Origin of the sequence: Bacillus sp. FSL R12-0074, from assembly GCF_038005725.1 — a bacterium.
Taxonomy (GTDB): Bacteria; Bacillota; Bacilli; order Bacillales; family Bacillaceae_G; genus Bacillus_A; species Bacillus_A mycoides.
On sequence record NZ_JBBOTR010000001.1, the window covers coordinates 4,039,267 to 4,096,407 of the forward strand.

A 57,141-nucleotide genomic window follows, 5' to 3' on the forward strand; every position below is an offset into this window, starting at 1 on the left:
CTCGTTCTCCCTTTCATTGTTACATTTTTATAAACCACCACTTTATTTCAACAAGATTCATCCAAAAAGTCAAAACATACGTACAGTTTACATAATACTTTTATACACATTTAAAAAAATAACGTGAACTCAGTCATTCACGTTATTTCCTTTCCATTCTTTCGCTTTTTCATCAACATTACGTACAAACTCATTTTTTCCTTCCGTATACATCGTGCCATCATATGTATATTTTTCCGCTAGTTCTTTCTTTAAATTTGCATATGCCTCTGCTTCTTCGCAATGAGCCATCATGTAATCACGAAACGATAAATGCCTTACTATCTCAGGATTCCCTTTTTCAAATACGTGCAAATGATACGAGCGTTTTTCCTCAGTCCCATGAATAAAATAACGACGTCTTGAAATACCATTTTCCCCTTTTACGATGTAACCAAGCTCTTTAAAACGTTCATTCCAATGATCTACTCTGTCGATACTCTCTACTTCCATAATCATATCTATAATAGGTTTAGCTGCCAGTCCTGGCACTGACGTACTTCCAATATGATGGACTTTCACCATTTCTGGCATCGCCGATTTTAATCTTTCGGCCTCCATTTGGAATTTCTCACTCCAATGATTTTCATACGGAACGACTACAATTTCCCTCATTCTAACTCCCCTTTTCTTACAAACTCGTCAAAAAAATGATCAGCGGCATTTCACTGATCATCTTTTTATTATTTAAAGTCTTTCCAAGTAAGGCTACTTTCACTTAATAGTTCTTCAAATGATTTATTCTTTTCACGTTCTTTTTGTTCCTTACGCTTTCTTTCTTGTTCTGCTGCCTCTTTTTTCTCTTCTCTCACTTGCAACTCTTTTTTCTTATTCTTTAATTGTTGCATTAACGAATCGTTCAATTGATCACCTAGTGTAAGTGATTCTTTCTCTGGTTGATTCATTTGAGAGTGTCTTTGTGTTTGTCTTTGCTTCTTTTTCTTCATACTATTCACCTTTTACTTTTTTCTCCATTATAGAGGATACACGGCGAAATCGACAATAAAAAAGGTTCCCTACTCTATTATTTATCTTTTGTAAATATGTTAATTTTTCGAAAAAACTAAATTTTTATATAGATATAATCCTAGTAATCTATTAAAATTATGTCGTATGATGTCAGATTATAAAAAAAGGAGAAATTAATTATGTGGAAAAAAATTATTCCTGCTGTTGCTGTTTTAAGTACTATTACTTTTTCAAGCGTATTCGCCGCTCCTCCATCTCAGACTCCTGCCGAACAAAACCGATACATAGACGTACAAATGCTTGGTATTAATGATTTCCATGGACAACTAGATACTGTAAAAAAAATTAACAATAAAGAAGCTGGTGGTGCTGATTACTTAGCTACTTATTTAAAAGAACGCAAAAAACAAAACCCTAATACACTTCTCGTACATGCTGGAGATATTGTCGGAGCCAGCCCACCAGTTTCCGCATTATTACAAGACGAACCAACAATTGAATTTTTAAATGACTTAAAGTTTGATGTTGGTACAATCGGAAACCATGAATTTGATGAAGGTATCGATGAAATGAAACGCCTCATTTACGGTGGATATCACGAAAAAACAGGGAATTTCAAAGGAGCAAACTTCCCTTATGTCGCTGCAAACTTCTATAATAAATCAACTGGCCGCTTATTTTTACCACCATTTACTGTAAAAATGGTAGACGGAATTCCTGTAGGATTCATCGGAGTTGTTACAACGGATACACCAAATGTCGTTATGCCTACTATGCTTAAAAATGTAGAAATCACTGATGAAGTAGAGGCTATTAATAAATCCACACAACAATTAAAGCATCTCGGCGTTAAATCTATCGTAGTCCTTGCACACGTTGGAGGTACAACTGATGACACTGGTGTAACAAACGGTGACCTTACTCGCATTGCAAATGAAACAGATCCCGAAGTTGATGTTGTTTTCGGCGGACATAGTCATACGTACGTAAATGGTACTGTAAATAATAAACTTATCGTGCAAGCGAACTCTTACGGGATGGCTTTCTCTGATGTAGATGTAACGATTGATAGAAAAACAAAAGATATTGTGAAGAAAAAAGCTGAAGTTATTACAACGTACCATGAAGGTGTAGAGCCTGATAAACAAGTAAAACAAAAGTTAGATCAATATAAAGAAAAAATCGCACCTCTTGTAAATGAAGTAGTCGGAAAATCTACAGCACCTATCGACCGTAAACAAAACGATGCTGGTGAATCTACACTTGGAAATTTAGTTGCGGATGCCCAGCGCCAAACTATGCAAACACAAATCGCTCTTATGAATCCTGGTGGAATTCGTAATGATCTAGACGCTGGAGATATTACATGGGGCGAATTATACGGCATTCAGCCTTTCGGAAACCAATTAATTAAAGTAGATCTAACAGGTCAAGATATTCGTGATATATTAAATCAACAATGGCAAAAAGGAGCAACGAGAATGCTTCAAATTTCAGGTATTCAATACACTTGGGATGCAAACAAACCAAATAACGAAAAGGTTACGAATATCCGTTTAACAAATGGTGAAGAATTAGTTCCCTCTAAAACGTATAGCGTAGTTGCAAATGCTTTCCTAGCTTCTGGCGGTGATGGATTCGTATCCTTTAAAAATGGAAAAAATGCTGAAACTGGTCCAAACGATTTTGAAGCATTAGTCGATTATGTAAAACAAGTGAAAGAACCAATTCAGCCGATTATTGATGGACGTATTCAAAAAAACAATTAAATACTATTCAAACTAGTGCGTGACACTCGAAAGAAGAGGCTCCTTTTATATGCAAGGAGCTTCTTCTTTTAGAGTCATACGTATTGTCATTCTTCTAGTGCAGTAAAGGATACGCACATAGCCCCTTGTTTCTTCGTAGTATATAGAAAACTATAATGGGAAGATTTGTATGTATTTCTATCAAACAATGACGATACATTGTATCGACAAACACATTCGTAGTATTGAGAAATCAATTAATGGAGAATATAGCGCCATTCATTTTTATGCTAGATTAGCTACTTTAGCTCCAGACATAAATGAACGAACTCAAATCCTTGAAATTCGGCAAGATGAGCAACGAACAGTTGATTTTCACTTAGAAATTGCTGACGAAACGACAAATCAACAAGTGAAAGAAACATTTCGGCGCGCAGCAGCTGATGAACAAAATCATGCCGTTTGGTTCCTATATTACTTTTCGAAACAAAACAAAAAATGAAATAAAAGAAAGGATACACGCTCTTATATGGAACATAGTATCCTTTCTTTTATTTCTCTGGATACGTTTCATGATTAACATCATACCGTTGCAAAAATTCCTGTAGTGCTTCTTCTACAATTTTAGACTTTTGAATCCCTTTTGATTCCGATATAACATCTAGTCTTGCTAATACTTCTATATTAATCGAAAAGGTTCGTTTCTTTTTCTCTGTGCTCTTACTTATAATTTGAACACTTACTTCTTCTCTTTTTCTTAGCAATTCATAAATGCTTTGTAATTGTTCATAAATTAGTAATTGATAGTCTGTTTTTGCATATTGAAGGGCAGTAGCTTCTTGGATTTGCAAATGACGTGGCTCTTCGCCATCACCTATAAAGATACGTTTTTTCTGCTCTCCATCATATTCATATCCAATCACCCTTAATTTCTTTGATAATGTATATGGGCTCATTTCAAGCCGTTTCGCTATAATAGCGATTGATTCGCGTCTATTTAAAGAATCAATAATTTCTCCAATCGTCACATTCTCCCTCCTCTCTTAATCGCCTAAACTTGAAATCAAACCAGTATGTTATGATACAATGATTTTCTAGTAGTATATGCAAAAGAAAGAGCCTGTGCGATTCATACCATTTAAGAAAAGGAGGTTTACATATGCTTTTTCGTAGCCACACCCCTCAGTTTTACAACGAAAAGAAGCAACTAATCCCTAACAGTATCGCTACGATAGAAAGCGTTATGATTAATGACCGGAAACAATCTCTCCTTATACGCGGCCAAAACGTGGAACAGCCTATTTTATTATGCTGTCACGGCGGCCCTGGTATGGCACAAATCGGCTTTATTCGCCATTTTCAAAAAGAGTTAGAAAAACACTTTATCGTTATTAATTGGGATCAGCGAGGGGCAGGTAAATCCTTTTTATGGCGGGACATCCAAACAAATCTTACGATTGATCAATTTTTTTCAGATGCAAAAAAGGTTATTCAATATCTTCTCAAACGCTTTAATAAGCAAAAACTATTTCTCGCAGGTCATTCTTGGGGAAGTATTATCGGACTACAAATCGCTAATCAATGTCCCGAATATATAGAAGCATACATCGGCATCGGTCAAATCGTACATATGAAGCAAAATGAAGAATTACTATATCAACATTTAATTAGCTCTGCCAAAAAACATGACCATAAAAAGGCATTAGCTTCTCTTTTAAAATTAGGGAAACCACCCTTTTTAGATACGAGACGCCTCATTATTCAAAGAAAGTGGCTTGGTACATTCGGAGGAGCAATCCAAAATGGATCTTCCTTTTCTTTCATACGAAAAGGCTTCTTTTCTCCTGAATATACGCTATTAGATTGGTTCAAATTTCTCGCAGGAAATTTAAAATCCGGAGTTTTATGGGAAGAGATGCTGACAATCGATTTCTTTTCATCTATTTCAAGTTTATCTATTCCTGTTTATTTTTGTTCTGGTCGCTATGATTATCAAACTCCTTATGCACTCGTTCAACAATATTGCGATATCATTCAAGCTCCTATTAAAAAGATGATTTGGTTTCCAAACTCGGCACATTCTCCAGATTTAGAAGAGCCTGAGTTATTCGCTAAATCTTTACAATCAATTAAACAAGAACTATCTTTTCAGCATTAATAACAAAAGGCGCTTTTACATTTCATAGAAAACATTTTATAATGATATGTCGCAAGTATATGTCACTACAAACACTTGCTTGCCTTAACAGAATAAAAATTAGGGAGATTACATTTATTATGAACGCTGTACTCATCGCAGTAGCAGTCATGCTACTGCTTAGTTTGTTACGTGTCCAAGTCATTGTCGCCATTATCGTTGGAGCTTTAACAGGCGGACTTATCGGCGGACTCGGTATTTCAGAAACAATTAGTACTTTTACAGCCGGTCTTGGGAACAGTGCTCCTATCGCATTAAGCTACGCAATGCTCGGTGGATTTGCTATTTCCCTTTCAAAAACAGGACTTCCTGATGCAATGATCCAATCAGCTTTAAAATGGATCGGCAACGAACAAGACACGAAAAAACAAGTCTATTCTAAAATACTTATATTATTTATCATTTTAACAATGGCTTGTTTCTCACAAAATATTATCCCTGTTCATATCGCCTTCATCCCAATCTTAATTCCAGCACTTTTAAAAGTATTAAATGAGCTGAGGGTGGATCGTAGGCTTGTAACATGTCTTATTACATTTGGGTTAATTACCCCTTACATGTGGGTTCCAGCAGGGTTCGGAAAAATTTATCATGACGTATTGCAAACAAATGCTGCGCAAAGCGGTCTTACATTTGATGTCGCACTTATTCCAAAAGCGATGACTATTCCAGCAATCGGTATGATTATCGGATTATGTGTAGCGGTTTTCATTACATACCGAAAACCACGTACATATGAAACAGAACAAATTCATTCTGCACAGAATGAAATCGTTCCCTATACGAAAAGAAGCATTACTTTGGGTTTATTATCAATACTCGCTACATTAACTGTGCAATTAGCAACAGAATCAATGATTTTTGGTGCTTTAGCAGGTATTATCGTCTTATCAGTTAGCGGTAGCCTCCCTCTTAAAGAAGCCGATGCTATTTTAACGAGTGGAATGCGTATGATGTCCTTTATCGGATTTGTTATGATTTCTGCCGCTGGATTTGGCGCTGTTCTTCGAAAAACTGGACATGTTGAATCTCTTGTGCAAACGAGTGCACATATAATCGGAAATAATAAACCGCTTGCTGCATTTCTTATGCTCATTATTGGACTTCTCGTTACGATGGGAATTGGCTCTTCCTTTTCAACCATCCCAATCTTAACAACAATTTTCGTACCATTATGCGTCCAGCTCGGATTTAGTCCCATGGCTACAATCGCAATTATCGGTACAGCTGGTGCACTTGGTGATGCAGGTTCTCCAGCATCTGATAGTACACTTGGACCAACGTCCGGTTTAAATGCTGATGGTCAGCACCATCATATATGGGATACATGTGTCCCAACATTTCTACACTATAATATACCGTTACTTATATTCGGCTTTATTGCCGCAATTACACTATAAAAGGTGCGTTTTAAAAACGCACCTTTTACTTTGTTGTTTCTCTCTCAATGCACCTAAATTCTGTTTCCACTTCTTCTTGTCGCACTTGTTTCTTCTTTATTTTTCCTATTAACTGTTGAAAAGCTATTTCCCCATTTTCTTCGATATAACTTCCAATCGTCGTTAATGATGGACTTATCCATTCACCCTCTACACTCCCGTTAAATCCAATGATTTGTAACTTACCTGGTATATGAATATTAAGAGTTTTCGCCGCCCTGATTAGCTCAATAGCGACCTTATCACTTGAAGCTACAACCCCATCTATGTATGGATGCTTTTGTAACAATTCAAGAAACTGTTGATTCGTATACCCTTGTACAATTTCCTCTCGATAAGAAATTCCTTCTTTCCAAGCAGTATCTAGAAATCCTGCCACATGCTCTTCCATTTCTTCACTCTCTACTCCCTCACCGATATAAGCAAGAAACTGGCAGCCTTTCTCTTTTAATAAAGAAACAGCTTTCTGTCCACTTTCATAATAGCTCATAAGAGATTGTCGTTCTTCAAGCACAGCGAAAGGAAGTGAGATTTCTCCTATACTTCGAAAAACAGATTTCGTCATTATAACGCCTGCAATGTTATTTTGTTCCAACATATCTATGTATCTATTCTTATTTTCTATATTACAAACTATTACTTGATACCCTTCTTTGTATGCTATTTCCTCAACGAAACGGAGCAAAGTGATGTATGATGGATTATGCAAATTATCTACAAGTAATGCAATCACCGTTGAAGGCTGTTTAAATAAAGGCTTTGCTGTAGCATTCGGTCTATAATGTAATTCTTCAATTGCTTTTTTTACTTGTTTGACCGTATCTTCATGGACATATCCTTTTTCGTTAATGACTCTTGAAACGGTTGCGACTGAAACACCGGCCAATTTTGCAACATCACGTATAGTTGCCACATCGTCACCCCTTAATATGGTAATAGATTACAATTTTAAATTAAACCAAAATATAACATTCGTCAAGGTTATTGTTTTATATTTCTGAAAATTGTTACACAATTTCCACTCTACTCAGAAAATATACTCCAGCTGAATTTCATGTGAAATCGCGATATTATCATAACCAATAAACGGAATTTCTTTCTTTATTTTTCGTGCTTCCTTTACCGCATCAATATACAAGTTCGTCATCATGAAGTTACGTTTTTGATAAAAACGAAGTGCGTTCATATTATCATTCGTCGTAATAAGCCACACCTTTTTACATTCGTTCTCTTTTGCCACTCGCAATACACCATCCACTAGTTTTGTACCAATCCCCTTCCCTTCCTCAAAACTATTTAACGATACAATTTCACACATGTTTTCTATCACTTTATATGTTATAATTCCCACTATTCTGTTATTTCTAAGTGCAATAAAACCAGGTAATTCTTCTAATTGATGTACTCTGCCTCGCGAGACCATCATTGAGCTTCCCCAGTTTTCACACATAAAATCCTGAATTGCTTCTTTCATTTCTGGTGTGATTTTTTGTATATGAACCATACACGATTTCTCCCCTTTTCACATCATTGTGATACAATGTTAGTGTATCACATGTAGAGGTATTTGGAGGATGAGGTAAAGTATGAAACGTTTTTTTACAGCATTGTTTACTATACTAGGTGCACTAACTGCGATTGGGATTTTCTTTACAAATAAAGTTATGTACTTGAAGAAAAAAACAGAGGAAGAAGTTTTAGAACGCGAAACGAAAAAGCATTTTCATTTGGACGATTTTAAGGCTATTCAAAAAGAAGAGGTTCACATCCCTTCTCAATTCGGATACGAACTTCACGGATATTACATGCCAGCTGGTCATTCCAATAAATTTATGATTTTTTGCCACGGTGTGACTGTAAATAAAATGAATTCCGTTAAATATGCAAACTTATTTTTAAATAGAGGATATAACGTATTTATTTATGATCATCGCCGTCATGGTAAAACCGGTGGTAAAACAACAAGTTATGGCTATTATGAAAAACATGATTTAAAGTCAGTAGTTGACTGGCTAAAAGATCGTTTCGGAACGAATATTACACTCGGAATTCATGGTGAATCTATGGGTGCTGCAACTCTTCTTCAATATGCAGGACTTGTAGAAGATGGTGCTGATTTTTATATTGCTGATTGTCCTTTCTCTGATTTTTATGGACAGTTACAACATCGTTTGAAAGTTGAGTTTCATTTGCCAAAATGGCCTTTATTACCTTTAGCAAATGCCTTTTTAAAAGTTCGTGATGGCTATACAATTCGTGAAGTTTCACCAATTGATTGTATAAAAAATATTAACAATCCGGTTCTCTTTATTCATAGTAAAGATGATGACTATATTTTATCTGATATGACGAAATCACTTTATGAAGCGAAAGAAAATAATAAACAGCTTTATATTGCAGAACATGGTGCACACGCTTGCTCTTATAATGAAAATAAAGAAGAGTACGAAGATGCCATCGATCAATTTTTAAACACCTATGTAAAAGAAACAAAAAACAGGCTTGCATAAGCCTGTTTTTTTACTGCGCTAAAACGTCTGTAACTTGTTCCATATTTTCAGAAATCCACTTTACTGCCTCGTCTAGCGTTGGGAATTCCGTCGTTTGAAAAGTTACCTCATCTTGAAGTAACCAAACATCTTTCGGTTCTTGTCCTACACCTGCGATTGACCAATGAAGTAAACTATATGGATGATTATCATTCAAAAATGATGCCCATGTGCGCTCATTTGCAATATTTTGTAGTGTGTGTAATTTTTTATCCATCTTTCGTCACCTTACTCTAGTCAGTTATAAAAACTATTATAACACTCTCTTCTCTCTCAAACAAAGTGCTCTTTTTATATTGTCAAGTACTCTCCCTAATTATATGATGAGAGTAAGCGTTTGGAAAGGAGGGATAACGTTGGCAAAAGTACAAATTAAAGTGAATGATAATGGCTCTTTTCGCGTTACAGGGGACGTGGAATTAGTTGACTCACAAGGGAATGTATTCCCAGCAAAACCAGCATTTTCTTTATGTCGTTGTGGTTTATCAAAAAACATGCCTTATTGCGATGCTTCGCATAAAGGCAAATTCGAGTCTGTTGTTAGAGCACCAGAGGCAGAATAAATATTTAAAGAGCATGCACATTTATTTGTGTATGTTTTTTCTTTTGATCAAAGCCTATACAGCCCTTCCCCTTTCAACATTTCTATTACTTTCGTCCCCATTCAAATCGGCATATATTTTCAAACAATTCTTCACATTCGAACATTTTTTACTATGCTTTTTTCTTTTTTGTGCTATAATGTGAGCAAACAACATCCTTCGGGGTCGGGTGAAATTCCCAACCGGCGGTGATGAAGCGATAGCTTCTAAGTCCGTGACCCGTTTTCAACGCGAAAACGGTGGATCTAGTGAAACTCTAGGGCCGACAGTATAGTCTGGATGGGAGAAGGATATGTTTTCTAGTAATTTTATATAGCGAATACACTTGTATTTCAGTATGCATATTTTTAAAGTTTCATTTTGAATCTTTATATATGTTTTATTTTGTATACTTATGTTTCTATACTGAAATAAAAAGATACGACTAGCGTTGAAAGAATTTGATATTTTGCTAGGTTTTTTCCTTATGCCAAAATATCAGTCATCGTTAGGTTTCTTTCCTATACTTTCGTATTCGAACTATATTTCTAGAAATCACGTCTCCCAAACCCCAAGGATATAAAATCCTTGGGGTTTTTTGATTTTTTCAGGAGAGGTGAAAAGAATGACAGATCAAGAATATATGAGGATTGCCTTGCAGTTAGCACAAGGAACATCGGGACAAACAAGCCCAAATCCTATGGTTGGTGCCGTTGTTGTTAAAGATGGGAAAATCGTTGGAATGGGTGCCCACATGCGTGCTGGTGAAGAACATGCTGAAGTTCATGCTCTTCACATGGCTGGTGAAAGAGCAAAAGACGCTACCGTTTATGTAACACTTGAACCGTGTAGCCACTTTGGAAAAACACCCCCTTGCTGTGAATTACTCATTGAAAAAGGAGTTCAGCGTGTTGTAATTGCTACTCTTGATTGCAATCCACTCGTTTCCGGCAATGGAAAAAGAATATTGGAAGAAGCTGGAATCAAGGTGACTACTGGTGTTCTTGAGGCGGAAGCCACTTTATTAAATCGATACTTTTTTCACTATATGAAAACGAAACGTCCCTTTGTAACAATAAAAACAGCAATGAGCTTAGATGGAAAAACAGCAACTGTAACCGGTGAAAGTAAGTGGATTACAGGCGAAGAAGCACGCGCTGACGTTCACCAATATCGTCATATACATGATGCTATTCTAGTCGGTGTGAATACAGTTCTAACTGATAATCCACACTTAACAACACGAATTCCAAACGGAGGTAAACATCCTATACGCGTTATTTTAGATACCCACTTACGAACGCCGCCATCTTCTCATGTCATAACAGATGGCTTAACTCCGACATGGATTATTGTCGGTAAGGATGTAAACAAAGAGAAAATAGCGTCTTATGAATCTAACAATATAGCTGTATTCCAAATGAAAACACAGCAAATTGAAATACAAGATGTCCTATCCCTACTCGGTGAGAAACAAATTCTTTCTCTGTTCGTTGAAGGTGGTCAAACGGTGCATGCAAACTTCTTAAAAACAAATAGTTTTAATGAAATCGTGACCTATATAAGCTCGAAATTAATTGGTGGAAAAGATGCACCCACCTTATTTGGCGGAGCTGGTTTTTCGAAGTTACAAGATGCACTTTCCTTAACAATTCAAGAGATGAAACAAATCGGTAATGATATAAAAATTGTTGCAACCTTAAAAAGCGAGGTGACGGAATGTTTACAGGAATCGTAGAAGAGTTAGGAACGATATCAAGCATGACTCAAAGTGGTGAAGCAATGAAGCTAACTATTAGCGCAAAGCAAATTTTATCGGATGTCAAATTAGGTGATAGTATCGCAGTTAACGGCATTTGCTTAACAGTAACTACTTTTACGACTACTTCATTCACTGTCGACGCAATGCCTGAAACAATGAAAGCAACATCACTTCGTATGCTAAAGCCAAGTGCCAAAGTGAATTTAGAACGGGCGATGGCTGCAAACGGACGATTCGGTGGACATTTCGTCACCGGACATATCGATGGCATCGGCACGATTTTAACTAAAAAACAACATTATAATGCCATCTATTACAAAATAGCAATTTCTGATGAATTACTACGCTATTGTTTGCATAAAGGATCCGTTGCTGTTGATGGCACTAGCTTAACAATATTTGATATAGACGAATCTTCAATTACAATTTCACTCATCCCCCACACAGTAAGCGAGTCTATAATCGGAGAAAAAAAAGCCGGGGACATCGTAAACATTGAGTGTGACATGATTGGAAAATATATTGAACGCTTTATCTCAAAGCCCGCAAAAAGAACTGGTTCAATGACCGAAAGCTTTTTACAAGAAAACGGATTTCTATAAGGAGGAAGCACAATGTTTCATCGTATTGAAGAAGCTCTAGAAGATTTAAAACAAGGAAAAGTTGTTATCGTATGTGATGATGAAAACCGAGAAAATGAAGGCGATTTTATTGCTTTAGCAGAGTACATTACACCAGAAACGATTAATTTTATGATTACACACGGTCGTGGTCTCGTTTGTGTACCCATTACGGAGGAGTACGCAGAACGTCTACAGTTAGAACCAATGGTATCTCATAATACAGATTCACATCACACTGCGTTTACAGTGAGCATTGATCATGTTTCTACAACAACAGGGATTAGTGCTCATGAACGTGCAACTACGATACAAGAATTGTTAAACCCTGCATCAAAAGGCTCTGATTTCAATCGCCCTGGACATATCTTTCCATTAATTGCGAAAGAAGGCGGTGTACTGCGCCGTGCTGGTCATACAGAAGCCGCTGTCGATTTAGCCAAACTTTGCGGAGCAGAACCAGCTGGAGTCATTTGCGAAATTATAAATGAGGACGGTACGATGGCACGTGTACCTGATTTACTAGAGTGCGCAAAACAATTTGATATAAAAATGATTACAATAGAAGATTTAATTGCTTATCGCCGCCATCACGAAACACTTGTGACAAGAGAAGTGGAAATTACATTACCTACAGATTTCGGTACTTTCCATGCAATTGGCTATTCTAACTCATTAGATATGAAAGAACATATCGCGCTCGTAAAAGGTGATATTTCAACAGGCGAACCTGTACTTGTACGCGTTCATTCAGAATGCTTAACAGGAGATGTATTTGGTTCGTGCCGCTGTGATTGCGGACCACAGCTACATGCTGCACTTGCTCAAATTGAGCGTGAAGGAAAAGGTGTTCTTCTCTATATGAGACAAGAAGGACGAGGCATTGGCCTTCTGAATAAGCTTCGCGCTTATAAGTTACAAGAAGAAGGGTTAGATACTGTAGAAGCAAATGAAAAACTTGGGTTCCCAGCTGATCTTCGTGATTACGGTATTGGCGCTCAAATTTTAAAAGATTTAGGCTTACAAAGTTTACGATTATTAACGAATAATCCACGAAAAATTGCTGGCTTACAAGGTTACGATTTAGAAGTAACCGAGCGTGTACCGTTACAAATGCCAACAAAAGAAGAAAATAAAACGTATTTACAAACGAAAGCAAGCAAATTAGGACATTTACTAAACTTATAATTAAGGGAGAGATACATTATGGTATTCGAAGGTCATTTAGTTGGTACAGGATTAAAAGTTGGGGTTGTTGTTGGACGTTTTAATGAGTTTATTACAAGTAAGTTACTTGGCGGAGCTTTAGATGGATTAAAGCGTCACGGTGTAGAAGAGAATGATATTGATGTTGCATGGGTTCCTGGTGCATTTGAAATTCCTTTAATCGCTAAAAAGATGGCCAATAGCGGAAAATATGATGCTGTTATTACATTAGGTACAGTAATTCGCGGTGCTACAACACATTACGATTACGTTTGTAATGAAGTAGCAAAAGGTGTTGCGTCTTTATCACTACAAACGGACATTCCAGTTATTTTCGGTGTATTAACGACAGAAACAATTGAACAAGCGATTGAACGTGCAGGTACAAAAGCTGGTAATAAAGGATATGAATCGGCAGTTGCTGCGATTGAAATGGCTCATTTATCAAAACAATGGGCATAAAAAATAAAAAAGAGGCTGCGGCCTCTTTTTTATTTTTTTACTTTTTTCCGTACATCTTTTATTAATTCATCCATTGTTTTTCCTTCTGTTTGTATACGAAGCGTTTGTGCTGTTCTCCATACATTCTCTCTTTTCTTCGCTTCTTCTATAATAGTAATTTCTTTTCGCACTTCCTTTAAATCTTTCCCTTCTGTTTTCAATCCAAAATGTTCAGCTTTCGTTCGAAAATGTTGTTCAATTCGTTGTTGCATTTCTTTTTGTTCAGGATTTTCGGCAGCCTTAACTGGATCAGCACTTATTGCTTTTAGTAAAATTAGACAAGTCATAATCGCTAATATATATTTGTGCATGTAAAATCCTCCAACCCAATATAAATTACATATTTACTATGTACAATTGGGGCTTGGAAAATTCGTCCACAAAATTATTTTTCTCGTCCAAAAGTGACTACTATCAAGCGTTAATGGACTTTTATTACATTTTATTTACAAAAAAAAGCAACCCCTTTAAAGAGTTTGCTTTTCATCTATCTTATAGCGCACATTCTTCAATCTCAAATCCTAAATCTTCAATCATACCCCAGTCCGCAGTCGGCTCTTGTCCAGCTGTTGTTAAATAGTCCCCGACAAAGATAGAGTTTGCTGCAAATAAACCAAGTGGCTGTACAGAACGTAAATTAAGTTCTCGACCACCTGAAATACGAATTTCTTTTGTTGGATTTACAAAACGCATCATCGCCAACACTTTTAAACATTCTACAGGTGTTAATTCTTTTTGTCCTTCAAGCGGAGTACCCTTTACAGCAACAAGGAAATTACATGGAATAGAATCCGCATCTAAACGTTGTAATTCAAATGCAATTTCAGCGCGCTGTTCAATCGTTTCTCCCATTCCGAAAATTGCTCCAGAGCATGGAGAAATACCGGCTTGCTTCGCTTTTTGGACTGTATCAACACGATCGTCATACGTATGCGTTGAACAAATGCTATCATAATTGTTGGCATGCGTATTTAAATTGTGATTATAACGATGCACACCAGCTTCTGCTAACTGACCTGCTTGATCTTCATTTAAAAATCCTAAACAACAGCAAATTTTTAAATCTGTCGTTTCACGAATTTCCTTAACTGCTCCAATAACGTGATTTACTTCTTTATTCGTCGGACGACGACCAGATGCAACAATACAATATGTACCTGCTTTACGACGAATTGCTTCGTGCGCTCCTTCAACAATTTTCTCTTGTGTTAACCATGCATACTTATCAATCGGTGCTTCTGAAATAATAGACTGTGAACAATACCCGCAATCTTCAGGACATAATCCAGATTTCGTATTTATAATCATGTTCAACTTTACTTTCTTACCAAAATGATGATGGCGAATGATGTAAGCTGCATTCATAATTTCTAAAACCTCTGTATCATCAGCTTCTAATATTGCAATTGCATCTTCTTTCGTAATCATTTTCTCTTCTACTACGTCGTATGCAAGTTTTTTCCAATCCCTTTTTGTTTGTACTTGTTTCATTTCATCTCTTCCCCTCTTTTGTTATATACGTAAATAAAGCATGATATGTTGCCATTATCCCTTCTTTTCCCGTGAAGTCTCTTTCGTATATACGAAGCATCGTACGAAAGAGTGAAGGGCTTTGACAGTAAGACTCTTCATTACTATTGGTTGCCCCTACTTTTCGAATAGAATGTAGAAACTCCCTAACTTCTGTAAAGCTTTCTATGTAACACGTTTCAGAAACATGTACATTTCCTAATGGATTTTTGCATATATTCACTAACTGTTCTTTCGGAACGAATCGTTGTCCTATTGAAGTACAATTGTGTATCCCCTTTTCTTTCTTAGCACGCTGAAAAGACGTATGCAATTCTTGAAAAGTCGTATTACCAAACGTGGAAAATAATAATATTCCTTCTTCAGACAAATAGTTAAATAAATTTTTCACTGTCTCTTTTAAATCATTAAGCCATTGAAATGTAGCATTTGAAATGATGACATCATATGGATTTTCTAATTTTAATTGTTCAATATCTTCACATCGAAACATCACATTTCTCAAACTTTTTCTAGTTTTCGCGACTGCAATCATCTCATCAGCAAAATCCACAGCTGTAATATGAGCTTTCGGAAATAAATTTGATAATTGCTCTGTTACATATCCTGTCCCGCATCCAAGTTCTAAAATACGTATCGATGATGTTTCACTATATCGTTCCTTCAATGTAGAAAGTAACGAATGCGCCATCTTTTTTTGTACATTTGCATATTGATCGTAGGATACAGCCGCCCCGTTAAACCGTTTTTGCAGTAACGTTTTGTTGATCATGTCGTATCCCCTCTACAAATTGAATGATTTCATTTGCGCAATATTCAAAATTCGTTACACATAATGCATGCCCAGCACCGCTTACTACTTTTAGATTGACATTCGTATTATTCGCCATACTATGGGCTGCAGACAATGGACATATTACATCCTGCTCTCCATGAAGGAGTAACAGCGGGGCTTTCATATCTATTACTTCATTTCTCATATCTGTTTCTATTAAATAATCTAAGCCTAATTGTAAAGACTGAATCGAGTCTCCTTTAAACTTCTGCGCAATCTCTTCAAAACTCGTATTCTCCCTCAGCTCACTTTTTGTAAACATATTTTCATAGAAACGCTTCAAAGTATCTTCTTTTTTTCTCGTTAAATTCTTTTTCATACGTTCTACATGCAAGGAATTCCATCCACTTGTATAGTCACTTGTATTGGTAAATTTAGCGGTACCACCAATTAGTACCATACCTTGGGTCTTAATCTTTTTATAAGCTTGTATTGCCGCTAACGCTCCTAGTGACCATCCAACTAAAATTACATTTTCATCCTGCGCTACATCTATTATTCGCCCCGCAAATTCACTTTGTTCTTTCACGTTACGCCAATCTATACATTGAACAGAATATCCTTTAAAATACGGCAGAACCAAAGTCCAAACACCTTCTTCCATTCCCCATCCTGGAATAAAAATAAGCTTTAGCTCTTTCATACTAAAAACCCCTCTTCTTTGCCAATGCGTATAATATGCTGAATAGCCCATTTTAAATCGGCTATTGTATGTTGTGACGTAACTGCAAAACGGACTCGAGAACTACCAACTGGAACAGTCGGCGGACGAATTGCAATGGCTGCGATACCTACCTCTTGTAACCTTTCACTAAACCGTAAAGTATTTTCATTTGACCCAACTACAATCGGTACAATATGAGTTGAGCTATTCCCAATATCAAAACCAGCTTCTTGTAAATGCGTCCTGAAATATGCACCATTCTCTATAAGTCGCTCTCTTCTTTCGTTATCTTCTTTCACAATTTCAATTGCTTTTCGGATCGCCCCTAATGTTCCTGGTGGTAAAGCTGTAGTAAAAATCAAGCTTCTCATCATATTTTGTAAATACTCTATATAAATGGAATCACCCGTTAAATACGCACCATAACACCCTAAAGCCTTACTAAACGTCCCCATATGTATATCAATTTTTTGAGCAATATCTTTTTCTACATGAGATAATCCTGCTCCACCGATTCCATATATTCCACTTGCATGTGCTTCATCAACTATAATGATCGCCCCGTATTTCTCTTTCAGCTGAACTAAGCCTCTCAAATATGCAATATCTCCATCCATACTAAAAATCGTATCTGTTACGATTAATTTTCTCTTTTCTGGTGACGCTATTTGCAACATCTTTTCTAAATGATCCAAATCATTATGACGATATCTTTTATGCTCTGCTCCGCTTAATATAATTCCATCAACAATACTTGCGTGATTTAATTTATCACTAAAAACCATATCGTGACGACAGGCTAAAGCAGATATAGCACCTACATTTGCTATATACCCGCTATTTACGATTAATGCTCTTTCAGTACCTTTCCAATCACATATACTTCTCTCAACCTCTTCATACAGTGGATAATTTCCTACAACGAGACGAGATGCTGTCGCTCCAGTTCCATATTTTCTGGTGCATGCAATAGCAGCTTCTTTTAACCTCTCATCTCCAGCTAACCCTAAATAATTATTTGACGCTAAATTTAGCATCCTTTTTTCATCTCGAATAAGCCATGTCTCTTCTGCTTGTTCTGTTACATGCAAATTGCGATACTGCCCTTGCTCCTTTAATTGTTCTACTTTAGATTGAAGATGCGTGCGCCACATTTGATTCATTTTGGATGAGCTCCTCTAATTTTGAAATCATAATATGTTCTTTTACCGATTCCAATAATTCTCCCCTTGTAAACTCACCTTCAAGGAATGGTAATAAACCTAAAACAGGTACTCCACTTAACTCCTCAATCATTTCTTTGTTTTCTTGCACTCTTTCTTTTTCACATTCTTTACAACCAGACAAAATTACACCCGCTACTGTTAAACCGTGTGCCTTTGCATAAGAAATTGTTAAGACAGTATGATTAACTGTCCCTAGTGTCGGACGCGCTACTACAATAAGAGGGAGCTCTAATTCTTTTGCAAAATCAATCACTAAAGCGTCTTCTGTATACGGGACGGCAAGCCCACCAGCTCCTTCTACCAATAGGCTATTAAACTCTTTTAGTAGTTCATTATAGTGAGCAGTAATTTCTTTTAACATTACCGTCCTTCCAGCTCTTTTCATAGCAAGTCTCGGAGCAAGTGGTTCTTCAATGGAATAAGGACAAATTTCATCTTCTTTTGTCGGTACACCCGATAATGCTTTTAATCTTGCTGCATCACCCTCAGGATTTGATGCAACATGTCCACTTTGCAACGGTTTATATACACCAACATTATGTCCACGCTCTCGAAATATACCTGCCAATGCTCCTGTCACTACCGTTTTGCCAACTTCTGTATCCGTTGCTGCTATAAAGAAACCACTCATTACTCTCCCTCCGTAACATCCGAGATTGCTTTATATAAAATGCGTAACATCTCATCAATCTCAGCCACCGTAGATGCAAGAGGAGGCATAAATACAATCGTATTACCGAGTGGTCGCAATATCATGCCCAGCTCTCTTGAACGTTTACATACTTGAACGCCGACTCTTTCTGTCCATTCAAACGATTCTTTCATTTCCTTATTCTTCACAAGTTCAATACCAACCATTAGCCCACACTGACGAATATCTCCTACATGTTTATATGCAAAGAGCGATTCTAATTGCGTCGCCACATATTCTGTCTTACGTGCCACTTCTTCTATTAAATTTGTTTTCTCGTATAGCTCTAGATTCGCAATGGCTACGGCACACCCTAACGGATTCCCTGTATAACTATGACCGTGGAAAAACGTTTTTTGTTCTTCATAGTCTCCTAAAAAGGCATTATAAATTTCATCTGTCGTTACGGTGATTGCAACTGGTAAATATCCACCTGTTAAACCTTTTCCGGCTGTTAAAATGTCTGGCGTTACATTTTCATGTTCACATGCAAACATTTTCCCGGTACGCCCAAATCCAGTCGCTACCTCATCTGTAATAAATAAAACGTTATATTTTGTACATAAATTACGGAGCCCTCTTAAGTATCCTTTTGGCATTGTAATCATACCGCCAGCACCTTGCATTAAAGGCTCTACAATAATCGCCGCAATTTCTTCATGCTTTTCTTTCAGCAGCTCTTCCATTTCTTCTAAATGTTTTTTCACAATTTCCTCCTTATTATTTCCATAAGGAGAACGATATGTATATGGATACGGCATTTTAATTGCCTCAAATAAAAGTGAACTATACACTTGGTGAAACAAGTCTATCGCTCCTACTGAAACAGCTCCAATTGTATCACCGTGATACGCTTCTTTTAATGTAACAAATCTTTGTTTCTTCGGTTTTCCTTTATGCTGCCAATATTGAAAGGCCATCTTAATTGCAATTTCAACGGCGCTAGAACCGGAGTCTGAATAGAATACTTTCTTCAAACCTTCTGGCACAACTTCAATTATTTTTTCCGCTAATAAAATAGATGGAACGTTAGCAAGTCCTAACATAGTAGAATGGGCAATTTTATTTAATTGCTCACGAATTGCCTCATCTAGTTCCGGTACTTGATGCCCATGAACATTTAACCAAATAGACGAAACACCGTCCCAATATTCATTTCCATTTACATCGTATAGCTTTCTTCCCTCTCCACGTTCAATAATGACAGGATCTTCTTCTAAATAATCTTTCATTTGTGTAAATGGGTGCCATACGTAATCTTTATTCTTCTTCGATAATTCTTCATATGTATAAGACGATTTTTCACTCGTGTTACTATTAACAGCCACAATTGTCACCCCTAATGTTAACTTATTTATAAATATAGTTAACATTAAAAACAAATGACTGTCAATTATTTTTAAATCAAACAGTTCTCAAAAAAGAACAACTTATCATACGATAAGTTGTTCTACTTTCCATGTTGTATCTTTCCAATTTCTAAAATAATCTCTTCATCTTTTTTTCCTTCTGTATCAATTCCAAGTTGCTTAGCATGCTCAATTAACAAATCATGGCGCTGCTCAAATCTAGCGTTATCTACTTCTTTTGTAACCTCTTCTTTTGTTTTCCCCTCAGTAGAAACTCCTAGTTTCGTAGCTGCTTTTTCCATCGATTTCTTCTCTTCAGTTTCTTTCACTTTCTTCACTTCTGACTGCTGTATTTGCTTTTGTTTCGACTGCTCTGATTCAGCTGCAAAAGCTGTGTAAATTCCAGCACTTCCGCCAACGACTAGTAAGGTGGTAAAAAGAATTATTTTTTTCTTCACTCTTTCCTCCCCTTTCAAATTCATTATAACGTACATTTTTACAGTATGAAAAACATTTCTCCTTTATTTCCCTAAAAAAATATCGAATGTTTTTATTGACATGTATGATGAATATATGATAAAAATTTAACTAACATCATATGAATCGGCGTTGATAGGATTTAGTAGTATTTCGTTTTCTGATTTCAGAGAGCTGGTGGTCGGTGCGAACCAGTACAGAGCGATTTATGAATTACCCCCTGGAGCTTCTTTTACGAAACGTGAGGAGTAGTGAAAGACGGTTTAGACCGTTATGTCTAAAGAGTGGTGAAATGAAACTGTTTCACAATTTAGGGTGGTACCGCGAATTTTTCGTCCCTGCATATATTGCAGGGGCGTTTTTATTTTATGAGCGCATATCATACGACCCTTTATTTTGTGATACATTCCTTTCACAAGCTAGGGTGGTACCGCGATTTCTTCGTCCCTGCATAATTATATGCAGGGGCGTTTTTTTATCCAATCATTTCCGTATCATATTGAGATGTTGACAATTACCGGTAATTTGTCACAAAATTCTAAATTTTAGAAGGAAATATACAATATTGGCGAATTTTATATAAAAAAGAGCTATTTTAAATTACTTAGGAGGGAAAAACAATGGTTTCAAAAATTGAATCTGTTCTTTTAACATTATTTATCTTTTTCTGTATTGGCTTTAGTGTTATCAAATTAGAAGTTTCACCACACATCCCAATTTTATTTGGTATCGTTCTTTTATTAGCATTTGGATTTATGAAAAAAATCTCTTGGTCTACTATGGAAAAAGGGATGATCAGTAGTATTTCAGCTGGTATTCCATCTATTTTTATTTTCTTACTTGTGGGCGTATTAATTAGTGTTTGGATCGCTGCTGGAACAATTCCAACTTTAATGGTATACGGCTTCCAGCTTGTATCTCCTAAAATTTTCGTCCCAACTGTTTTTGTTGTTTGTGCAATTGTTGGAACAAGTATCGGTAGTGCATTTACAACTGCCGCAACAGTAGGGCTTGCCTTTATGGGAATGGGTAGTGCTCTCGGATACGATCCAGCTCTGATCGCTGGTGCAATTATTTCTGGTGCATTCTTTGGAGATAAAATGTCTCCTTTATCTGATACAACAAACTTAGCTCCTGCTGTAACGGGTGTAGATTTATTTGAGCATATTCGCAACATGCTTTGGACAACAGTTCCTGCTTTCATTATTGCTTTTATCGCATTTTTCATTTTAGGAAGCGGTATTAGTGGAGACGTTGACTTCACTAACTTTATTAGCACGTTAGAAAAAAACACAACGATTTCTATCGTTACACTTATTCCAATTTTATTACTGTTCCTATTCGCATTTAAAAAAGTTCCAGCAGTTCCAACATTGCTTGCAGGAATTGTGGTAGGAATTATTATTCTCTTTATTTTTAAACCTAGCACTTCTTTAGCTGATTTAATGAAAATTATGCAAGACGGCTACGTTTCTAAAACTGGTATTAAAGACATTGATAGCTTACTATCTCGCGGTGGTCTACAAAGTATGATGATGTCGATTGCACTTATTTTCCTAGCTCTTTGTATGGGAGGATTACTACAAGGAATGGGCATTATCACGCAGCTGATGAATATCATCTCTAGCTTCGTAAAAAATAGCACACGCTTAATTATTTCTACTGCTTCAACTGCAATTGGTGTAAACTTCTTACTTGGCGAACAATACTTATCAATCGTTTTAACAGGACAAGCATTCGCTAACAAATACGATGAAGTCGGTTTAGAACGTCGTAATTTATCACGAGTATTAGAAGATGCAGGTACAGTTATTAACCCGCTCGTACCATGGGGAGTAAGTGGCGTATTCTTATCGAACGTCCTTGGCGTTCCGACATTTGATTACGTTCCATTCGCAATCTTCTGTTTAGCTTGCCCGGTCTTAACAATTATTGTTGGTTTCACTGGATTTGGTCTTTCATGGAAGAAAGAAAAGACAGTACCAGTTTCATAATATAATAAAAAGGATTACCTTAATCGGTAATCCTTTTTATATTTCTCCGCTATCTATTCGCTTTCTTTCTTCTAAATAACAGAAGTAATCCCGCTCCAACAAACGCCAAACCTGCTCCAATTGTAGAAACAACACTTGTACCTGTTTTCGGTAAATCACGTTCTTCTTTATTTTCACTTACAGTTGTTGTTTCTTTTGAGTTTTGATTATCCGTTGTAGTTTGTCCAGATCCTGTATTATTTCCATCTTGTTTTGGTTCATTTCCATTATTGCCTTCACCTGTTGGTGGTGTCGTTGGATTTTCTCCGTTATTACCTTCACCTGTTGGCGGTGTTTTTGGATTCTCTCCGTTATTGCCTTCACCTGTTGGTGGTGTCGTTGGATTCTCTCCGTTATTGCCTTCACCTGTTGGCGGTATCGTTGGATTCTCTCCACCAGTTTCCTTATCATCATTCTTCTTCGTTATATCAATTGCATATTTAGCAAATTCATTTTCAGATGGTCCAACATATGATATTTTCCCATCTTTCTTTATATGATTTTGTGCATTTGGTGAAGAATCAAATGTTGTATTTAATTTATCTGCAACAATCGGCTTAAACGTCCAATTTCGATCTGCTGCTGGATCAATAATTGGTGTTTCTTGCATATATTTCACAATGATTTGACGTGTTTCATCTTGTGATTGGTATACAACTTCCCCTTTACTTACACCTGGGAACGTTTGGCTACTTCCACGATAGTTATTTGTAGCGACGATGAACTCTTGATTATCAGCTACTGGCTTCCCTTCATACGTCATATTTATAATACGATTCGTATTTGCATTTACAACTTTTCCATCTTTATCGTATTTCGCCGGTTGTGTTACATCAATTTCGTATTTTAAGCCATCTAAAATATCAAAGTTATATGTAGGATAGCCTATATTTACTAACGGCTGTTCTTCTGTTTTCTTTGAATCAATTTGATTAAACTGACCTGCAGACATTTCAAGCCATTCTTTCACTTGTGCCCCATTTACTTTTACAGCATATAACGTATTTGGATATACATATAAATCTGCCACGTTTTTAATTGCTAACGTTCCAGCTGGAATATCCGTATAATATGTAGCACCGTTTCGGCCACCCGCTTTAAATGGTGCTCCTGCAGATAATACTGGAATTCCTTTATATTTACTATATTGTCCGTTTTCAGCGAATAGCTTTTCTACATACCATTTTTGTGCATTTGTCACAAGTTGTACAGAAGGATCATCTTGTACTAATGAGAAATAACTATTAATTGGCGCTGTCGTTTTTCCTACAGCTGTATTCACATAATCAATTGTCGCTTGATGATCATCTTTAATTTCATTAACTAATCTTTGATCGGATTGTACTAATGGATTCCCTTTACTATCAGCAATCGGACGAAGTTGCGGCTTCGATTGCTCTTTTTGTATTTCCCATTCTCCGTTTACCTTTTTCAATTGCATATCAATAATACCTAGGTTACTTCCAAAGACACCAGGCATTACAACTGGAACACCATTAAATACATCCTTCATTTCAGTATGTGAATGTCCCATTAATACTGCATCTACACCAGGAACTTCTGTTAAATAATACGACGCGTTTTCCATGCCAACGTTGTATCCACTCTTATCAACACCGGAATGCGCTAGTGCAACGATAACATCTGCACCTTCTGCTTTCATTTTTGGCACCATTTTCTTCGCTGTTTCAACTATATCTTTTGCTTTCACTTTTCCTTCTAAATTCGCTTTATCCCAGTTCATAACTTGAGGTGGAACAAATCCCATTACGCCAATTTTTACTTTTTGTTTTTGACCTGATTCATCTTCTACTTCTTTTTCAAAAACATGATATGGTTTAAAGTAGTTTTGGTCGTTCTCTTCATTATTATCTTTATCATCCTTATAGACGTTCGAGTTAATAACCGGGAACTCTGTTTTACTAATTACTTTGTTTAAATAGTCTAAACCGTAGTTAAATTCATGATTCCCAAGAGAGATGACGTCATACTTCATTAAATTCATTACACGATATAATGGATGTGTATAACTAGGATCCACAGGCTTCTTCGGATCATTTATTTTATTCGCTACATAATCTCCAAGCGGTGTCCCTTGTAATGCATCCCCATCATCAAATAAGACAGAGTTCTTCGCTTCTTCACGTGCTTTATTAACAAGTGTTGCAGTTTGCACGAGACCTACTTTATTATCTGTTTTCGTTTGATAATAATCGTAATTCATTAAGTTAACGTGAATATCTGATGTTTCTAAAATTCGTAAGTTAACTGTACTCTCCCCAGCTTTTTCCTCTGCATGAGCTGTTGTCGGCAACACTTGCGGTGCTATAACGCCAATAGCAAGTGTTGCTCCAGCTAGCATTTTTTTTGACTTTTTCACAAAAAATCCCCCTTATACAATTACCCCAAAATAATGAAGTGAATCTCTATCAGTCTCTAACCACATACCTTTTTTCTTCTATTAGAGCGATAATCTTCACCTTATCTGACATTATCATATCTAAAGTGCTTTCATATCGTCAATATTTTTTGACACACTTCTACAAATTTTCTGTAAAGTTTTCATAAATATATAATATGCCCTTACATTGCTTATACTGCTGAATATGATACAATTACCAATTACAAGGAGGATGAATTTATGAAAAAAGTCATCTTAACAATTGTTTGTCTCCTCCTTCTAATCATTTCTTATTCTAATTTTGAAAAGAACGATGAGACAAAACAAAAAGAAAATGAAAGAAAAACAGAAAAAACATCTGCTCCCAGCTGGATTGATAAGCAAACGAATGATTCCTTTTATCACCTCGTATTAGGTGATTCACTTGCAAAAGGATATGGATCTACACAAGGGGGATTTGCCGAATTAGCTTCTAAACAATTAGAAGGACAAATTCATAAACCAATTACGGTAGAAAACCTCGGTGTAAATGGTCTCACTACAGATCGTCTCGTTAAAAAAGTCCAGTCAGAAGAAGTTCAACAAAAAATTAGGGAAGCAAATATAATTACTATTAATATTGGAGGAAATAATTTATTCCGCTTAAATCGTGATGTAGGTGTTATAGATGGTATTAAAATGTTAAATAAAGAAAAAGCCCGTTTTGAAACGGATGTAAAAAATATTGTAAAGACCGTTCGAGATCAAAATCCGAATGCTTTACTCATTCTATCTGAACTCTATAACCCTTTACAACTTGATGACTCCATCGCAAGTTATGCAGATATGTTTTTAGATGGTTGGAATGATTCTATTTATTCTATTTCAAAAGCACATCAACCATCGATTGTTTTACCAATTCGCAAATTAATATCTAAGGATAAAAAAGATTTACTATTTGACCAAGTACACCCAAATGATAACGGTTATACGATTATTGCCAATACATTTACAAAGCAAGTGTTATCCTACAAATATTAAGGCTACCATGAAACAATTCTATTTTTATACCTTGTCTTTTTTGTTACAATGATAGTGGAAGGGGGCCGTTATATGGAATCACGCGAGTGGGAACGTATTGTTGATCATCTTCTTTCGCTAGTGCCTCTTTTTTATCGCAAATTTATGCTTCCTGGAGAGTTTTCTTCTCAAAGACATATGCCGCCATCACATACGCAAGTGTTACTGCTTTTGCATGAAAATGGTACATTAGCAGTTTCAGAAATTGGCAAGCGGCTAGCGATTTCACGGCCTAACATGACCCCTCTATTAAACAAACTTATTCAAGAAGAGCTAATAGAGCGTCATTATAGCGAAAAAGATCGAAGGGTCATTTTAATTTCCCTAACAACTGAAGGGAAAGTGTTAGTAAGTCAGTATCAGCAATTCATTTTAGGCAAACTAAAAGAAAATTTTCAAACATTATCTGAGGAAGAGCGTGAAAAGCTCATTTATTCTCTTAAAACCATTCAAAATTTAATTTTGAAAACAAACGCATAAAGCTGCTTCTAAATAGAAGCAGCTTTATGATTCGTAATAATTACCATAGTATACATTTGAATACGGCCATGTCGTTAAATATGGTTTTTGTTCTTGCGTAGGCTGTTGTTGTGGTATTTGTGGTATTTGCTGTAATTGTTGTTGTCGATATAACTCGTATTGTCTACTCATATCATAAACCGGATAATAATTTACATATGGGTATACTTGCGGTACGTAATAATAATACATTCATTCTCTCCCCCTTTTTCTTAAACATATTCAAAGGAGAAAATGAATGTGACATTCTTTATATTTGAACAAGTGGTTCTCTCACTTGTTTCTTTCTTTTCTTCAAACGTAACTTACGATTCTTTTCATATAAATAATGCACAACGAAATATGAAATTACCCCACACACAATTCCTATTATCGTCATACCAATTAATACATATACTTCACTCTGTAATAAGCTCTTTAACATCGTAAAAATATGGCTCGAAAACAAATCTGATATCGTAAATGGTTCATGATGTATTTTCTGTACATGAAATGGGTAAATCATTTTTCCTAGCGCATAAGCAAACGGAAATAAAAATACTGGGAGAAACGATATTTTCCCAATAATATTACCAATGACTGCGGCTGGAAAAGATCCCTTTGCTAACCTTACAATTGGATAAAATATTAAATATACGAGCGATGCCGTATAAATCACCAACATTTCTAAACCAAATCCAATAGCAAAACCTAGCGACACTTTCTTTGCCCCTTCTGGCGATCGAAGCAACTTAAAATATTGAAACTTTAATATTCTCCACATCCGCTGAAAAAACGAATATGTTTTCTTAGTTGTTTTCAAATTCATCATCTCTTTAACTATATTTTTTTATCTAGTATGTCCTTACATGATATGAAAAACAAATTTAGTTTTCTCTTTTTATTATAAATGATATAGAGATAATTAACTAAATATACATCCGACATTTCCATATAAAAAAACCTCCCTTTTAGGAAGGCTCTTCTATATTTTTAAATAAACTCACTAATAAAGCTTTTTGCGCGTGCAACCTGTTACCAGCTTGTTCAAAAACGATAGACTGTGGCCCATCTATAATCTCTCCAGTTACTTCTTCTTCACGATGAGCAGGCAGGCAGTGCAGGAAACGATATGTTTGCTTTGCATGTATAACAAGCTCTTTATTTACTTGGAAAGGCTGGAATAAAGTATATTTTTCTGCTTCTCCTTCTTGGCCCATACTCATCCAAACGTCAGTATAAATAAAATCTGCTCCACTTACCGCTAATTCAGGATTATGCAAAATTTCAATTTCAGCCCCTGTTTCATCAGCAATCGCTAATGCTTTTTTAACAATTTCTTCATTCGGCTCATACCCTACGGGAGTTGCAACAGTCATATTTATTCCGACTTTTGCACTCGCTAGCAATAGTGAATGACATACATTATTCCCATCACCTACATAAGCTAATTTAACTCCTTTAAACGTATGAACTTCTTCATATATCGTCATTAAATCTGCCAATGCTTGGCAAGGATGATGATCATCAGTTAAACCGTTAATAACTGGGATACTGGACTCTTTTGCAAGCTCCTCTACATCCGCATGCGAAAATGTGCGTATCATAATTCCATCAATATAATGAGATAGTACTTTCGCAGTATCTGACACCGTTTCTCCTCTGCCAATTTGCATCTCTTTTCCACTTAAAAACATTCCATGTCCTCCGAGCTGTACCATTCCTGCTTCAAAAGAAACGCGAGTACGGGTTGAATGTTTATCAAAAATGAGACCTAATATTTTCCCTTGTAATAAAGGCTCCTGCTTGTTCTTTTTTAAATATATAGCGAACTCAATTAAAGAAATGATTTCTTCTTGCGTCAATTCTTCTAACGTTAAAAGATCTTTCGTATTTAATTTCGGTACTTGTACAGTTGACATGAAATTTCCCCCTTATATTATTGATGCATTTTTTGTACAAACCACTCTTTTTATCATATATATTGCCTGTTCTAGCTCTTCATTCGTTACAATAAGTGGTGGTAATAGTCTTATAACATTAGGCCCTGCTTGTAATACGAGAAGTCCTGCTTTTTCTAGTTGTTCTATGACATTTGCAACCTCATGCTTGCATTCGATTCCAATCATAAGTCCCTTACCACGAATATTTTGAACACATTCAACGTGTCGTAATTCTTCTTGCAATTTCTTTAATACGTACTCGCCCTTTTCCTGTACCTCTTTAAAAAACGATTGTTCCTTAATGAATTGCAATACTTCTTTCGCTGCAGTCATAGCAATATAATTCCCACCGAAAGTTGAACCGTGTGACCCGGCAGTAAAAGAAGAACCTAGTTCTTTTCGGCCAATCATCGCTCCAACTGGAATACCATTCCCAAGCGCCTTTGCGATGGTAACGATATCAGGAATTATTCCCATTTGCTCATAAGCGAATAGTGTTCCTGTTCTGCCTATTCCAGTTTGTACTTCATCTATAATAAAAAGAGAATTGTACTGATTACATAGTTTTTCAATTTCCTTCAAAAAGGATGGATCAGCTAATATTACTCCTCCTTCTCCTTGAATAACTTCTACCATTACCGCCGCAACTTCTTCATTCATTACTTCCTCTAATGCTCGTATGTCGTTAAATGGTATATGTAAAAAAGACGGAAGTAATGGACCGAATCCTTCTTTCACTTTATCTTGCCCTGTTGCACTCATCGTTCCAAATGTTCTCCCGTGGAAAGATTGCTCACATGTTACTACGAGAGATTTTCCAGTATGCTTACGTGCTAGCTTTAAAGCCGCTTCATTTGCCTCCGCCCCGCTATTACAAAAAAACACATGATCTAATGCTGTATCTTCTGTTAATAATGATGCGACCTCTTCTTGTAAGGAGTTCGTAAATAAGTTAGATATATGCCATATATTTCTAAGTTGCTTTTCTACTGCCTTTACAACCGTAGGATGACAATGTCCTAAGTTACATACTCCAATACCAGAAGTGAAATCTAAATATTGCTCACCACTTTTATCAATAACTTTCGCCCCATTGCCCTTTAGAAATTCAATTTCTCTTCTTCCATATGTTTGAAAAAGATGGCTTGTCATACGATACTCACTCCTTTTGTTACCGTAGTTCCAACACACTCTCCTGTAACCTCAGTAAAATCCTTTGTACCATTTACGATACTAGCCTTTTTCACTCCCATTTTTAACGATGTAAGTGCCGCCTGTACTTTCGGAATCATTCCACCTGTAATGACGCCTTGTTCTATAAAAGTAAGAATTTCATATTCATCCGTTTTCTTTACCAATCTTCCTTCGTGTAATACTCCATCTACGTCCGTTATAAAAATGAGTTCTTTTGCGGATAGTGCGGCTGCAATTCCAGCTGCAGCGGTATCTGCATTTATGTTATAAACCTCATTACCATTTATTCCAATTGGGGCAATGACAGGAATATAATTCATATCTATCAACCCTTTCAATAGGGCTGTTTCTACATAACTTACTTCTCCTACATATCCTATCGCTTCGCCAACAGGTTGAACTTGAAGTAAATTACCGTCACATCCTGAAAGCCCCACCGCAAGTAAATCATGTTTTTGTAAATTCATTACGAATTTTTTATTCGTACTTCCGCATAGCACCATTTGAACAACATCCATAACCTCTTTCGGCGTTACTCTTAATCCATCTTTCTTTTCTATCTCGATATTAGCGTCTTCTAACTTGGCATCAATTTCTGGGCCACCGCCATGGACAATAACAACCTTATACTTATTTTGCAATTTCTTTATACAATCAAAAAAGACACTATTTAATCGATTCAACATGCTACCGCCACATTTAACTACAATATAATCACTCATCTTCTCTCTCCTTATGTACGATAACAAGCATTTATTTTCACATATTCATAACTTAAGTCGCAGCCCCAAGCTGATCCCGTTTCATCTCCTAAATGTAAACACACATCAATTTTTATTTCATGTTCTTGTAATTTCTTTGTCATTTCCTCTTCAGAAAACATTTGAGGCTCACTATTTTTTAATACGGCGATAGATTGAAGAGTGATATCAATTGTATTTGGGTTAATAATTACTTCACTCTGTCCAGTACTACTAATAATTCGTCCCCAATTTGGGTCCTCACCGTATATCGCTGTTTTCACAAGACTGGAACCGACTATTTGTTTTGCAATTTTCTTTGCTTCTTCATTTGTTCTAGCCCCTAACACGTTTACTTCTATTAACTTCGTAGCACCTTCACCATCTTGTGCAATTTTTTTCGCTAAATCTTCACATACCTTTTGTAAAGCAACTACGAAAGTTTCCCAGTCTTCATGTTCCATATTCATCGTTTTCGTTTCTGATAATCCACTTGCCATAGCGATGACCATATCATTTGTAGAAGTATCTCCGTCCACCGTAATTTGATTAAACGTATGATTCGTAATTTGTGATAATGCTGTTTGCAATACTTCATGCTCTATATTGGCGTCTGTTGTAATAAAACTAAGCATCGTTGCCATATTCGGTTTGATCATCCCTGATCCTTTTGCGACCCCAGCAATGATCACTGCTTCCCCATCAATTATCATCTCATAGCAAGTTTCTTTCGTTATAAGATCTGTCGTTAAAATTGCTTCACAAAAAGAATAAGCTTCACTTACTTCCTTTGTTGGCACAAGAGATTCAATTCCCTTTCGAATGATATCCATCGGTAAAGGTACTCCAATTACACCTGTTGAAGCGACTGCGACGTACTTTTCTTTTACTCCAAAGTGTTCCGCTCCTAATGTTCGCATCTCATAAGCATCTTGCAATCCTTTCATCCCCGTACAAGCATTTGCATTGCCGCTATTTACAACAATTGCTTGTAATTTCCCTTCTGCTGCTATGCTATCCTTCGTTACTTGCAACGGCGCTGCTTGTATTTGATTTGTTGTATACACAGCGGCACATGATGCTGGTACCTCACAAACGATTGCACCCATATCCTTTTTCACCTTTTTCAGACCATTTGCAGTACCGATTGCCAAAAAGCCTTTTGGTGTAACAATTGAACCATTTGCTAATTTTGTAATAGACGATGCTTTAATCATAATTTCCCCCTTATGGATAAAGCGGCATATGCTGTAAACCCGTTGTCTCTTCTAGTCCCGCTAATAAATTTGCATTTTGAACTGCTTGCCCTGCCGCACCTTTCATCATATTGTCTATAACAGAAACGACCGTAACTCTTTCTGTTCTTTCATCGTAAGCTATCCCAATATCACAATAATTTGAGCCCCTTACTTCTTTCGGACTTGGAAATTCTCCTTGCGGGCGAACTCGAACGAAAGCTGAGTATTCATACGTTTCTTCATACAACTTTTGAAGTTGCTCTATTTTCATTTCCTTTTTCACTTTCGCATAAAGTGTAATCATAATCCCTCGTGATATCGGTATTAAATGTGTACTAAACGTGATTGGCTTCGTTTCACGATTCCACTCTGCAAGCATTTGCTCAATCTCAGGAACGTGCTGATGCTGATTAACTTTATAAATGTGTAAGTTATCGTATAACTCAGGAAAGTGAGTCATTGTTGTTGGCGTTTTGCCCGCTCCAGATACTCCTGATTTCGCATCAATAATAATCGAAGCTTCTTCAATCATGCCGCTACGTACTAACGGCGCTACCGCTAATAATGCAGCTGTAGCAAAACATCCTGGGTTTGCAATTAAATTTGCATTTTGGATCTCAGGCCTTTTCCATTCACTTAATCCATATACTGCTTTCCTAAGAAGTTCTTCCTGTGCAGCTGGCCTTTTATACCACAATTCATATAACGAGGGATCTATCATACGAAAGTCTCCAGATAGGTCAATTACTTTTAAACCTACTGCCAATAATTTTGGTGTTAACTCTGCCGATACTCCCGCTGGGGTTGCTAAAAATACAATTTCAGCTTCCTTCTCTATTTTCTCCGCATCAATTTCTTGTAACGTATGGACAAGAACATTTCGAAAATGCGGGTATACATTTGTTATAAATTCACCGACTTGTGAAAAAGAATGGAGAGATGCTATCGAAAAATATGGATGTTGCTCTAATAACCGAATTAACTCAATACCTCCATATCCAGTTGCTCCAATAATTGCGACTTTCATAAGCGCCTCCTCATATCTATTCTTTAAATTAAGTTTGATTATAATATTGCATAATTATAAAGTCAATTAAATATTTATAATTTTTAAAAACTTCAAAATATTAATCTTGCTATAAAAGCAATATACATAAGTGGATTTTTATGCAAAAATAGTGCATAGTAGTATTTTCATTTCACTTCAAGTACAATAAAACAATACATGTATACATACAGGCGGGGAAAAACATGAATAAAAAATTAATTGAGAAAATGATTATAAAAAGTTTTCGGCAATATCAATGTAATCCTGTTTCAAAAGAGGATCAGGAAATGCTAATTAAACATATTCAAATGATAATTCATTCAAATACTGAAATTGATGTATACGAGGCTGTTGAGGATATCGTTTACGATTATGTGACTGGAAAATAAAAAATAGGAGATTTCCATATGGAAATCTCCTATTTTTTACTTAATGATTTGCCTGCAACGCGTTCAAATAAACCTGGGAATAATGCGTAGAGCTTTGGCCCCATTCCCATCCACTTCGGCAAGTTTACTTCACGTTTTTTCGTTTGCATCGTCTTTACGATTTGTTCTGCTACATATGTTGGTTTTAACATGTAACGTCCCATATTTTTCACATATGTACCTGATTGATCGGCTATTTCAAAAAAGTTCGTTTCTATCGGTCCTGGGTTAATTGCTGTTACATACACATTTGTGTTAGATAACTCCATACGTAAACTATTCGTAAATCCTAATACAGCGTGTTTTGTTGCTGCATAAGCACTCGACTTCGGAGTTGCAATTTTTCCAGCCAATGAAGCAATATTAATAATTTGTCCTTCGTTCCTTTTTACCATATTAGGTAATACCGCTTTCGTACAAGCTACTAATCCAAATACATTTACTTGAAACATATCCTTTACTTCATCCATTGAAGCATCTTCAAACGTTTTAAAGATACCAAACCCAGCATTATTTACCAATATATCAATACGTCCTACTTCTTGTAATACCTTTGAAAAAACAGATTGTACTTCCGTTTCTTCACTTACATCTAATACATAGTAATAGCAAGGCGTATTATACGTTACTTTAATTTTGTCTGCTAATGCTTGTAGCTTCTCTTCTGTTCGAGCCATTAATACCGGCGTCGCCCCTTGCTCTGCAACCTGCATTGCAACTTGCTCTCCAATTCCACTAGAAGCACCTGTAATGACGATTACTTTTTCTTGTAAACGTCCCGTCATTGCTGTCACCTACTTTGCATAATAAATCAATTGTTGTGAAGATTCATCAATCATCACCTGTTGATTATATGCTAAAAAGTCTAATTGTCCAACAGTTTCTGAGATAGTAAGTGGTAATTGCTCTTTATATAATACCGGAAATAGTTTTACACACACCTCAAATGCTGTCATTGGCTTTTCCTTTAATAGTTCAAGCACTTTAAAAGCACGTGTCTCTTGCTTTTGTAATCTTGTTTCAATAAGTTGTTTCACATTCAGAACATCTTCCCCATGCCCTGATAAAATCCGTGAAATATTCATTTCACTTAAACGTTTTAACGTTTGATTGTACTGCAATAAAGGATGCGCTCTTTCTGTTTGCCCTTCATATGGTGGTTCTAATATTGGATTTGAAGAAATATGACTAATGAGAGCATCCCCACCAATTAATATTCCATCAGATTCTCTATATAATGAAATATGAGTGGAAGCATGACCCGGGGTTTCAATCACTGTAAATCCAGGTAACGAATCTATACGATCTCCCTCTCTCACAGTATGTGTTAACGATCTATTACAAGAATATTTAAGTGTCTTCGTCGTCAATAATGCCTCACCATTCAGAAATACTGCTGGAACGCCGAACTGCAAGGCTGTCTCTTTAAAAAATTCATGATACCTCTTTAAAAATTCAGCATTTTGTGTAATCCACGGTTCATTCCAAGGATGTCCGATAATCTTTACTTTTTCAGAAAATGTATTTAAAAGTCCGCAATGATCCGCATGGTGATGCGTAATCACTACCGTTTCAATATCTTCTATCTTATATCCTAATGCACCTAATTGACTTTCTAGTGCTTTCTTTGCTTCTTCTGTATTTGTCCCTGTATCAATTAACGTTAATGTTTCTCCCTCAACTAAAAACACATTCACTGTCTCAACTGCAAATGGAACAGGAATCTCCATTCGATGAATCGCCGTCATGCTTAGCCCCCCTGTCTTTTTCCGGTTCAAAAATGAATACCTCTTCAGTTTACAACTTCCCTATAAATTTGTCATTATTTTCAGATAAAAAGAGGTCTTTTCCATAAAAAAACGAATGTATGTACATTTATAAGTATTTCTAACCAAATTTAAAGGAGGCACATCATGTCTATGCAAAACATTTCCTTTCTCGGTGCAGGCTCTATTGCCGAAGCGATTATTGGTGGCTTATTAAACGCAAATGTTGTTAAGGGAGAACACGTCACTGTAAGTAATCGTTCTAACGAGACAAGATTACAGGAGTTACATAAAAAATACGGTGTCAAAGGTACACATAATAAAAAGGAATTACTTGCTGATGCGAATATTCTTTTTCTAGCTATGAAGCCAAAAGATGTCGCAGAAGCGGTTATTCCTCTTAAAGAATACATAAATAATGACTTGCTTATTATTTCGTTATTAGCAGGTGTTTCTACTCATTCAATTAGAAACCTACTTCAAAAAGACGTTCCGATTATTCGTGCAATGCCAAATACATCTGCAGCCATTTTAAAATCCGCTACCGCTATCTCACCTTCAGAACACACAACGGAGGAACATATTCGCACTGCAACATCTTTATTTGAAACGATTGGTCTCGTCTCTGTTGTAGAAGAAGAAGATATGCATGCTATCACTGCATTATCTGGAAGTGGACCAGCTTATATTTATTACGTGGTAGAGGCACTGGAAGAGGCAGCAAAAAAAATTGGTTTAAAAGAAGATGTTGCAAAATCTCTTATTCTTCAGACGATGATTGGTTCTGCTGAAATGCTAAAAGCAAGCGAAAAACACCCTTCTATTTTGCGAAAAGAAATTACTTCTCCTGGCGGAACAACTGAAGCAGGTATTGAAGTATTAAAGGAGCATAATTTTCAACAAGCATTAATCTCATGTATTACACAAGCAACGAAACGATCACACGATCTTGGAAAAACATTAGAAGAAATAGCAAAAGAAAAATAAAAAACGGAGCTCAACTTTATTTGAGCTCCGTCTTTACTTTAATCATATGATATGCTTTTAGTTATTACTCTTACCAAAAATCTCTTCTTGCAAACGACGACCTGTCGGTGTTGCTGCAAGGCCACCTTCTGCTGTTTCACGAAGTGCTACTGGCATCGTTTGTCCAATTCTAAACATCGCCTCAATGACTTCATCACATGGAATTGTACTAGTTACACCAGCTAATGATAAATCAGCTGAAATCATGGCATTCGCAGCTCCTGCTGCATTACGTTTTACACAAGGTACTTCTACAAGCCCTGCAACAGGATCACATACTAAACCAAGCATATTCTTTAATGAAATCGCCATCGCTGTAGCTGCTTGATCTTGTGTTCCACCAGCCATCTCAACTGCTGCTGCAGCTGCCATTCCACTTGCTGAACCTACTTCAGCTTGGCAACCTCCTGCCGCGCCAGAAATACAAGCATTATTCGCAACAACCATACCGAAAGCTCCTGCTGTAAATAAAAATTCAATCATTTCTTCGCGTGTCGGCTGTAATTTTTCTTGCAGTGCAAACAGTACACCTGGCACTGTTCCAGCAGATCCTGCTGTTGGTGTTGCACAAATAATTCCCATCGCCGCATTTACTTCATTTGTCGCAACAGCTTTACTCACTGCGTCCAAAATCGTATCTCCAGATAAACCTTTCCCACTCTGCATATACGCTTGGACTTTCACAGCATCCCCGCCAGTTAAACCAGTCGGTGATTTTACACCACGAATACCGCGTTCTACTGCTTGTTCCATCACGACTAAGTTCTTTTCCATTCCAGCAATTACTTCTTCACGTGAGATATTTCTTGTTTGCATTTCACATTGAATCATAATTTCTGCGATTTTTACATTTTGCTCTTTAGCTTGCGCCACTAGTTCCGCTGCGTTCCGAAACATGGTGTGTCCCCCCTGCAATTAATCCATAATAGTTACTTGACAAATATTTTGTTGCCCATTTATTTCCGCAATTACTTCATCTGCTAATAATTCATCTGTTTCAATGACCATAAGCGCTCTTCTTCCTTTTTCTTTACGAGAAACACTCATTGTACTTATGTTAATCTCATGCTTAGCAAGGATTGAAGCTACAGCTGCGATAGCACCAAAGCGATCGTTATTTACAATAAGTAGTGCTGGACTCGTGCCTGTTAATTGAAGATCGAATCCGTTTAATTCTACAACTTCAATTTTACCGCCACCAATTGAGCAAGCAACAACTTCAATTTCCTCTTCACCTTTATACAGACGAATTTTCGCTGTATTTGGATGCGGAGCATTTGCATCTTCTTCAATGAATTCCACTTCAATCCCGCGTTCTTTTGCAATATCTAACGCACTTGGAATACGTAAATCATCTGTTTCAAATCCTAGTATTCCACCGATTAGCGCTACATCCGTACCGTGACCACGGTATGTTTTTGCAAATGAACCATATAATGAAATGCTAACTCTCTCTGGTTCATGACGAAACAGCTGACGAGCAACTTGCCCCATTCTTGCCGCGCCTGCTGTATGTGAACTTGATGGACCAATCATAACCGGACCAATAATATCAAACACTGAGCGATACTTCATCATAACTCCCCCTAAACCTCTATGAAAAAATTATTTACTATTCTATTAAGCTACCGAATCGGTTGCTGTTCCAGTCGTACCACGAATTTGTTCCGCTGTAAGAATTGGATAGTTTTTGAATAACAGTGAAGCAATATATCCTGAAATAATACCAGTTATAATAATAAATAAGAAACTTAGCATTACCTGCATTTAAAAATAATATAAGATAGTCCACAATAAAGTCTGGTAGCAATCCAAAGTTTAACACAGAACCCCTTACAAGCATAGCATAAACAAGTGAAACTCCCATTGCTTTCATACCTTTTGATGTTTTAAAGCTAAAAAGTGAAAAAAGACTTAGTACAAATAATAGTAATATCCTTCCTATTATAATTTCCATGTTGCTCTCTCACGATTTAGTCAACTTCACTTGTTATGAAAAATGGCTAAAACGCGTGTAGCCTACAATAAATTATAATCTGCCCTCATTATAGCTTGTTTTTAATAAAACGCTTACTTTTAATAAATTTTAAAAGTTCTGAATAAAAATCCATTTCCGCTACTTGTACCACTCGTATGTCGTCTGACTTATATAACAGTTTTTCTAAATAATCGGTATTATGTATTTTTATCCTATATCTTCACATCATTAAAACTTTCTGTGTCATCCTATATAAAAATAAAATGATAACAGTTTTATTTTTAATTTTTTTTAGAAATAAAAAAAATGGCAACCTATCGTCACCATGTTTTCACAACATTATTATCTTTCTACTGGAAATGATTTTAAATCCGTAGCTATTTCTGTATTAGAAAATAGCTCTCTTGCCTCTTTCAATAATTCCTTATATGTATCTCCTTGATAACGAGAACTAATATGAGTCAATATTAAGCGTTTTGCATTTGCCTGAAGTGCAATACTCGCAGCTTGCTTAGATGTGGAATGAAAATAATCATACGCTTGTTGTTCATCTTCTGCCGCAAAAGTCGCTTCATGAACAAGTACGTCAGCATCTTGCGCAAGCTCTCTGCTCGCTTCGCAATATCGTGTATCGCCTAAAATTGTAATAACTCTTCCTTTTTGAGGCGGGCCAATAAAATCTTTTCCATCTAACACTGTGCCATTCTCTAATTCAACTACTTCACCATCTTTTAAGCGTTTAAAAACGGGACCAGGTTTCACACCCATTCCCAGTAACTTATCCACTAAAAGAGCTCCCTGTATATCTTTCTCTACAATTCGATATCCGAAGCATTCAATTCCATGTGATAACCTTTTTGTTTCTACACAAAATTCATTATCCTCAAACACAATACCTTCTTCCGTAATCTCAACGATTTCAAGTGGATATTTAACATGTGTCGTACTTACTAATAATGCCACTTCAATAAATTGTTTAATTCCTTTTGGTCCGTACACTGTTAATTTTGTTGTTCCACCTTGAAACGAACGGCTACCCAATAAACCCGGCAATCCAAAAATATGATCGCCATGTAAATGCGTAATAAATATTTTTTCAATGCGGCGTGGACGTACAGACGTATGTAGTATTTGATGTTGCGTCGCCTCGCCACAGTCAAATAACCAAGTCTGTCCTCGTTCTTCTAACAACTGCAAAGCAATTGCTGAAACATTCCTTCCTTTTGAAGGAACACCTGCACCAGTTCCTAAAAATACAAATTCCACTTTCTTTCCTCCAGCTCTTTATATAATCTATCTTTCATCTTACGGAATGTTATTTCAAATGGCAAATTGAATTTGCATAACCAATCATCTAGACAACTATATAACACGAACATTATACTTAAAAATTTTAGCTATCGTTCGTATTTTGTGGTAAAATGATTGTACTACATTTTAAGGGAGCGTTTTATTATGAAAGAAGTATTTCGTTTACAAACTGATTTTTCATCTTCATTTGATCGCTGGGTAAGTTCTTTCGTTTCTGATCACCCAGCACAATTAGAATGGACGACTTTAAAAGAATTAATCCATGAATATACAACATCACATACAAATGATTCGTTACCAACATATATTTCTTCAGCTTTAACATATTACGCACAACGCGTTTCAACAACAAGTAACTCAGAAATTGTTATTTTTGAAAATCCTACAATCTCATAATCTATAATAAAAAGTACTGTAATCAGTGCTTTTTATTTATGTTCATTAAAGTATTTATTTTCCCGCCTTATTTCAAAAAACTCCGCTTATTTCCTACTATATAGCCATCATAAATCTATTTGATTTTTCGGAAAAATAGATTAAAAAGATATTGACACTACGATTTTACAGTGCTAATATTCAACGTGTAATTGAATATGGTCTCTGTTAGGTGAGGCTCCTGTATAGAGAAACGCTGCTGCCCAAAAATGTCGAGAGACGCCAATGGGTCAACAGGAAAGGTCGGAATGAAGGCCTTTTTTAACGTAGCTGGTTTCAGTACCTATGCTATACAGTGCTAAAACTCAACGAGGGAGAGGTGCGTATATTTTGTCATACACAAAAACTGTTTTTATCTATGTTTACTAACAGTCTTTGTTGTTGACTCTTTTTGACTACGAATTCAGACCTTTACTCGTTTTGAGTAAAGGTCTTTTTTATATCTTTATGCACCAGAAACTACTAATTGTACGGAGGTGAGGAACAGTGGCAAGTGATGATTCGGCCCAGATACCCATATGTTTTACATTTATATTTCATCATGTAGGTAGGAAAGAAGCTGTTCCTCCCAATTTTAAATAGTCGAGTAACAGATTGTTTCCTCCTTCATGAAAAGGAGGAACTACCAATGTTAAATTTACAAAAACAAGAAACGAAGCATGCTTACGATCAAGATAGCATGAAAGCAAATAACGAATTATTAGTGGAAGTTGCAACACAGGATGTAAACTCTGCGTTAAAACTCTTAGAAACAACACAAGATGGACTCTCTAAACAAGAAGCGTCTCGTAGACTTTCTTTATATGGTCCGAACGAAATCGCTCATAATAAAACATTGCCGTGGTACATTCAATTTCTGCTGGCATTTAAAAATCCATTTATTTTTGTTTTGTTAGCTCTTGGAGCACTCTCTTTTTTCACAGATGATATACAAGGAACAATTGTCGTATCTGTAATGGTACTGCTAAGTACAAAGATTCGCTTTTTACAAGAATTCCGCTCTCAGAAAGCGGCGGATAAGTTAAAGGCTATGGTTCGAACAACTGCGAGTGTCTTTAGAATAGATGGATTTGTACACGAAACAAAAAACGTAACAAATTTAAATCGAAATTACACAACAGAAATTCCAATTGAAGAACTTGTACCTGGCGATATTATTTCACTTTCAGCTGGTGATATCGTGCCAGCTGATGTGCGTATTTTATCCGCAAAAGATTTATTTGTTAATCAGTCTTCTTTAACCGGGGAAGCACTTCCTGTAGAAAAATACGAAAACTGCTACCATACGGAAAATAAACATATATTACCGAAAAACATGAAAAAAAATTACAATCCGCTCGATATGGAAAACCTTTGCTTTATGGGTACAAATATTGTTAGCGGTAGCGCAAAAGCTGTTGTTGTTTCAACTAGTACGGATACGTATTTCGGCTCTTTAGCAAAAAAGGTTATCGGAAAACGTGCAGAAACAAACTTTGATAAAGGCGTAAACAAAGTAAGTTGGCTCTTAATCACATTCATGCTTATTATGGCACCCATTGTCCTTCTCATTAATGGATTCACAAAAGGAGATTGGCAAGAAGCTTTTTTCTTTGCTATTGCTGTTGCAGTTGGCCTTACACCTGAAATGCTGCCAATGATTGTAACTGCTAATTTAGCTAAAGGCGCCGTGAACATGTCTAAACAAAAAGTAATTGTAAAACAGCTCAACTCAATTCAAAACTTAGGTGCTATGAACATTCTTTGCACAGATAAAACTGGAACTTTAACAGAAGATAAAGTTGTCCTAGTTCGTCATTTAGATCCTAACGGAAATGAATGCGATCGTGTATTACACTTTGCCTATTTAAATAGCTTCTATCAAACTGGATTGAAAAATTTAATAGATAAAGCTGTTATTGAACATACAGAGGAGAACCATAAATTTGATCCATCAGCTTTTCAAAAGCTAGATGAAATTCCATTCGATTTTGCTCGGCGTCGCATGTCTGTCATCGTGAAAAATATTTTAGGTGAACATACAATGGTTTGTAAAGGTGCCGTAGAAGAAATTTTATCAATTTGTAACTACACTGAAGTTGATGGACAAATTGTCCCTCTCACTGAAGAAATGAGAGTAAATGTAAAACATCTTAGCGAAACTTTAAATAGTGAAGGAATGCGTGTCATCGCTGTAGCATACAAGAACGATAACAAACCTTATCATAAAGCTTATGCAGTACAAGATGAATCCGCTATGATCCTTACTGGATATATCGGCTTTTTAGATCCACCTAAACCATCTGCTGCTTCTGCAATTCAAGCATTGCAAAAACATGGCGTACAAGTGAAAATCTTAACAGGCGATAACGAAATTGTTACAAAAAAAGTTTGTAAAGAAGTGGGATTAAATATAGGTGAGCCTGTCCTCGGTTACGAAATTGATTCTTTACCAGATAAAACATTAGCAACACTGGCAGAAGAAACAACAGTGTTCGCAAAACTAAATCCAATGCAAAAGTCCCGCATCATTCGCGTATTGCAAGGTAATGGTCATACTGTAGGTTATATGGGGGATGGTATTAACGATGCCGTTGCACTACGTGATGCTGATGTTGGAATATCTGTTGATACTGCTACTGACATTGCAAAAGAATCTTCCGATATTATTTTACTTGAAAAAAGTTTAACTATATTAGAAGCAGGTATTTTAGAAGGACGCACTACTTTCGGCAATATTTTAAAATATATAAAAATGACAGCTAGCTCTAACTTTGGAAATGTATTTAGTGTATTAGTGGCAAGTGCTTTCATTCCATTTTTACCGATGCTTGCAATTCATCTCTTAATTCAAAACTTACTTTATGATATTTCACAGCTTTCAATCCCATGGGATAAAATGGATAAGGAATTTCTAGAGAAGCCTAGAAAATGGGATACTGCAAACTTGCGTAACTTCATTATTTGCATCGGTCCAATTAGCTCTATATTCGATATTATCACATTCGTTGTCATGTGGAATGTGTTCGGTGCAAATACACCTGGAGAACAATCGCTATTCCAATCTGGTTGGTTTGTCGTTGGGTTGCTAACTCAAACATTAATTGTCCATATGATTAGAACACAGAAAATTCCGTTCATTCAAAGTACAGCATCAATACCAGTTCTTATATTAACCGCTTGTATTATGGCAATCGGAATTTACATTCCATTCTCACCACTTGGTGCAGCAATTGGTTTACAAGCATTACCACTAAGCTACTTCCCGTGGCTCATAGGAATATTATTAGGTTATGCTTTCTTAACACAATTCCTGAAAAAGCTTTATATTAAAAAATTCCACAGCTGGTTGTAAAAATGAGAATGAGTGGGTATTTCTCACTCATTCTCAAAAAATATAACATGTACTTATATGTATGGAGGTAACCATGATGATATGGTATGACATCGTATTAAGGTTATTTATAGCAATTATTGTAGGAGCTTGCATCGGAATGGAAAGACAATGGAGACATCGAATGGCTGGATCCTCTCTTCCATCTAAAAAAGAAGGGTTTAAATCTCTAAAACCTTCTACATAAACTTATTTTCTAATTTTTGCTGAAACGACTTTTCTTGCTGACGCAATAATTGACTACCTCTCTGTAAAAGAGGTGTTCCATACTTTTCATTAATTTGATCAATAACAGCAAGTAACGGCTCTTCTTTCGCATCTTCTTCGAATGAAAACAAATCTAACTGTTTCACTGATTCTGTCTTCCACTCTAATTCAGTAGCTGTAACACCTAACAGACGAACAGAATCACCATCCCAGTGTTGCTTCCATAAACGTGATGCTGCTTGGAAAATAACCCGTTCTTCCCATATTGCATTTTTCAATTGTTTACTCCGTGTTACCGTGCGACGATCATGGTATTTAATCATAATTTGAATGTTATAACTAACGAGAGTTCGTTTTTGTAGTCTTTTGCTTACTGATTTCGATAATCTTTCTAACATATCAAGTAATTCTTTTTCTTCGTCCATATCCTTTGAGAAAGTCATCGAATTTCCAACGCTTTTATGTTGTCCCATTTGATTCGGATCAACTTCCCTGTCATCCATACCTTTTGCACGTTTTTGTAAATCAACACCGTGCTTTCCAATTTTAGCGCGAATGATATGCTCGTCTCCTTTTGCTAACTGTTCAATTGTATGTATATGAATGTCTTTTAGTTTTTCAGCTGTTTTCTCTCCGATTCCATGCATCTCTGCAACTGATCGTGGCCAAATAATTTCTGGGATATCACGTTTTCGAAGTACTGTAATTCCAAGAGGTTTTTTCATATCTGAAGCAGTCTTTGCTAGGAAAAGGTTTGGGGCAATCCCAATGCTACATGGAAGCTGTAACTCTGTTAGTAACGCTTGTTGAATCATCTTCGCTATTTCAAGAGGCGAACCGAGCGCATAGCAATCTGTAATATCTAAATACCCTTCATCTATAGAAAACGGTTGTATTTTTTCTGTAAAACGGGAAAGAATTTGAAACATTTGAAATGAAGCTTCTCGATATAATGTAAAATTAGGGTGCCTCACAACTAATTGCGGGCATAATCGCTTCGCTTCCCATAGAGGCATCGTCGTACGTATTCCATATTCTCTCGCCTCATAACTACATGTTATGATAATCCCTTTTCTCTCTTTTTCATTCCCCGCAATCGCTAATGGCTTTCCTTGTAATGATGGGTCATGAGCAATTTCGACAGATGCGAAAAAACAATTCATATCTACATGTAAAATAACACGTCCATTTTTCGGATACATTTCTCGCATACTACTCACCCCTTAAAGAACATTTGTTCCTTCATTATATCAAATTTCTTTACACGTTATAATAATTATTGGCTTTTCTCTATCTATTTTTTGCTATACTGTACGTAACAAATGGATATTATTGTAAAGGAGGTGAATCGTTATGAAACAACATAATAAACTCAATTATGTATTTATTATTATTATAGTAATCCTTGCGATTAATTATTTGTTACTTCCCCTTTTTAACATTAACATTTACGCTTTAGGAATCTTCTCTCATTTCATACGTTTTGCAACAACTTATGTACTTCCGTGGGTCTTCTTATATTGGCTTATCCGCCTTGTGAAAGCAATTGAATCAAAATAAAAAAAGACGTGTAAACCATAATTGGTTCACACGTCTTTTTGACTTTATTACTTACTTCGCTACTTCTTCGATAATAGCTACAACTAATTCTGCTGTTTTCGCTAATTCTTCAACAGGAATTTTTTCATTTGTTGTATGAATTTCTTCATAACCAACTGCTAAGTTAACTGTTGGGATACCATGTCCTGCGATTACGTTCGCATCACTTCCGCCACCACTTTGGTGAAGAGAAGGCGTACGACCAATGTTTTCAGCTGCACGTTTCGCAACTTCTACAACGTGATCGCCAGCAGCAAACTTAAATCCTGGATACATAACGTTTACTTCAACGTCTGCATGACCACCCATTTCTTTTGCAGTTGTTTCAAATGCTTCTTTCATTTTTGCAACTTGTGCTTCCATTTTCTCATTTATTAAAGAACGAGCTTCTGCAAAGATTTGAACATGATCGCAAACGATATTTGTTTGTGTACCACCTTCAAAACGTCCAATATTTGCAGTTGTTTCAGAATCGATACGACCAAGTGGCATCTTTGCGATTGCTTTTGCTGCGATAGTAATTGCAGATACACCTTTTTCTGGTGCTACGCCAGCATGAGCTGTTTTCCCGCGAATAATCGCATTCACTTTCGCTTGTGTTGGCGCTGCAACTACAATTTCACCAACTTTTCCATCACTATCTAATGCATAACCATATTTTGCTGTAATGCGCTCGCGATCTAACGCTTTTGCGCCAATAAGACCAGATTCTTCTCCAACTGTAATAATAAATTCAATTTTACCATGAGGAATGTTTTTCTCTTTTAAGACACGAATTGCTTCAAACATAGATGCTAATCCAGCTTTGTCATCGGCTCCTAAAATTGTAGTACCATCTGATACGATATATCCATCTTTAATAGAAGGCTTAATTCCATTACCAGGAACTACTGTATCCATATGAGAAGTGAAATAAATTGTATCAACACCGTCTTTTGTTGCTGGTAAAGTACAAATTAAGTTACCTGCACCATGACCAGTCACACCCATCGTGTCATCCTCAAATACTTCTACACCTAAAGCAGTAAATTTCTCTGTTAACACTTTGCAAATTTCTGCTTCAAATTTTGTTTCAGAATCTACTTGTACTAACTCCATAAATTCATTTACTAAACGTTCTTGATTAATCATAAGACTGCGCCTCCTGCACTACCATTATGTATGTAACAACATTAATTATAACAGAATTTCGCAAAAGTTTCGAAATACAAGACAAAAAACAGATGGTTAACACATGATACCCATCTGCCTTCTATTACTCGTTTAACAATACCCAGCGCATATGATCTTCCCAGATGCCATTTACCATTAGCATTTTTCGAGATACACCTTCATATTGAAATCCTATCTTCGTCACTACTTGTATAGATGCTAAATTTCGTGGCATAATTGGTGCTTCTATACGATGTAAATGAAATTCTTCAAAGGTAACTTGAATTGCTTTTCTAAGCGCTTCTGTTGTGTAACCTTTATTCAATTCTTCCTTATCTAATTTATAACCGAGTACACAAGATTGATAAATTCCGCGAACAATTAGATTAAATGAAATACATCCAATAATTTTTGTATCATCACCCTTTTTAAAAATCCAAAGCCTGATAATCTTGCCTTCCGCGAACTCTTTTCTATCCTTTTGTAACTTTTTCTTTTGATAATCTAACGTGAAAAACCCCTCCGGTCTATACTCTTCCCACGCTTTTAAAAATTCACGATTTCTATCGTAATATTGAAGAACTTTTTCCGCATACGACTCATCAATTTCTCTTAAATGTAAACGATCTGTCTCGTATATTTTCATCATTGTATCTCCATTCTTCAGCTTGCATAAAAAAAATTAATAATCTATCTTTTAACATATTCTCTACGTATGCTCAAATTTCCTGTAATATTTTGCACCCCCTTCCCGAATTTTGTCCTTTCTCTCCCCTTGTCCACAATTTCATTTCTCGTTACAATGAAATTGTACTGATTTGCAAGGAGGTTTAACGATGCATAAAAAAGCTCAAAAAATTATGGTTTATATAATGCTAATTTCTATGCTTGTAACAACATTACTTACTGGCGCAAGTATGTTTTGGTAAAAAGGACGATTCACTCGTCCTTTTTTTACTGCTTACACATACAAAATAGACCATCTCGAAATCGAGATAGTCTATCTTGTAATGAACATTTTATTTTATATATATTACAATTGCTACAATGCTAAAGGAAAAGGCCATTACAAGTGCTATTACAAAACTTGTATATTGTTTCTGCTGAAATGCCCCAATAACAAAAGTAAGATTGAGTAATGCCATAAATACAATCGCTACAACGTAAGAACATATATTAAAAGTTGCCAATATGAATGTAATAACAAATAGAAAACCAACACAAAACTGCATGTAAGAAATTTTTGGATTTAAATACATATGAGCAACCCCTTTACTCAATTATCTTTATATATTCTCATTAACGCATGGTTATGTACACATGTCAAGACAACTTATAATAAAAGAAAAAGCCAACCGTTCCGTTGACTTTTCCAAATACTATGGCCCCTTTTTCCTTCGCCAATTGCTGAAATGTTTTTTTCGATTTCACAATCGATACTTTCGTTCCAATTGGAATACGATCAAACAAATATTCCACATCATGTTTCTTCATTCTTATACATCCTTGCGAAATATATTTTCCAATTGAACTAGGTTGGTTTGTCCCGTGTATCCCATACTTACTTCCATCCGTTCCTCTTGCATTAAATCCCATCCATCTCGATCCAAGTGGATTTTTGGGAGAGCCCCCAGGAATATCCTTCGCAATATAATAGGGATCCTTCGCCTTCAATACAATGTCAAAGGTTCCTTCTGGGGTTAATTCATTTGTTTTCCCTGTCGCTACTGGAAAAACCTTTTGGATCTTCCCATCATCGATATAAGCTAGTTTATTCGTTGCTTTATTTACAATTATAAAAGGATCTCCAGCACGTGGGTTATCACCAAGAGGCCAGATCGGTGATAGAGAAAGACATAATAATAAAGAAAGAAGATACGGCATATATAGTTCCTACCTTCTAAATAAGTTCTTTTATATTATCCTTTCCCTTAAAACGACTTTTAATGAGTAAATATTGCTCCATCTCATAAACAAGTTGAACAAGTTTTGCACGTATTTCAAATTCTTCTCGCGAGACTGGTAAAGGCATTTCTCTAAATACTTCTCGCATTTCTTGAAGTTGTCTTAACGAAATGACCCCTGTACTTTCAGGTCGAATAGAATTCCCTATATTTTCAATTACGTCTGCAATCATATCAGCTTGTTCATACGTCCAAGATAGTGATGCAGCTAATGGTATCATGCGCTCCAAAATTTCAAATTGTTGCATACGCATATCAAAATACCGATAATAATAGTCATCTTCACGCATAAATTCATTCTCAAGTTTTTTAAATGATAAATCTTTCGCTTCTTTCAGCATCATTTCTGTTTCAATTAATTCGGCCCCACTCCAATTACTATCTCGATTCCGTAAATAAACGACCATTTCAAACAAAATCGTTCTGAAATGCTCTTCTATTTTTCCTTGATACTCTTTCAGTTTATTCTCACTGCTTGGCATGTACATGTTTACTAATAAAGCGACACTAATTCCAATCGTTAATATAGCAATTTCATTACCAACTATAGACCATGTAATTTGCTTTAATGAATACAGATGCATAACGATAACCGAACTCGTGACAATCCCTTCTTGAATTTTGCACATAACTGCAGTTGGAATAAAGGTAAGCAGTAATACGCTAATCGCAAGTGGTGTATAACCAATCGTTTCAAAAATACAAAACGCAAATACCATTGATAATACACAAGCTAAAAAACGGTGCAACGATACTTGAACGGATTTTCGTTTCGTATTTTGCACACATAAAATGACTAAAATACCAGCTGAACTATAAAATTCTAATCCTAATAACTGAGCAATAAAAACTGCCGCTCCCGTTCCAAGCGCTGTTTTCACTGTTCTATATCCAATTTTAAACATATCATTACTCCTATATGTATAAATGTATTTAAAAATAGTATAAAAAAAGGATGACGCAATGTCATCCTTTTCTACCTATTATTCACGTACCCTTCACATATTACAATATCTTTTGCAAAAATTCTTTTGCACGGTCACTTTTTGGTGCTGTAAAAAACTCTTCCGGATTACTATCTTCTACGAGCTTTCCACCATCTAAAAAGAGAACACGGTCTGCTACTTCTTTTGCAAATCCCATTTCATGTGTAACGATTGCCATCGTCATTCCTGTCGTAACTAATGATTTCATAACTTCTAACACTTCTTTCACCATTTCTGGATCTAGCGCAGAGGTAGGTTCATCAAATAACATAACTTCCGGTTCCATCGCTAACGCTCTTGCAATTGCTACACGTTGCTTTTGTCCTCCTGAAAGACGATTTGGATATGCATCTTTCTTATCTAATAACCCCACTTTTTCTAGAAGTTTCTCAGCTTTTTTTTCAGCTTCTTGCTTCGTTACTTCTTTTACATTGATAGGAGCATACGTAATATTTTCTAATACAGTCATATGAGGGAATAAGTGAAAATGTTGAAATACCATTCCGACATTTTCACGAACGTGCATAATATTTGTTATCGGATTCGTTACTTCTTCCGTTCCAATCCAAATGTGACCATCTGTCGGCGCTTCTAATACATTCATACAGCGTAAAAACGTTGACTTTCCAGATCCAGACGGTCCAATAATTGCAACAACCTCTCCTTTCTCAATCGTTGTTGTAATTCCTTTTAATACTTCATTTTTCCCAAATGATTTATGAAGGTTGTCAATTTTAATCACTTTTCTTCATTCTCCCTTCAATGGCTTTCCCAACTAATGTAAGAATAATTACTAATATATAATAAATAAGTCCAACAAAAAGTAATGGCTCAAGATATTTAAATGTTTCACCACCTACAATATAAGCACGGCGCATTAAATCAGTCGCTCCTATTACGGTTACTACAGCCGACTCTTTCGTAAGTGTCGCAAACTCATTCACAAGTGCTGGTAATATATTTTTTAAAGCTTGAGGAAAAATAATATTTCTCATCATTTTACTGTACGGAATACCTAAAGCCATTGCTGCTTCTGTTTGTCCTTTATCGACTGCTTGAATGCCGGCACGAATTACTTCTGACATATATGCACCTGAATTTAAGCTAAATGCAAGTACAGCTGCTAAAAAGGCTGGTATCTCATAACCCATCATTTGCGGAACACCGAAATAAATAATCATTAATTGTAATACTAGCGGTGTGCCACGAAATATTGACGTATAAATATCTGCTGCAATATTTAATACTCGTATTCTAGCAATTTTGCAAAGTGCTAATAACGTTCCTAAAATAAATCCTACCACAGCTGATGTAGCTACAATTTTCAATGTAACTTCTAATCCCTTTAATATATATGGTATTGAAGGCGTAATTGCCGAAAAATCTAGATTCATCCTTTTCATTCCCCTCACAGAAAAGTGAAAGGCAGCTTATTTTCCGCTGCCAAACCATTTCTTCACTAATTTATCCATTTCTCCATTTTCTTGCATTTTCTTAATTACTTTATTAAATTCTTCTGTTTTATCACTATTTTTCGGAAGAGCAATTGCTGCACCTACTTCTTCTGGTGCTTCTTGAATTTCAATTCCTTGTAGTTCTTTCATTTTTTCTAAATAATTTTTTGCAACTGTGTCTTCTATAATTGCAGCGTCAAAACGACCAGCTTTAATTTCTTGTACGATTTCTGGTATACGGTCACGTCCCTCAGCTTTGAAATCGACTTGTTTCTGAAATTCTTTTGCCTTTTCTTCTTGAATTGACCCTGTTTGTACCCCTACTTTTTTCCCTTTTAAATCTTCTAACGATTTAATATTAGAGCCGTTTTTTGAAACGATCATATTTTTAGCAACAAAATAAATATCTGTGAAATCAGCATTATTTTTACGCTCTGCAGTTGGCGTCATACCTGCCATAACGAAATCAACTTTTCCTGAATTAAGAGATGCTAATAATCCGCCGAAATCCATGTCTTTCACTTTCACTTCGTACCCAAGTTCTTTTCCGATATATTTGGCAATATCAACATCAAAGCCGATAATTTCATCACTTTTTGAAGCTTCCACGTATTCATACGGTTTATAGTCTGCTGAAGTCCCCATAACGAGTACTTTTTTATTTTCGCCATTCGCCTTTTCTTCCCCATTACTACAAGCACTGAACATACTTACAATTAAAATAAGTGCAAATGATATTGATAATAACTTCTTCATTTTTCTTCCCCCTAATAATGTATATTTAAAAGTTTAATAGAATATTTATTCGATGTTTGTATTGTATCAGCACTTTCATTTTTATGCAATATTTAAAATAAAAATAAATACAAAAACAGCATTAAAGCTGTTGTTAATGCATAAAAATATGCATAAAATAAAAACTTCCTGCATATTTAATTATTTTAAAAACTAAATAAAAAAGGCGGTACACCCACTTGATCGTGGACGTACCGCCTTTTTCTCTTCCTTATAGTTCTTCGCAATTATCTTCGAAATAAGATTGTAGTTTTGCAATTACTTGCATTGGTTCATGACCTTCAATTTCATGACGTTCTACCATCGTTACAATTTTTCCATCTTTCAATAACGCAAATGATGGAGATGAAGGTGGATATCCTTCAAAATATTCACGAGCTCTTGCTGTTGCTTCTTTATCTTGACCCGCAAATACCGTTACAAGGTGGTTAGGGCGTTTATCATAATGTACGGAATGTGCAGCAGCAGGACGAGCAATGCCACCTGCACAACCACATACAGAGTTTACCATTACAAGTGTTGTACCATTTCTTTTAAATGCTTCTTCGACTGCTTCTGGTGTCGTCAATTCTGTATATCCCGCAGAGACAATCTCTTCACGCGCTTGACGGACAACATCATTCATAAAAAAGTTAAAGTTAATCAATCTTTTCCCTCCTCTAATTCTACCTATTTGTATCTTACCAGTTAATGTTTATGAAATACAAGTAAGTTTACTTGTATTTAGGCATAGAAAAGGTGTTAGAGCCCTGATCTAACACCTTTTTGTCACTTTTCCATAATTTTCATATATTCAACAATCATTTTTTTATGCGATCCTACAATATAATCAGGTAGCTCTGTTACCGGGAAGAATGTAAGCTGAACCGCTTCTTCTTTATTCATAACAAAATTCCCTTCGTATTCATCGGTATAATAGGCTGTCGTTACGGATTGAAACTCATCACCGTTTGTTAATTTTGAAAAATAGTTCGCTCCAGAAAATACATTGATTAATCGGAGGTTCTTTACTTCTATTCCTGTCTCTTCATATACTTCACGGTAAGCTGTTTCTTCTGGTGATTCACCAAGCTCCATTAGCCCGCCAGGCAACCCCCATTTTCCGTAAGGCTCTGTTCTTTGCTGTAATAATACATATCCACTTTCATTTATAACGAGTACAACAGCACCAACTAAAATTAAAGGGCGATGACCAACTACTTTTCGTAATTCCTCTACATATCCCATGGAAACACCTCCCATTTTTTCGTTGTCCACACTATTGTATCATATGTATGAAACGACAAAATGCGTCTATTTTTCATTTTTTTAACAAAACATTTATTTTATGCGCTTCATCTACTGTAGCTAACATAATGGATTCGACTTCTGCACTCTTCTCTAGAAATTCTCTCGCCCACTCTTCTGTTTTTCCTACTAAAGCTAGAACATCTTGCTGAATCCTCCCATCCTTTACTAATACAAAAGAAACTGGAGATCTTCTTCCCGCCACTTTCAGATCAAGCCGCGAAACTGCTTCACATTCTGGATACTGAAATATAGAAACAACACCATTCGCTTCCCACAATGCTAATTTAATCGTTTGAATATCGCTCACATTTCGCATACGAAGTTCCGAAAATAAATATTCCACCGTAATTCTCGCTTTTTTCAAATTGCTAAAATCAATGGAACCATTATGTATAAGAATAATAGGTGCTGGCTCTAAAAAGCGTCTCCATCTATCCCATTTCAACATTAAGACTGAGCTTATAATGTGAAGTACAACGAGTATGAACGTTGTAATCATCGAGCCGAGTAACCCCACTTTTTCATCAGATAATGCGTTAGAAATATTCCCACCAAGCAATAATACTAATACGACATCTAAAAAACGAAGTTGTGCGATGGACCTTTGCCCCATCGCTTTCGCAACTAATATTAAAAATATGTATGCTATGATAGCTCGAATAACCCATTCACTATTAGATAGATGCCGTGCCCCTTCAAAAATATGCATATGCATCACTTTGCACTCCTTACCCGTCTCAAACTGCTATTCTGTTTTAGTTTGCAACGTTTAAGAGCATATATGTAAAAAAGCTAGTTCGTTTTTACACGAACTAGCTTTTTCACTTAACTGAAAACATATATTTTTTATACGTTTTCCGTACGGACAATATGAGCCCCATCATAATCATATTCGAGAATAAGGAACTTCCCCCATATGATAAGAAAGGTAATGCGATACCTTTTACAGGCATTAATCCAACGATCATACCGATGTTTTGGAATATTTGAACCGTTAGTATTCCTATTGATCCAGCACATAATAATGTACCAAATAAATTATCAGCAGAATAACCGATAATAATTGTTCGGTATAGTAGTAATAGGAACAAGAACACAACTAACGCCGCTACTATAAATCCACCTTCTTCGGCAATTGTAGCGAAAATAAAGTCAGTGTGTTTCTCTGGAATATAGACGTTCCCTTCACCGAATCCTTTCCCTTCCATACCTCCACTACCTACAGCTAAAATCGATTGCTGTGTTTGATAGCCTTCATTTGCATTCTCAAATGGATTTAGCCAACCTATAATACGTGATTGTTGGTGAGGTTTTAACAAAGTAACTAATTTATTAAAGAAGAAATCTGGATATTTTACAAATATAAATATTAATGTAGACAATATGGTCACCGGAATGACTGTACATAACGCAATTAATTTCTTTTGAATTCCTGACATAAATAAAATACATGCGATAGCTGCTGCATATAAGAACACCATACCTGTATCCGGTTGGCTATATACAACGGCCATAGGCGGGAGGGATACTAGCATAATTTTACCTACTAATTTTAAATCCGTTTGGAATGTCCTTGCCATATACTGTGCATTATGCTTCACTGCTATACTTGCTACTACAAGAAGCAATGCGATTTTGAAAAACTCGGATGGCTGAATTTGTCCAAGTACTGGAAAAACGAACCACCTTTTTGCCCCTAACTTTTCAGGTGTGAAACCTGATGGTGGTAATACTTTCAAAAGAATAAGTGAAGCAAACCCAGCAATATAAAGCGGCCAAGACAATTTTTGCAACTGATCTAAGTCGATGCTAGCAACAAGAAGTAACAATACAACCCCAATTATGTAGTTAACTCCCTGCTTCATAGCAAAGTTTGCATCTCCATACTGTCCGGTTTGCTGACTGCTATATATAGCAGTTATACTTATAACACAAAATGCACACAAAATTAAAATTAATTTTACATCTAAACTTTTTAGAAACTCGGTACTTCTTTTCATGACATCCTCCTGAAACATTGTTACAGCAAAATAAAAAACCAGGAGTCAACATTCTTCATGTTTTGACGACTGATTACACATTATCTATAAAACACTTATATAGAATAACTCTCTTTTTCATACAATACAATATATTATACTACAGTTTCGTCAGTAAGATTTGCCAAAAAAATTATTCTTTTCTTATTTTATATCTATATACCATATATCAGCAATGTATTTTCGTAAATTTCTAATACATACTCGTTCATTGTAAGATTGCCGGGAAAAGTGTTGTACATATAGTAGGATGCAAATGAAGAAATAAGATGATAAAAAGCTCGCATAAGCGAGCTTTTTATTAATATACAGATGTATTATTTTCTGACGTATTTTCTAGAATTTCTTTTACACGTCCTAAGAACTTACCACAAATTAGGCCATCTAGTACACGGTGGTCAAGTGATAAACATAAGTTAACCATGTCGCGAGCACCGAACATACCGTTATCCATAATTACTGGGCGTTTTACAATTGATTCAACTTGTAAAATAGCCGCTTGTGGGTAATTAATAATACCCATAGATTGAACAGAACCGAATGATCCTGTGTTATTAATTGTAAATGTTCCGCCTTGCATTTCGTCCGCTTTTAACGATTTCGTACGTACTTTTCCTGCAAGCTCTGTAATTTCACGAGCGATACCTTTAATCGTCTTCTCGTCCGCGTGTTTAATTACTGGTACAAATAGTTCATCCTCTGTTGCAACAGCGATAGAAAGGTTAATATCTTTCTTCTGAACGATCTTATCGCCAGCCCACATTGAATTGATTTGAGGATACTCTTTTAACGCTTGTGCTACTGCTTTTACGAAGAAAGCAAAGAACGTTAAGTTAAAGCCTTCACGCTTTTTGAAATCGCCTTTAATTGAGTTACGGTATGATACAAGGTTTGTCACATCTACTTCAATCATCATCCAAGCATGAGGTGCCTCATGTTTACTGCGTAACATATTTGCTGCAATTGCTTTACGCACACCTGTTACCGGAATCTCGATATCTCCAGGCATTGTCGGCACAGAAACTGGTTTTGCAGCTTCTACTTTTTGCGCTACCGGTGCTACTGCCGCTGATTTTGGTGCTTCTGGACGCTCTGCTACTGCAACAACTTCCTCTTTCTTGGCACCTGCTTGCGGAATATTTCCAGATTCCACTAGCTTTAAAATATCTTTACGAGTAATACGGCCATTTGCCCCCGTACCTTCTACTAAATCTAAATCAACGTTATGCTCGCCCGCAAGTTTTAAAACCGCTGGTGAAAAACGTGGTTTTCCATCAGTTGGTTGTTTTGCTTTCGGTGTTTTTTCAGGCGTAGTTATTTCTGCCTGTGGTTCTTCTTTCGTTTTTTCCTCTACAGTTGTTGCTGCTACTTCATCTGCGCCTTCTACTTGAATGACACAAACAACTTCACCTACGGCTAACGTTTCACCTTCGCCAGCTATTAACTCTTTCACAATACCAGTGAAAGAAGATGGTACTTCGGCATTTACTTTATCAGTCATTACTTCTGCAAGCGGATCATACTTATTTACGTGATCGCCAACATTAACGAGCCACTTACTAATTGTACCCTCTGTAACGCTCTCCCCGAGCTGGGGCATTGTAATATTTTCTACAGCCATGTATAGTCCCCCCGATTAAAATTCCGCAAGTTCACGCATTGCTTTTTCAACTTTATCTGGATTTACCATAAAGAATTTTTCCATTGTTGGTGCATATGGCATTGCTGGAACGTCTGGTCCTGCAAGACGTGCAATTGGTGCATCTAAATCAAACAGGCAATTTTCAGCGATAATAGCTGCCACTTCACTTATAATACTTCCTTCTTTATTGTCTTCTGTTACAAGAAGAACTTTACCTGTTTTAGAAGCCGCTTCAATAATCGCTTCTTTATCTAACGGATATACCGTTCTTAAATCAAGAATGTGTGCAGAGATTCCATCTTGTGCTAACTTCTCAGCTGCTTGAAGAGCAAAGTGAACACATAATCCGTAAGTGATAACAGTAATATCATCACCTTCGCGTTTTACATCTGCTTTTCCGATTGGTAATACATAGTCATCTTCTGGCACTTCACCTTTAATTAAGCGATATGCACGCTTATGCTCAAAGAATAATACTGGATCTTCATCACGAATTGCAGCTTTTAATAAGCCTTTTGCATCATATGGTGTAGAAGGGATAACAATTTTTAAACCTGGTTGGTTTGCAAACATCGCTTCTACAGATTGTGAATGATACAATGCACCGTGAACACCCCCGCCGAATGGCGCACGAATTGTAACTGGACAAGTCCAATCGTTGTTAGAACGATAACGAATTTTTGCTGCCTCAGAAACAATTTGGTTTACTGCTGGCATGATGAAATCAGCAAACTGCATTTCAGCGATTGGACGCATACCATACATTGCCGCACCAATTGCTACCCCAGCAATTGCAGATTCTGCAAGCGGTGCATCAAGCGCACGATCTTCACCAAATTGATCATACAAACCGTGTGTCGCTTTAAACACGCCACCTTTTTTACCAACATCTTCTCCTAAAACGAATACTTTCTCATCGCGTTCCATTTCTTCGCGCATTGCTAATGTAATAGCATCAATATAAGACATTACAGCCATGAAACGTTCCCCCCTATTCTGCGTATACGTGCTTCAATGCATCTTCAGGTGCTGCATACGGAGCATTTTCTGCATATTCTGTTGCTTCATTTACGATATGCATAATTTCGTCTAGCATTTGTTTTTCAAATTCCTCAGTTAACACACCAACTTCTTTTAAATAAGCTGCAAATGTTATAAT

General features: G+C 36.2%; 64 protein-coding genes, 2 riboswitches and 1 other annotated feature (1 of these 67 only partly in view). Of the genes, 20 read left to right on the forward strand and 44 right to left on the reverse strand.

The features are described 5' to 3' along the window. Positions 1-129: 129 nt before the first annotated feature. Both NSS97_RS20900 and NSS97_RS20905 read right to left on the reverse strand, forming a co-directional pair. Positions 130-654, reverse strand: a complete 525-nt coding sequence (locus NSS97_RS20900) for a GrpB family protein (RefSeq protein WP_002167715.1) — start codon at positions 652-654, stop codon at positions 130-132. 68 nt (positions 655-722) lie between these two features. Continuing rightward, positions 723-986, reverse strand: a complete 264-nt coding sequence (locus NSS97_RS20905; protein WP_002014945.1) for a YqkE family protein — start codon at positions 984-986, stop codon at positions 723-725. Between the two features lie 201 nt (positions 987-1,187). Between NSS97_RS20905 and NSS97_RS20910 the strand changes: the two genes are divergently transcribed. Next, positions 1,188-2,777, forward strand: coding sequence for a 5'-nucleotidase C-terminal domain-containing protein (locus NSS97_RS20910; RefSeq protein ID WP_107886380.1), 1,590 nt, complete (start codon positions 1,188-1,190; stop codon positions 2,775-2,777). A 169-nt stretch (positions 2,778-2,946) separates the two neighbouring features. Then, positions 2,947-3,258, forward strand: a complete 312-nt coding sequence (locus tag NSS97_RS20915; protein WP_044442718.1) for a ferritin-like domain-containing protein — start codon at positions 2,947-2,949, stop codon at positions 3,256-3,258. 49 nt (positions 3,259-3,307) lie between these two features. On the opposite strand, the gene NSS97_RS20920 is transcribed toward NSS97_RS20915, so the two are convergent. Next, the gene (locus tag NSS97_RS20920; RefSeq protein WP_002014948.1) at positions 3,308-3,784 is read right to left on the reverse strand and encodes a ribbon-helix-helix domain-containing protein; all 477 of its coding nucleotides are present in this window, start codon (positions 3,782-3,784) and stop codon (positions 3,308-3,310) included. A 131-nt stretch (positions 3,785-3,915) separates the two neighbouring features. On the opposite strand from NSS97_RS20920, the gene NSS97_RS20925 reads away from it, so the two are divergent. Next, positions 3,916-4,914 carry an alpha/beta fold hydrolase gene (locus NSS97_RS20925; RefSeq protein WP_002128974.1) on the forward strand — a complete coding sequence of 333 codons (999 nt, stop codon included), beginning with the start codon at positions 3,916-3,918 and terminating at the stop codon, positions 4,912-4,914. A gap of 119 nt (positions 4,915-5,033) precedes the next feature. Then, positions 5,034-6,353, forward strand: a complete 1,320-nt coding sequence (locus NSS97_RS20930) for a Na+/H+ antiporter family protein (protein ID WP_002014950.1) — start codon at positions 5,034-5,036, stop codon at positions 6,351-6,353. Positions 6,354-6,378: 25 nt separating this feature from the next. Here the strand turns inward: NSS97_RS20930 and NSS97_RS20935 are convergent, their stop codons facing one another. Then, the gene (locus NSS97_RS20935; RefSeq protein ID WP_341113959.1) at positions 6,379-7,305 is read right to left on the reverse strand and encodes a LacI family DNA-binding transcriptional regulator; all 927 of its coding nucleotides are present in this window, start codon (positions 7,303-7,305) and stop codon (positions 6,379-6,381) included. 114 nt (positions 7,306-7,419) lie between these two features. Continuing rightward, complete coding sequence (locus NSS97_RS20940) at positions 7,420-7,896, reverse strand: GNAT family N-acetyltransferase (RefSeq protein ID WP_107886379.1); 477 nt, start codon at positions 7,894-7,896, stop codon at positions 7,420-7,422. Between the two features lie 82 nt (positions 7,897-7,978). On the opposite strand from NSS97_RS20940, the gene NSS97_RS20945 reads away from it, so the two are divergent. Further along, positions 7,979-8,902, forward strand: coding sequence for an alpha/beta hydrolase (locus NSS97_RS20945; protein ID WP_002014993.1), 924 nt, complete (start codon positions 7,979-7,981; stop codon positions 8,900-8,902). Positions 8,903-8,912: 10 nt separating this feature from the next. On the opposite strand, the gene NSS97_RS20950 is transcribed toward NSS97_RS20945, so the two are convergent. After that, positions 8,913-9,158, reverse strand: coding sequence for a DUF2552 family protein (locus NSS97_RS20950; RefSeq protein WP_002014992.1), 246 nt, complete (start codon positions 9,156-9,158; stop codon positions 8,913-8,915). A 139-nt stretch (positions 9,159-9,297) separates the two neighbouring features. On the opposite strand from NSS97_RS20950, the gene NSS97_RS20955 reads away from it, so the two are divergent. The 5 genes from NSS97_RS20955 (at position 9,298) to ribH (ending at position 13,572) form a co-directional block, all read left to right on the forward strand. Then, positions 9,298-9,504, forward strand: a complete 207-nt coding sequence (locus NSS97_RS20955) for a CDGSH iron-sulfur domain-containing protein (RefSeq protein ID WP_001151582.1) — start codon at positions 9,298-9,300, stop codon at positions 9,502-9,504. A gap of 190 nt (positions 9,505-9,694) precedes the next feature. Then, positions 9,695-9,838: riboswitch (FMN riboswitch) on the forward strand. Between the two features lie 309 nt (positions 9,839-10,147). Next, positions 10,148-11,260 (forward strand): bifunctional diaminohydroxyphosphoribosylaminopyrimidine deaminase/5-amino-6-(5-phosphoribosylamino)uracil reductase RibD, encoded by a 1,113-nt coding sequence (ribD, locus tag NSS97_RS20960; protein WP_002138225.1) that lies wholly within the window; start codon positions 10,148-10,150, stop codon positions 11,258-11,260. Further along, entirely contained in the window at positions 11,242-11,886 is a 645-nt protein-coding gene (ribE, locus tag NSS97_RS20965; RefSeq protein ID WP_002088492.1) for a riboflavin synthase, read from the forward strand. Before ribD ends, ribE begins: the two co-directional genes overlap by 19 nt. A gap of 12 nt (positions 11,887-11,898) precedes the next feature. Then, on the forward strand, positions 11,899-13,092 hold the full coding sequence (ribBA, locus tag NSS97_RS20970; RefSeq protein WP_002033864.1) for a bifunctional 3,4-dihydroxy-2-butanone 4-phosphate synthase/GTP cyclohydrolase II: 1,194 nt from the start codon (positions 11,899-11,901) through the stop codon (positions 13,090-13,092). A gap of 18 nt (positions 13,093-13,110) precedes the next feature. Beyond that, positions 13,111-13,572, forward strand: coding sequence for a 6,7-dimethyl-8-ribityllumazine synthase (gene ribH / locus NSS97_RS20975; protein WP_000230892.1), 462 nt, complete (start codon positions 13,111-13,113; stop codon positions 13,570-13,572). Positions 13,573-13,601: 29 nt separating this feature from the next. Here ribH and NSS97_RS20980 read toward each other — a convergent pair whose 3' ends face one another. The 8 genes from NSS97_RS20980 to NSS97_RS21015 all read right to left on the reverse strand — a co-directional run bounded on the left by NSS97_RS20980 (position 13,602) and on the right by NSS97_RS21015 (position 20,364). Continuing rightward, a complete protein-coding gene (locus tag NSS97_RS20980; RefSeq protein WP_000549778.1) occupies positions 13,602-13,922 on the reverse strand; it encodes a hypothetical protein in 321 nt (106 codons plus the stop codon). A 181-nt stretch (positions 13,923-14,103) separates the two neighbouring features. Then, entirely contained in the window at positions 14,104-15,102 is a 999-nt protein-coding gene (bioB, locus tag NSS97_RS20985) for a biotin synthase (protein ID WP_002014986.1), read from the reverse strand. Position 15,103: 1 nt separating this feature from the next. After that, positions 15,104-15,913: a malonyl-ACP O-methyltransferase BioC gene (gene bioC / locus NSS97_RS20990; RefSeq protein WP_341113962.1), complete on the reverse strand. Its 810-nt coding sequence runs from the start codon at positions 15,911-15,913 to the stop codon at positions 15,104-15,106. Further along, on the reverse strand, positions 15,879-16,619 hold the full coding sequence (locus tag NSS97_RS20995) for an alpha/beta fold hydrolase (RefSeq protein ID WP_107886377.1): 741 nt from the start codon (positions 16,617-16,619) through the stop codon (positions 15,879-15,881). The genes bioC and NSS97_RS20995 overlap by 35 nt, the downstream gene beginning before the upstream one ends. Next, positions 16,616-17,803, reverse strand: a complete 1,188-nt coding sequence (gene bioF, locus NSS97_RS21000) for an 8-amino-7-oxononanoate synthase (RefSeq protein WP_107886376.1) — start codon at positions 17,801-17,803, stop codon at positions 16,616-16,618. The genes NSS97_RS20995 and bioF overlap by 4 nt, the downstream gene beginning before the upstream one ends. Further along, a complete protein-coding gene (gene bioD / locus NSS97_RS21005) occupies positions 17,769-18,497 on the reverse strand; it encodes a dethiobiotin synthase (RefSeq protein WP_002192579.1) in 729 nt (242 codons plus the stop codon). The genes bioF and bioD overlap by 35 nt, the downstream gene beginning before the upstream one ends. Next, entirely contained in the window at positions 18,497-19,930 is a 1,434-nt protein-coding gene (gene bioA / locus NSS97_RS21010; protein ID WP_107886543.1) for an adenosylmethionine--8-amino-7-oxononanoate transaminase, read from the reverse strand. Before bioA ends, bioD begins: the two co-directional genes overlap by 1 nt. A gap of 77 nt (positions 19,931-20,007) precedes the next feature. Continuing rightward, a complete protein-coding gene (locus NSS97_RS21015; protein ID WP_002192577.1) occupies positions 20,008-20,364 on the reverse strand; it encodes a hypothetical protein in 357 nt (118 codons plus the stop codon). Between the two features lie 142 nt (positions 20,365-20,506). Further along, positions 20,507-20,726: a binding site (T-box leader), on the forward strand. Between the two features lie 277 nt (positions 20,727-21,003). Here NSS97_RS21015 and nhaC point away from each other — a divergent pair. Then, on the forward strand, positions 21,004-22,377 hold the full coding sequence (gene nhaC, locus NSS97_RS21020) for a Na+/H+ antiporter NhaC (RefSeq protein WP_016120779.1): 1,374 nt from the start codon (positions 21,004-21,006) through the stop codon (positions 22,375-22,377). Between the two features lie 49 nt (positions 22,378-22,426). Here nhaC and cpdB read toward each other — a convergent pair whose 3' ends face one another. After that, a complete protein-coding gene (cpdB, locus tag NSS97_RS21025) occupies positions 22,427-24,796 on the reverse strand; it encodes a bifunctional 2',3'-cyclic-nucleotide 2'-phosphodiesterase/3'-nucleotidase (protein ID WP_341113966.1) in 2,370 nt (789 codons plus the stop codon). Between the two features lie 261 nt (positions 24,797-25,057). Here cpdB and NSS97_RS21030 point away from each other — a divergent pair, with 261 nt between their 5' ends. After that, positions 25,058-25,837 (forward strand): GDSL-type esterase/lipase family protein, encoded by a 780-nt coding sequence (locus tag NSS97_RS21030; RefSeq protein WP_044442694.1) that lies wholly within the window; start codon positions 25,058-25,060, stop codon positions 25,835-25,837. Positions 25,838-25,909: 72 nt separating this feature from the next. Continuing rightward, a complete protein-coding gene (locus NSS97_RS21035) occupies positions 25,910-26,356 on the forward strand; it encodes a MarR family winged helix-turn-helix transcriptional regulator (RefSeq protein WP_002129002.1) in 447 nt (148 codons plus the stop codon). 24 nt (positions 26,357-26,380) lie between these two features. On the opposite strand, the gene NSS97_RS21040 is transcribed toward NSS97_RS21035, so the two are convergent. From NSS97_RS21040 to argC, 7 genes are all read right to left on the reverse strand, one after another. Continuing rightward, the gene (locus NSS97_RS21040) at positions 26,381-26,587 is read right to left on the reverse strand and encodes a hypothetical protein (RefSeq protein ID WP_002167706.1); all 207 of its coding nucleotides are present in this window, start codon (positions 26,585-26,587) and stop codon (positions 26,381-26,383) included. A 58-nt stretch (positions 26,588-26,645) separates the two neighbouring features. Then, complete coding sequence (locus NSS97_RS21045; RefSeq protein ID WP_002167705.1) at positions 26,646-27,197, reverse strand: DUF2062 domain-containing protein; 552 nt, start codon at positions 27,195-27,197, stop codon at positions 26,646-26,648. 148 nt (positions 27,198-27,345) lie between these two features. Further along, entirely contained in the window at positions 27,346-28,296 is a 951-nt protein-coding gene (gene argF, locus NSS97_RS21050) for an ornithine carbamoyltransferase (RefSeq protein WP_107886374.1), read from the reverse strand. Positions 28,297-28,308: 12 nt separating this feature from the next. Continuing rightward, a complete protein-coding gene (locus NSS97_RS21055; RefSeq protein WP_060749642.1) occupies positions 28,309-29,469 on the reverse strand; it encodes an acetylornithine transaminase in 1,161 nt (386 codons plus the stop codon). Continuing rightward, positions 29,466-30,233 carry an acetylglutamate kinase gene (argB, locus tag NSS97_RS21060; protein WP_044442690.1) on the reverse strand — a complete coding sequence of 256 codons (768 nt, stop codon included), beginning with the start codon at positions 30,231-30,233 and terminating at the stop codon, positions 29,466-29,468. Before argB ends, NSS97_RS21055 begins: the two co-directional genes overlap by 4 nt. 11 nt (positions 30,234-30,244) lie before the next feature. Beyond that, a complete protein-coding gene (argJ, locus tag NSS97_RS21065; protein WP_002088515.1) occupies positions 30,245-31,468 on the reverse strand; it encodes a bifunctional glutamate N-acetyltransferase/amino-acid acetyltransferase ArgJ in 1,224 nt (407 codons plus the stop codon). 10 nt (positions 31,469-31,478) lie between these two features. Beyond that, positions 31,479-32,516 carry an N-acetyl-gamma-glutamyl-phosphate reductase gene (gene argC / locus NSS97_RS21070; RefSeq protein ID WP_107886373.1) on the reverse strand — a complete coding sequence of 346 codons (1,038 nt, stop codon included), beginning with the start codon at positions 32,514-32,516 and terminating at the stop codon, positions 31,479-31,481. 224 nt (positions 32,517-32,740) lie between these two features. Here argC and NSS97_RS21075 point away from each other — a divergent pair, with 224 nt between their 5' ends. After that, positions 32,741-32,926, forward strand: a complete 186-nt coding sequence (locus tag NSS97_RS21075) for a YqzH family protein (protein ID WP_002014960.1) — start codon at positions 32,741-32,743, stop codon at positions 32,924-32,926. A gap of 29 nt (positions 32,927-32,955) precedes the next feature. Here the strand turns inward: NSS97_RS21075 and NSS97_RS21080 are convergent, their stop codons facing one another. Then, positions 32,956-33,750 (reverse strand): SDR family oxidoreductase, encoded by a 795-nt coding sequence (locus NSS97_RS21080; RefSeq protein ID WP_044442686.1) that lies wholly within the window; start codon positions 33,748-33,750, stop codon positions 32,956-32,958. 9 nt (positions 33,751-33,759) lie between these two features. Continuing rightward, positions 33,760-34,713 carry an MBL fold metallo-hydrolase gene (locus tag NSS97_RS21085; protein ID WP_002014957.1) on the reverse strand — a complete coding sequence of 318 codons (954 nt, stop codon included), beginning with the start codon at positions 34,711-34,713 and terminating at the stop codon, positions 33,760-33,762. A 165-nt stretch (positions 34,714-34,878) separates the two neighbouring features. On the opposite strand from NSS97_RS21085, the gene proI reads away from it, so the two are divergent. Beyond that, on the forward strand, positions 34,879-35,718 hold the full coding sequence (proI, locus tag NSS97_RS21090; RefSeq protein ID WP_002066991.1) for a pyrroline-5-carboxylate reductase ProI: 840 nt from the start codon (positions 34,879-34,881) through the stop codon (positions 35,716-35,718). A 57-nt stretch (positions 35,719-35,775) separates the two neighbouring features. On the opposite strand, the gene sdaAA is transcribed toward proI, so the two are convergent. From sdaAA to rnz, 4 genes are all read right to left on the reverse strand, one after another. Then, positions 35,776-36,654 (reverse strand): L-serine ammonia-lyase, iron-sulfur-dependent, subunit alpha, encoded by an 879-nt coding sequence (gene sdaAA / locus NSS97_RS21095; protein WP_002033842.1) that lies wholly within the window; start codon positions 36,652-36,654, stop codon positions 35,776-35,778. Positions 36,655-36,672: 18 nt separating this feature from the next. Then, positions 36,673-37,332 carry an L-serine ammonia-lyase, iron-sulfur-dependent subunit beta gene (sdaAB, locus tag NSS97_RS21100; RefSeq protein ID WP_002088527.1) on the reverse strand — a complete coding sequence of 220 codons (660 nt, stop codon included), beginning with the start codon at positions 37,330-37,332 and terminating at the stop codon, positions 36,673-36,675. Between the two features lie 37 nt (positions 37,333-37,369). Beyond that, positions 37,370-37,714, reverse strand: coding sequence for a hypothetical protein (locus tag NSS97_RS21105; RefSeq protein ID WP_002145854.1), 345 nt, complete (start codon positions 37,712-37,714; stop codon positions 37,370-37,372). A 363-nt stretch (positions 37,715-38,077) separates the two neighbouring features. Continuing rightward, positions 38,078-39,001: a ribonuclease Z gene (gene rnz, locus NSS97_RS21110; protein WP_002014952.1), complete on the reverse strand. Its 924-nt coding sequence runs from the start codon at positions 38,999-39,001 to the stop codon at positions 38,078-38,080. Positions 39,002-39,190: 189 nt separating this feature from the next. Here rnz and NSS97_RS21115 point away from each other — a divergent pair, with 189 nt between their 5' ends. From NSS97_RS21115 to NSS97_RS21125, 3 genes are all read left to right on the forward strand, one after another. Continuing rightward, entirely contained in the window at positions 39,191-39,442 is a 252-nt protein-coding gene (locus tag NSS97_RS21115) for a DUF3932 family protein (RefSeq protein WP_107886372.1), read from the forward strand. 196 nt (positions 39,443-39,638) lie between these two features. Continuing rightward, a riboswitch (M-box (ykoK) riboswitch) is annotated at positions 39,639-39,806 on the forward strand. Positions 39,807-40,109: 303 nt separating this feature from the next. Next, positions 40,110-42,815, forward strand: a complete 2,706-nt coding sequence (mgtA, locus tag NSS97_RS21120; protein WP_341113972.1) for a magnesium-translocating P-type ATPase — start codon at positions 40,110-40,112, stop codon at positions 42,813-42,815. Positions 42,816-42,891: 76 nt separating this feature from the next. Further along, complete coding sequence (locus NSS97_RS21125) at positions 42,892-43,041, forward strand: hypothetical protein (RefSeq protein WP_162014387.1); 150 nt, start codon at positions 42,892-42,894, stop codon at positions 43,039-43,041. On the opposite strand, the gene NSS97_RS21130 is transcribed toward NSS97_RS21125, so the two are convergent. Then, positions 43,034-44,272, reverse strand: coding sequence for a DNA polymerase IV (locus NSS97_RS21130; protein ID WP_044442669.1), 1,239 nt, complete (start codon positions 44,270-44,272; stop codon positions 43,034-43,036). The genes NSS97_RS21125 and NSS97_RS21130 overlap by 8 nt on opposite strands. A gap of 142 nt (positions 44,273-44,414) precedes the next feature. On the opposite strand from NSS97_RS21130, the gene NSS97_RS21135 reads away from it, so the two are divergent. Next, entirely contained in the window at positions 44,415-44,621 is a 207-nt protein-coding gene (locus NSS97_RS21135) for a hypothetical protein (RefSeq protein WP_002129020.1), read from the forward strand. A gap of 51 nt (positions 44,622-44,672) precedes the next feature. Here NSS97_RS21135 and NSS97_RS21140 read toward each other — a convergent pair whose 3' ends face one another. Both NSS97_RS21140 and NSS97_RS21145 read right to left on the reverse strand, forming a co-directional pair. Beyond that, a complete protein-coding gene (locus NSS97_RS21140; RefSeq protein ID WP_002015107.1) occupies positions 44,673-45,791 on the reverse strand; it encodes a tripeptidase T in 1,119 nt (372 codons plus the stop codon). A gap of 124 nt (positions 45,792-45,915) precedes the next feature. Then, on the reverse strand, positions 45,916-46,461 hold the full coding sequence (locus tag NSS97_RS21145) for a GNAT family N-acetyltransferase (RefSeq protein WP_044442662.1): 546 nt from the start codon (positions 46,459-46,461) through the stop codon (positions 45,916-45,918). Between the two features lie 187 nt (positions 46,462-46,648). Here NSS97_RS21145 and prli42 point away from each other — a divergent pair, with 187 nt between their 5' ends. Continuing rightward, a complete protein-coding gene (prli42, locus tag NSS97_RS21150; protein WP_000549036.1) occupies positions 46,649-46,741 on the forward strand; it encodes a stressosome-associated protein Prli42 in 93 nt (30 codons plus the stop codon). A gap of 90 nt (positions 46,742-46,831) precedes the next feature. Here the strand turns inward: prli42 and NSS97_RS21155 are convergent, their stop codons facing one another. The 13 genes from NSS97_RS21155 to bfmBAA form a co-directional block, all read right to left on the reverse strand. Continuing rightward, positions 46,832-47,071 carry a DUF3894 domain-containing protein gene (locus NSS97_RS21155; RefSeq protein WP_002088543.1) on the reverse strand — a complete coding sequence of 80 codons (240 nt, stop codon included), beginning with the start codon at positions 47,069-47,071 and terminating at the stop codon, positions 46,832-46,834. Between the two features lie 64 nt (positions 47,072-47,135). After that, positions 47,136-47,696 carry a L,D-transpeptidase family protein gene (locus tag NSS97_RS21160; RefSeq protein WP_107886370.1) on the reverse strand — a complete coding sequence of 187 codons (561 nt, stop codon included), beginning with the start codon at positions 47,694-47,696 and terminating at the stop codon, positions 47,136-47,138. A 16-nt stretch (positions 47,697-47,712) separates the two neighbouring features. Next, on the reverse strand, positions 47,713-48,681 hold the full coding sequence (locus tag NSS97_RS21165; protein ID WP_002033971.1) for an aromatic acid exporter family protein: 969 nt from the start codon (positions 48,679-48,681) through the stop codon (positions 47,713-47,715). A 100-nt stretch (positions 48,682-48,781) separates the two neighbouring features. Further along, complete coding sequence (locus NSS97_RS21170) at positions 48,782-49,504, reverse strand: amino acid ABC transporter ATP-binding protein (protein WP_341113977.1); 723 nt, start codon at positions 49,502-49,504, stop codon at positions 48,782-48,784. Beyond that, positions 49,497-50,156: an amino acid ABC transporter permease gene (locus NSS97_RS21175; protein WP_016100640.1), complete on the reverse strand. Its 660-nt coding sequence runs from the start codon at positions 50,154-50,156 to the stop codon at positions 49,497-49,499. The genes NSS97_RS21170 and NSS97_RS21175 overlap by 8 nt, the downstream gene beginning before the upstream one ends. 36 nt (positions 50,157-50,192) lie before the next feature. Further along, positions 50,193-50,972: a transporter substrate-binding domain-containing protein gene (locus NSS97_RS21180; protein WP_044442658.1), complete on the reverse strand. Its 780-nt coding sequence runs from the start codon at positions 50,970-50,972 to the stop codon at positions 50,193-50,195. 250 nt (positions 50,973-51,222) lie between these two features. Continuing rightward, a complete protein-coding gene (locus NSS97_RS21185) occupies positions 51,223-51,636 on the reverse strand; it encodes a BrxA/BrxB family bacilliredoxin (protein ID WP_002015097.1) in 414 nt (137 codons plus the stop codon). A gap of 143 nt (positions 51,637-51,779) precedes the next feature. Then, complete coding sequence (locus NSS97_RS21190) at positions 51,780-52,238, reverse strand: NUDIX hydrolase (protein WP_107886369.1); 459 nt, start codon at positions 52,236-52,238, stop codon at positions 51,780-51,782. A 73-nt stretch (positions 52,239-52,311) separates the two neighbouring features. Further along, positions 52,312-53,016: a YetF domain-containing protein gene (locus NSS97_RS21195; protein ID WP_107886368.1), complete on the reverse strand. Its 705-nt coding sequence runs from the start codon at positions 53,014-53,016 to the stop codon at positions 52,312-52,314. A gap of 106 nt (positions 53,017-53,122) precedes the next feature. After that, positions 53,123-54,301 carry an FtsW/RodA/SpoVE family cell cycle protein gene (locus tag NSS97_RS21200; protein WP_000831174.1) on the reverse strand — a complete coding sequence of 393 codons (1,179 nt, stop codon included), beginning with the start codon at positions 54,299-54,301 and terminating at the stop codon, positions 53,123-53,125. A 340-nt stretch (positions 54,302-54,641) separates the two neighbouring features. Beyond that, positions 54,642-55,961, reverse strand: a complete 1,320-nt coding sequence (locus tag NSS97_RS21205) for a 2-oxo acid dehydrogenase subunit E2 (protein WP_107886367.1) — start codon at positions 55,959-55,961, stop codon at positions 54,642-54,644. A gap of 15 nt (positions 55,962-55,976) precedes the next feature. Beyond that, a complete protein-coding gene (gene bfmBAB / locus NSS97_RS21210) occupies positions 55,977-56,960 on the reverse strand; it encodes a 3-methyl-2-oxobutanoate dehydrogenase subunit beta (protein ID WP_000290070.1) in 984 nt (327 codons plus the stop codon). A 13-nt stretch (positions 56,961-56,973) separates the two neighbouring features. Beyond that, a protein-coding gene (gene bfmBAA, locus NSS97_RS21215; RefSeq protein WP_002033961.1) for a 3-methyl-2-oxobutanoate dehydrogenase subunit alpha crosses the window boundary here: on the reverse strand, positions 56,974-57,141 show its final stretch. Its footprint extends 834 nt past the window's final position; only the last 168 of its 1,002 coding nucleotides appear in the window; its start codon lies off the right edge, out of view; its stop codon occupies positions 56,974-56,976.

Bases quoted from the DNA above. Each gene is read 5' to 3' on its own strand.
- NSS97_RS20900 (WP_002167715.1), bottom strand. From the start codon at position 654: ATGAGGGAAATTGTAGTCGTTCCGTATGAAAATCATTGGAGTGAGAAA.
- NSS97_RS20905 (WP_002014945.1), bottom strand. From the start codon at position 986: ATGAAGAAAAAGAAGCAAAGACAAACACAAAGACACTCTCAAATGAAT.
- NSS97_RS20910 (WP_107886380.1), top strand. From the start codon at position 1,188: ATGTGGAAAAAAATTATTCCTGCTGTTGCTGTTTTAAGTACTATTACT.
- NSS97_RS20915 (WP_044442718.1), top strand. From the start codon at position 2,947: ATGTATTTCTATCAAACAATGACGATACATTGTATCGACAAACACATT.
- NSS97_RS20925 (WP_002128974.1), top strand. From the start codon at position 3,916: ATGCTTTTTCGTAGCCACACCCCTCAGTTTTACAACGAAAAGAAGCAA.
- NSS97_RS20930 (WP_002014950.1), top strand. From the start codon at position 5,034: ATGAACGCTGTACTCATCGCAGTAGCAGTCATGCTACTGCTTAGTTTG.
- NSS97_RS20940 (WP_107886379.1), bottom strand. From the start codon at position 7,896: ATGGTTCATATACAAAAAATCACACCAGAAATGAAAGAAGCAATTCAG.
- NSS97_RS20945 (WP_002014993.1), top strand. From the start codon at position 7,979: ATGAAACGTTTTTTTACAGCATTGTTTACTATACTAGGTGCACTAACT.
- NSS97_RS20950 (WP_002014992.1), bottom strand. From the start codon at position 9,158: ATGGATAAAAAATTACACACACTACAAAATATTGCAAATGAGCGCACA.
- ribD (WP_002138225.1), top strand. From the start codon at position 10,148: ATGACAGATCAAGAATATATGAGGATTGCCTTGCAGTTAGCACAAGGA.
- ribE (WP_002088492.1), top strand. From the start codon at position 11,242: ATGTTTACAGGAATCGTAGAAGAGTTAGGAACGATATCAAGCATGACT.
- ribBA (WP_002033864.1), top strand. From the start codon at position 11,899: ATGTTTCATCGTATTGAAGAAGCTCTAGAAGATTTAAAACAAGGAAAA.
- ribH (WP_000230892.1), top strand. From the start codon at position 13,111: ATGGTATTCGAAGGTCATTTAGTTGGTACAGGATTAAAAGTTGGGGTT.
- NSS97_RS20980 (WP_000549778.1), bottom strand. From the start codon at position 13,922: ATGCACAAATATATATTAGCGATTATGACTTGTCTAATTTTACTAAAA.
- bioB (WP_002014986.1), bottom strand. From the start codon at position 15,102: ATGAAACAAGTACAAACAAAAAGGGATTGGAAAAAACTTGCATACGAC.
- bioC (WP_341113962.1), bottom strand. From the start codon at position 15,913: ATGATCAACAAAACGTTACTGCAAAAACGGTTTAACGGGGCGGCTGTA.
- NSS97_RS20995 (WP_107886377.1), bottom strand. From the start codon at position 16,619: ATGAAAGAGCTAAAGCTTATTTTTATTCCAGGATGGGGAATGGAAGAA.
- bioF (WP_107886376.1), bottom strand. From the start codon at position 17,803: ATGAATCAAATGTGGCGCACGCATCTTCAATCTAAAGTAGAACAATTA.
- bioD (WP_002192579.1), bottom strand. From the start codon at position 18,497: ATGAGTGGTTTCTTTATAGCAGCAACGGATACAGAAGTTGGCAAAACG.
- bioA (WP_107886543.1), bottom strand. From the start codon at position 19,930: ATGTTAACTATATTTATAAATAAGTTAACATTAGGGGTGACAATTGTG.
- nhaC (WP_016120779.1), top strand. From the start codon at position 21,004: ATGGTTTCAAAAATTGAATCTGTTCTTTTAACATTATTTATCTTTTTC.
- NSS97_RS21030 (WP_044442694.1), top strand. From the start codon at position 25,058: ATGAAAAAAGTCATCTTAACAATTGTTTGTCTCCTCCTTCTAATCATT.
- NSS97_RS21035 (WP_002129002.1), top strand. From the start codon at position 25,910: ATGGAATCACGCGAGTGGGAACGTATTGTTGATCATCTTCTTTCGCTA.
- NSS97_RS21040 (WP_002167706.1), bottom strand. From the start codon at position 26,587: ATGTATTATTATTACGTACCGCAAGTATACCCATATGTAAATTATTAT.
- argF (WP_107886374.1), bottom strand. From the start codon at position 28,296: ATGTCAACTGTACAAGTACCGAAATTAAATACGAAAGATCTTTTAACG.
- NSS97_RS21055 (WP_060749642.1), bottom strand. From the start codon at position 29,469: ATGACAAGCCATCTTTTTCAAACATATGGAAGAAGAGAAATTGAATTT.
- argB (WP_044442690.1), bottom strand. From the start codon at position 30,233: ATGAGTGATTATATTGTAGTTAAATGTGGCGGTAGCATGTTGAATCGA.
- argJ (WP_002088515.1), bottom strand. From the start codon at position 31,468: ATGATTAAAGCATCGTCTATTACAAAATTAGCAAATGGTTCAATTGTT.
- argC (WP_107886373.1), bottom strand. From the start codon at position 32,516: ATGAAAGTCGCAATTATTGGAGCAACTGGATATGGAGGTATTGAGTTA.
- NSS97_RS21075 (WP_002014960.1), top strand. From the start codon at position 32,741: ATGAATAAAAAATTAATTGAGAAAATGATTATAAAAAGTTTTCGGCAA.
- NSS97_RS21080 (WP_044442686.1), bottom strand. From the start codon at position 33,750: ATGACGGGACGTTTACAAGAAAAAGTAATCGTCATTACAGGTGCTTCT.
- NSS97_RS21085 (WP_002014957.1), bottom strand. From the start codon at position 34,713: ATGACGGCGATTCATCGAATGGAGATTCCTGTTCCATTTGCAGTTGAG.
- proI (WP_002066991.1), top strand. From the start codon at position 34,879: ATGTCTATGCAAAACATTTCCTTTCTCGGTGCAGGCTCTATTGCCGAA.
- sdaAA (WP_002033842.1), bottom strand. From the start codon at position 36,654: ATGTTTCGGAACGCAGCGGAACTAGTGGCGCAAGCTAAAGAGCAAAAT.
- sdaAB (WP_002088527.1), bottom strand. From the start codon at position 37,332: ATGAAGTATCGCTCAGTGTTTGATATTATTGGTCCGGTTATGATTGGT.
- NSS97_RS21105 (WP_002145854.1), bottom strand. From the start codon at position 37,714: ATGGAAATTATAATAGGAAGGATATTACTATTATTTGTACTAAGTCTT.
- NSS97_RS21115 (WP_107886372.1), top strand. From the start codon at position 39,191: ATGAAAGAAGTATTTCGTTTACAAACTGATTTTTCATCTTCATTTGAT.
- mgtA (WP_341113972.1), top strand. From the start codon at position 40,110: ATGTTAAATTTACAAAAACAAGAAACGAAGCATGCTTACGATCAAGAT.
- NSS97_RS21125 (WP_162014387.1), top strand. From the start codon at position 42,892: ATGATATGGTATGACATCGTATTAAGGTTATTTATAGCAATTATTGTA.
- NSS97_RS21130 (WP_044442669.1), bottom strand. From the start codon at position 44,272: ATGCGAGAAATGTATCCGAAAAATGGACGTGTTATTTTACATGTAGAT.
- NSS97_RS21135 (WP_002129020.1), top strand. From the start codon at position 44,415: ATGAAACAACATAATAAACTCAATTATGTATTTATTATTATTATAGTA.
- NSS97_RS21140 (WP_002015107.1), bottom strand. From the start codon at position 45,791: ATGATTAATCAAGAACGTTTAGTAAATGAATTTATGGAGTTAGTACAA.
- NSS97_RS21145 (WP_044442662.1), bottom strand. From the start codon at position 46,461: ATGATGAAAATATACGAGACAGATCGTTTACATTTAAGAGAAATTGAT.
- prli42 (WP_000549036.1), top strand. From the start codon at position 46,649: ATGCATAAAAAAGCTCAAAAAATTATGGTTTATATAATGCTAATTTCT.
- NSS97_RS21155 (WP_002088543.1), bottom strand. From the start codon at position 47,071: ATGTATTTAAATCCAAAAATTTCTTACATGCAGTTTTGTGTTGGTTTT.
- NSS97_RS21160 (WP_107886370.1), bottom strand. From the start codon at position 47,696: ATGCCGTATCTTCTTTCTTTATTATTATGTCTTTCTCTATCACCGATC.
- NSS97_RS21165 (WP_002033971.1), bottom strand. From the start codon at position 48,681: ATGTTTAAAATTGGATATAGAACAGTGAAAACAGCGCTTGGAACGGGA.
- NSS97_RS21175 (WP_016100640.1), bottom strand. From the start codon at position 50,156: ATGAATCTAGATTTTTCGGCAATTACGCCTTCAATACCATATATATTA.
- NSS97_RS21180 (WP_044442658.1), bottom strand. From the start codon at position 50,972: ATGAAGAAGTTATTATCAATATCATTTGCACTTATTTTAATTGTAAGT.
- NSS97_RS21185 (WP_002015097.1), bottom strand. From the start codon at position 51,636: ATGAATGATGTTGTCCGTCAAGCGCGTGAAGAGATTGTCTCTGCGGGA.
- NSS97_RS21190 (WP_107886369.1), bottom strand. From the start codon at position 52,238: ATGGGATATGTAGAGGAATTACGAAAAGTAGTTGGTCATCGCCCTTTA.
- NSS97_RS21195 (WP_107886368.1), bottom strand. From the start codon at position 53,016: ATGCATATGCATATTTTTGAAGGGGCACGGCATCTATCTAATAGTGAA.
- NSS97_RS21200 (WP_000831174.1), bottom strand. From the start codon at position 54,301: ATGAAAAGAAGTACCGAGTTTCTAAAAAGTTTAGATGTAAAATTAATT.
- NSS97_RS21205 (WP_107886367.1), bottom strand. From the start codon at position 55,961: ATGGCTGTAGAAAATATTACAATGCCCCAGCTCGGGGAGAGCGTTACA.
- bfmBAB (WP_000290070.1), bottom strand. From the start codon at position 56,960: ATGGCTGTAATGTCTTATATTGATGCTATTACATTAGCAATGCGCGAA.